Annotated in this window: 43 protein-coding genes (2 of these 43 running past the window's edge); 31 read left to right on the top strand and 12 right to left on the bottom strand. The window is 57.5% G+C overall.

Translation table 11 applies throughout. The features are described from left to right. Nucleotides 1-868, bottom strand: the 5' portion of a protein-coding gene (gene groL / locus IEX77_RS04445; RefSeq protein ID WP_188807903.1) for a chaperonin GroEL. 770 nt of this gene lie to the left of the window's left edge; the window shows 868 of its 1,638 coding nt (coding positions 1-868); it begins with the start codon at nt 866-868; the stop codon falls past the left edge of the window. Between the two features lie 41 nt (nt 869-909). Next, a complete protein-coding gene (locus tag IEX77_RS04440; RefSeq protein WP_009432230.1) occupies nt 910-1,179 on the bottom strand; it encodes a co-chaperone GroES in 270 nt (89 codons plus the stop codon). Nucleotides 1,180-1,798: 619 nt separating this feature from the next. On the opposite strand from IEX77_RS04440, the gene IEX77_RS04435 reads away from it, so the two are divergent. From IEX77_RS04435 to IEX77_RS04400, 8 genes are all read left to right on the top strand, one after another. Further along, nucleotides 1,799-2,131: a hypothetical protein gene (locus IEX77_RS04435; RefSeq protein WP_044114934.1), complete on the top strand. Its 333-nt coding sequence runs from the start codon at nt 1,799-1,801 to the stop codon at nt 2,129-2,131. 201 nt (nt 2,132-2,332) lie between these two features. After that, nucleotides 2,333-4,666, top strand: a complete 2,334-nt coding sequence (locus IEX77_RS04430) for a TonB-dependent receptor (RefSeq protein WP_229770794.1) — start codon at nt 2,333-2,335, stop codon at nt 4,664-4,666. 25 nt (nt 4,667-4,691) lie between these two features. Beyond that, nucleotides 4,692-5,504 carry a hypothetical protein gene (locus IEX77_RS04425; RefSeq protein WP_188807901.1) on the top strand — a complete coding sequence of 271 codons (813 nt, stop codon included), beginning with the start codon at nt 4,692-4,694 and terminating at the stop codon, nt 5,502-5,504. An 18-nt stretch (nt 5,505-5,522) separates the two neighbouring features. Then, nucleotides 5,523-6,632: a hypothetical protein gene (locus IEX77_RS04420; protein WP_188807900.1), complete on the top strand. Its 1,110-nt coding sequence runs from the start codon at nt 5,523-5,525 to the stop codon at nt 6,630-6,632. 485 nt (nt 6,633-7,117) lie between these two features. Then, entirely contained in the window at nt 7,118-8,278 is a 1,161-nt protein-coding gene (locus tag IEX77_RS04415; RefSeq protein ID WP_188807899.1) for an ABC transporter substrate-binding protein, read from the top strand. A gap of 3 nt (nt 8,279-8,281) precedes the next feature. Beyond that, the gene (locus IEX77_RS04410) at nt 8,282-9,316 is read left to right on the top strand and encodes a FecCD family ABC transporter permease (protein WP_188807898.1); all 1,035 of its coding nucleotides are present in this window, start codon (nt 8,282-8,284) and stop codon (nt 9,314-9,316) included. After that, nucleotides 9,303-10,337, top strand: a complete 1,035-nt coding sequence (locus IEX77_RS04405) for an ABC transporter ATP-binding protein (RefSeq protein ID WP_188807897.1) — start codon at nt 9,303-9,305, stop codon at nt 10,335-10,337. Before IEX77_RS04410 ends, IEX77_RS04405 begins: the two co-directional genes overlap by 14 nt. A gap of 15 nt (nt 10,338-10,352) precedes the next feature. Then, nucleotides 10,353-12,458 (top strand): TonB-dependent receptor domain-containing protein, encoded by a 2,106-nt coding sequence (locus tag IEX77_RS04400; protein WP_188807896.1) that lies wholly within the window; start codon nt 10,353-10,355, stop codon nt 12,456-12,458. A gap of 92 nt (nt 12,459-12,550) precedes the next feature. Here the strand turns inward: IEX77_RS04400 and IEX77_RS04395 are convergent, their stop codons facing one another. Continuing rightward, nucleotides 12,551-14,032, bottom strand: coding sequence for a PepSY domain-containing protein (locus IEX77_RS04395; protein WP_188807895.1), 1,482 nt, complete (start codon nt 14,030-14,032; stop codon nt 12,551-12,553). 113 nt (nt 14,033-14,145) lie between these two features. Next, nucleotides 14,146-15,150, bottom strand: coding sequence for a type I glyceraldehyde-3-phosphate dehydrogenase (gene gap, locus IEX77_RS04390; protein ID WP_188807894.1), 1,005 nt, complete (start codon nt 15,148-15,150; stop codon nt 14,146-14,148). Between the two features lie 785 nt (nt 15,151-15,935). On the opposite strand from gap, the gene IEX77_RS04385 reads away from it, so the two are divergent. After that, on the top strand, nt 15,936-16,283 hold the full coding sequence (locus tag IEX77_RS04385) for a hypothetical protein (protein WP_188807893.1): 348 nt from the start codon (nt 15,936-15,938) through the stop codon (nt 16,281-16,283). 107 nt (nt 16,284-16,390) lie between these two features. Further along, complete coding sequence (locus tag IEX77_RS04380; protein WP_188807892.1) at nt 16,391-18,700, top strand: TonB-dependent receptor domain-containing protein; 2,310 nt, start codon at nt 16,391-16,393, stop codon at nt 18,698-18,700. Nucleotides 18,701-18,864: 164 nt separating this feature from the next. Here IEX77_RS04380 and IEX77_RS04375 read toward each other — a convergent pair whose 3' ends face one another. The 7 genes from IEX77_RS04375 to IEX77_RS04345 form a co-directional block, all read right to left on the bottom strand. Then, nucleotides 18,865-19,662, bottom strand: coding sequence for a UDP-2,3-diacylglucosamine diphosphatase (locus IEX77_RS04375; RefSeq protein ID WP_060935703.1), 798 nt, complete (start codon nt 19,660-19,662; stop codon nt 18,865-18,867). 5 nt (nt 19,663-19,667) lie between these two features. Continuing rightward, a complete protein-coding gene (locus tag IEX77_RS04370) occupies nt 19,668-19,997 on the bottom strand; it encodes a metal-sulfur cluster assembly factor (protein WP_188807891.1) in 330 nt (109 codons plus the stop codon). A gap of 71 nt (nt 19,998-20,068) precedes the next feature. After that, nucleotides 20,069-21,679: an ABC transporter ATP-binding protein gene (locus IEX77_RS04365; protein WP_188807890.1), complete on the bottom strand. Its 1,611-nt coding sequence runs from the start codon at nt 21,677-21,679 to the stop codon at nt 20,069-20,071. Next, the gene (locus IEX77_RS04360) at nt 21,676-22,818 is read right to left on the bottom strand and encodes a nucleotidyltransferase family protein (RefSeq protein ID WP_188807889.1); all 1,143 of its coding nucleotides are present in this window, start codon (nt 22,816-22,818) and stop codon (nt 21,676-21,678) included. The genes IEX77_RS04365 and IEX77_RS04360 overlap by 4 nt, the downstream gene beginning before the upstream one ends. Continuing rightward, nucleotides 22,815-23,081, bottom strand: coding sequence for a PqqD family protein (locus IEX77_RS04355; RefSeq protein WP_044114951.1), 267 nt, complete (start codon nt 23,079-23,081; stop codon nt 22,815-22,817). Before IEX77_RS04355 ends, IEX77_RS04360 begins: the two co-directional genes overlap by 4 nt. 41 nt (nt 23,082-23,122) lie before the next feature. Continuing rightward, nucleotides 23,123-23,542 (bottom strand): RNA-binding S4 domain-containing protein, encoded by a 420-nt coding sequence (locus IEX77_RS04350; protein WP_044114952.1) that lies wholly within the window; start codon nt 23,540-23,542, stop codon nt 23,123-23,125. 123 nt (nt 23,543-23,665) lie between these two features. Next, nucleotides 23,666-25,288, bottom strand: coding sequence for a glycogen/starch synthase (locus IEX77_RS04345; RefSeq protein WP_188807888.1), 1,623 nt, complete (start codon nt 25,286-25,288; stop codon nt 23,666-23,668). A gap of 867 nt (nt 25,289-26,155) precedes the next feature. Here IEX77_RS04345 and IEX77_RS04340 point away from each other — a divergent pair. The 19 genes from IEX77_RS04340 (at nt 26,156) to IEX77_RS04250 (ending at nt 54,042) form a co-directional block, all read left to right on the top strand. Next, the gene (locus tag IEX77_RS04340; RefSeq protein WP_229770793.1) at nt 26,156-28,171 is read left to right on the top strand and encodes a TonB-dependent receptor; all 2,016 of its coding nucleotides are present in this window, start codon (nt 26,156-26,158) and stop codon (nt 28,169-28,171) included. A 13-nt stretch (nt 28,172-28,184) separates the two neighbouring features. Beyond that, on the top strand, nt 28,185-29,372 hold the full coding sequence (locus tag IEX77_RS04335; RefSeq protein ID WP_188807887.1) for a YncE family protein: 1,188 nt from the start codon (nt 28,185-28,187) through the stop codon (nt 29,370-29,372). After that, on the top strand, nt 29,372-30,427 hold the full coding sequence (locus tag IEX77_RS04330; protein WP_188807886.1) for a PKD domain-containing protein: 1,056 nt from the start codon (nt 29,372-29,374) through the stop codon (nt 30,425-30,427). The genes IEX77_RS04335 and IEX77_RS04330 overlap by 1 nt, the downstream gene beginning before the upstream one ends. A 20-nt stretch (nt 30,428-30,447) precedes the next feature. After that, nucleotides 30,448-31,800 carry a DUF5074 domain-containing protein gene (locus IEX77_RS04325; protein WP_188807885.1) on the top strand — a complete coding sequence of 451 codons (1,353 nt, stop codon included), beginning with the start codon at nt 30,448-30,450 and terminating at the stop codon, nt 31,798-31,800. A 35-nt stretch (nt 31,801-31,835) separates the two neighbouring features. Then, nucleotides 31,836-33,179 (top strand): leucine-rich repeat domain-containing protein, encoded by a 1,344-nt coding sequence (locus IEX77_RS04320; protein WP_188807884.1) that lies wholly within the window; start codon nt 31,836-31,838, stop codon nt 33,177-33,179. 77 nt (nt 33,180-33,256) lie between these two features. Further along, nucleotides 33,257-34,750, top strand: a complete 1,494-nt coding sequence (locus tag IEX77_RS04315; RefSeq protein ID WP_188807883.1) for a leucine-rich repeat protein — start codon at nt 33,257-33,259, stop codon at nt 34,748-34,750. Nucleotides 34,751-34,835: 85 nt separating this feature from the next. Next, the gene (locus IEX77_RS04310) at nt 34,836-36,128 is read left to right on the top strand and encodes a hypothetical protein (protein ID WP_188807882.1); all 1,293 of its coding nucleotides are present in this window, start codon (nt 34,836-34,838) and stop codon (nt 36,126-36,128) included. 648 nt (nt 36,129-36,776) lie between these two features. Continuing rightward, nucleotides 36,777-37,322, top strand: coding sequence for a hypothetical protein (locus tag IEX77_RS04305; RefSeq protein WP_188807881.1), 546 nt, complete (start codon nt 36,777-36,779; stop codon nt 37,320-37,322). Between the two features lie 527 nt (nt 37,323-37,849). Then, on the top strand, nt 37,850-38,695 hold the full coding sequence (locus IEX77_RS04300) for a GLPGLI family protein (protein ID WP_262890255.1): 846 nt from the start codon (nt 37,850-37,852) through the stop codon (nt 38,693-38,695). Between the two features lie 37 nt (nt 38,696-38,732). Beyond that, nucleotides 38,733-41,381 carry a carboxypeptidase-like regulatory domain-containing protein gene (locus tag IEX77_RS04295; protein ID WP_188807879.1) on the top strand — a complete coding sequence of 883 codons (2,649 nt, stop codon included), beginning with the start codon at nt 38,733-38,735 and terminating at the stop codon, nt 41,379-41,381. Nucleotides 41,382-41,407: 26 nt separating this feature from the next. Beyond that, nucleotides 41,408-42,262 (top strand): GLPGLI family protein, encoded by an 855-nt coding sequence (locus tag IEX77_RS04290; RefSeq protein ID WP_188807878.1) that lies wholly within the window; start codon nt 41,408-41,410, stop codon nt 42,260-42,262. 33 nt (nt 42,263-42,295) lie between these two features. Beyond that, a complete protein-coding gene (locus IEX77_RS04285; RefSeq protein WP_188807877.1) occupies nt 42,296-43,138 on the top strand; it encodes a GLPGLI family protein in 843 nt (280 codons plus the stop codon). Between the two features lie 1,179 nt (nt 43,139-44,317). Then, nucleotides 44,318-46,141, top strand: a complete 1,824-nt coding sequence (uvrC, locus tag IEX77_RS04280; RefSeq protein ID WP_188807876.1) for an excinuclease ABC subunit UvrC — start codon at nt 44,318-44,320, stop codon at nt 46,139-46,141. 13 nt (nt 46,142-46,154) lie between these two features. Beyond that, on the top strand, nt 46,155-46,610 hold the full coding sequence (gene dtd / locus IEX77_RS04275; RefSeq protein ID WP_188807875.1) for a D-aminoacyl-tRNA deacylase: 456 nt from the start codon (nt 46,155-46,157) through the stop codon (nt 46,608-46,610). 94 nt (nt 46,611-46,704) lie between these two features. After that, a complete protein-coding gene (locus IEX77_RS04270; protein ID WP_188807874.1) occupies nt 46,705-47,292 on the top strand; it encodes a sugar O-acetyltransferase in 588 nt (195 codons plus the stop codon). 167 nt (nt 47,293-47,459) lie between these two features. Then, nucleotides 47,460-48,935: a CCA tRNA nucleotidyltransferase gene (locus tag IEX77_RS04265; RefSeq protein WP_188807873.1), complete on the top strand. Its 1,476-nt coding sequence runs from the start codon at nt 47,460-47,462 to the stop codon at nt 48,933-48,935. Between the two features lie 156 nt (nt 48,936-49,091). After that, nucleotides 49,092-51,668: an alpha-glucan family phosphorylase gene (gene glgP / locus IEX77_RS04260; RefSeq protein ID WP_188807872.1), complete on the top strand. Its 2,577-nt coding sequence runs from the start codon at nt 49,092-49,094 to the stop codon at nt 51,666-51,668. Nucleotides 51,669-51,947: 279 nt separating this feature from the next. Then, nucleotides 51,948-52,967, top strand: coding sequence for a hypothetical protein (locus IEX77_RS04255; protein WP_188807871.1), 1,020 nt, complete (start codon nt 51,948-51,950; stop codon nt 52,965-52,967). 82 nt (nt 52,968-53,049) lie between these two features. Beyond that, nucleotides 53,050-54,042, top strand: a complete 993-nt coding sequence (locus tag IEX77_RS04250; protein WP_188807870.1) for a hypothetical protein — start codon at nt 53,050-53,052, stop codon at nt 54,040-54,042. 87 nt (nt 54,043-54,129) lie between these two features. Here IEX77_RS04250 and IEX77_RS04245 read toward each other — a convergent pair whose 3' ends face one another. Continuing rightward, a complete protein-coding gene (locus IEX77_RS04245; RefSeq protein WP_188807869.1) occupies nt 54,130-55,206 on the bottom strand; it encodes an acyltransferase family protein in 1,077 nt (358 codons plus the stop codon). Between the two features lie 267 nt (nt 55,207-55,473). Between IEX77_RS04245 and murC the strand changes: the two genes are divergently transcribed. Both murC and IEX77_RS04235 read left to right on the top strand, forming a co-directional pair. Next, nucleotides 55,474-56,856, top strand: a complete 1,383-nt coding sequence (gene murC, locus IEX77_RS04240) for a UDP-N-acetylmuramate--L-alanine ligase (RefSeq protein ID WP_188807868.1) — start codon at nt 55,474-55,476, stop codon at nt 56,854-56,856. Beyond that, nucleotides 56,853-57,671, top strand: partial view of a POTRA-like domain-containing protein gene (locus IEX77_RS04235; RefSeq protein WP_188807867.1) — the 5' portion only. 297 nt of this gene lie beyond the right edge of the window; 819 of the gene's 1,116 nt are visible here — the first part of the coding sequence; its start codon is at nt 56,853-56,855; its stop codon lies off the right edge, out of view. The genes murC and IEX77_RS04235 overlap by 4 nt, the downstream gene beginning before the upstream one ends.

The following is a 57,671-nucleotide window of genomic DNA, read 5'->3' as shown; positions in this document are numbered from 1 at the left end:
GCAGCATAGCCTTACGGCGGTCACCGAAGCCAGGAGCCTTGACGGCACATACCTTCAGGCCACCACGCAGGCGGTTGACGACGAGGGTAGCGAGGGCTTCGCTGTCGATGTCCTCAGCGATGATGAGCAGAGGACGACCCGTCTGTACGGTCTGCTCGAGGATAGGAAGGATCTCCTTCAGCGTAGAGATCTTCTTGTCGTAGATGAGGATATAAGGGTTCTCCAGCTGGGCCTCCATCTTCTCAGAGTTGGTGACGAAGTAGGGAGAGATATAGCCGCGGTCGAACTGCATCCCTTCGACGACCTCGACAGTCGTCTCGATACCCTTGGCTTCTTCGACGGTGATGACACCTTCCTTGTTCACCTTGCGCATAGCCTCGGCGATGAGCTGACCGATCTGCTCGTCACCGTTAGCGGAGATCTTAGCTACGTGCTCGATCTTCTCGAAGTTGTCACCGATCTCCTGCGCCATAGAGCGGATCTCAGCGACGATCTTAGCGACAGCCTTGTCGATACCGCGCTTGAGGTCCATAGGGTTGGCACCTGCGGTGACGTTCTTCAGCCCGACACCGATGATGCTCTGGGCAAGGATCGTAGCCGTGGTCGTACCGTCACCAGCATCGTCATTGGTCTTCGAAGCAACTTCCTTGACGAGCTGAGCACCCATGTTCTCGAATGGATCTTCGAGCTCAATCTCCTTAGCTACGGAGACACCGTCCTTGGTGATGTGGGGTGCGCCATAGGTCTTACCGAGGATGACGTTGCGACCCTTAGGGCCGAGGGTTACCTTGACAGCGTTAGCCAGAGCGTCGACGCCGCGCTTGAGGCTCTCACGTGCCTCTATATCGAACTTAATTTCTTTTGCCATGATTGTATCTGATATCTGTATTCTTACTTAGCGAGAAGGGATTAGATCGTAGCGAGGACGTCGGACTGACGCATGATGAGGTACTTCTCACCTTCGTGCTCGATCTCGGTGCCAGCGTACTTGCCATAGAGGACGACGTCGCCAGCCTTGAGGACCATCTCTTCGTCCTTCGTGCCACCACCTACGGCGATGACTTCGCCACGCAGGGGCTTTTCCTTAGCTGAATCGGGGATGATGATACCGCTCACGGTCTTCTCTTCTTGGGCAGCGGGGCGAATGAGTACGCGGTCTGCCAGGGGCTTAATGCTCATGATCTAAGTAGTTATATGTGTTGTTTTATATTCTTCGTTTCGCTTGGGGCTGGGGCATAAGCCCCCCCACCCTCGTCTTCTACCGAGCAAGGAGCGTGCCAAAGCCCAGTGAAGCCCCATTCTACTCACCTCCTGCCAATATGACACACCGCCCCCACCTGCCGCTGTCAGCGTGTACGACATTATATATATCGAGCGCACGAAGGAATGGGCGAGCAAAGGACCGAAGAGCAGGGATACCGCCCCCATCCATTACAAGACGCTTGCACCGTGCCGTACGCTACGCAGCGCATAGCAGTGCGACCTTGAGCCTCGCCTCTTCGCAGGAAAAAGCAAGAAACAATAGTGGAATGCCCTCCTATCCGTACGAAGAAAAGCTGCGAACCTATGGTAGATAAGCTTAATCTACGTGCGTGGCTCTAATATCTACGTGCGCAGTCCTTAGGATTTGCGTGCGTAGTCTTTAAGACCACGTGCGTAGACAGAGGAAGATCACTATGGGAAGCTGCTTTTTTCTCCACGCAAATACCACTTTTTCTCAGGCGGACACGCTTCCCTTGATATAAGCCTTCGGTCTGAATTCGTTATATTTGCAGGCAGTAGCACCTCGCACAAGATTATGCAGACCAACGAGCGATATACCCGCCGGCTGGCGACCCTCTTCCTCGGGCTCTTCCTGAGTCTCCTGGCGATGGTCAGCCTCCACGACTTCAGCCACCGCGCTGACGCCGTGCAGGACGTCGTGTCTACAGAGGGCTACACCTCCCACGTGACGAAGACCGACTGCTCGATCTGTCACTTCGTCCATACCCCGTTCTTAGCTCTCGCCATCGGCACGCTGCTCGCAGCAGTGGCTCTCGGCGTGTGCCTCCTCGGGGTGCGCCTGGTGCGTCTTGCCCACTCGATCCGCAGGGATGCGGTACAGCTACGGGCACCTCCCACCTTCGCCTAAATCACTCACCAGAGGCCACTTGTAGGGTAATCTTTGCCCTGCCTCTACCCCCTATGTATCACTTATAGCGTGCTCCCTGTCTGTATGGGAGTGCTACGCATAGCCGTGTAGCTCGTGGCTACCGCTGGCTATATACGCGAAGAGGACCGCTATGCCATAGCCTCTTCCCGACCCTTCATCCATATCATCCTTTTCCTGCCTATGTGCTATCTATCACTGGCAAGATGGCGCGGCGTCCTCCTATCTCTGGGGATGCTCCTCGCCCTTGCCCTGGGTGCATGCCCTGTGCATGCCCAGAGCCGTAGCCTCATCATCCAGGTCCTCGACGATCGAACTGGAGAGCCTCTCCCAGGCGCCGTCGGCCACATCGGCCGTCACTCCATGCAGACCGACCTCAAGGGCCAGCTGACCCTCGCCCTCACGGGGAGCGAGGAGGACGGTCTGCACGTCCATCTCGTCGGCTATCACGAAGGCTTCATCCCTCTGGACAAGCTCCGCAGCACCCCCAGCCCCTTCACCCTGCGTCTGCGCCCTGAGGAGCGCGACCTCTCTTCGGTGAAGGTCGTCGGCAACCGCCGTCCTGTCTCTGCCAACGTCGTTTCCTCAAAGGTCTCCACCGAGCGCATCGAGCGTAACCTCGGGCGCAACCTCGCCTCCCTCCTCACCGAGGTCAGCGGTGTCACGAGCCTGCAGACGGGCACGACGACAGCGAAGCCCGTCATCCACGGCATGTACGGCACGCGTGTGCTCATCGTCAATAATGGCGTCCGCCAGTCGGGCCAGCAGTGGGGCGACGACCACGCCCCCGAGGTCAGCGTCGATGCCAACGACCAGGTCCACGTCGTCAAGGGCGCCGAAGCGGTAGCACACGGCTCCGAAGCCCTCGCGGGCGTCATCATCCTCGGGCAGAGCGCACTCCCCTATCGTGGACGCGCCCTGCAGGGGACGCTGGCGACGAGCTTCGCCACCAACGGCCGTCGCTTTACCGAGGTCGCGAAGCTCGAAGGCGCTCTGCCCTTCCTGCCTTCGCTTGCTTGGCGTGCGCAGTTCTCCTACACCAATGCAGGTGACCGCTCGACGGCGAAGTATCTCCTCACCAATACGGGCGTCAAGGAGCTGGACTACTCACTCGCCCTCGGTTGGCGTGGTGAGCACCTCTCTCTCGAGAGCTACTTCAGCCAGTATCAGAATAAGACGGGGCTTCTTCCCTCGGGTCACCTCAAGAATGCCAACGAGATCGAGGCGCTCATCGAGCGTGGTCGTCCGCTGACCTTCCGCCCCTTCTCCCGCCATATCGACTATCCCCACCACGACGTCCTACACCGCCTGTGGAGCATCAAGGGGCGCTATGATGATGAGCATCTCGGCACCTTCACCCTGCAGACCTCGCTACAGACCGACCGCCGAGATGAGTACAACATCCGCCGCAATGACCGCTCCTCCTTCCCCACGCTGGCGCTCGACCTGAAGAGCTTCCAGGCGGATGCTGCTTGGCGCAAGCACTACCACCGCTGGGATACGGAGCTGGGCCTGCACTTCGTCGGCACGGAGAACTACAACCGCCCTGGTACGGGTGTCGTGCCCATCATCCCGAACTACACCGAGGTCACGGGTGCAGCACACCTCCTGCAGAAGTACCAAGCCGAGCGCTGGGGTGCTGAGGTCGGCCTGCGTCTCGACCAGATGACGCTCAAGGTAGCTGGCTACGACATCTATCAGCAGCTCTTCAAGGACACGAAGCGCTTCACGAACCTCACCTACAGCATCGGCGGGCACTACCACCTCTCGCCCCTATGGCACGTGACGACGAACCTCGGGGCAGCCTTCCGCGCGCCCCACGTCCACGAGCTCTACAGCGAAGGGAATCAGCACGGCTCGGCGATCTACATCCGTGGGAACCGCAACCTCAAGAGTGAGCGCGGCTACAAGTGGATCACCTCCGTAGAGCACTCGGGTGAGCGCCTACATGTGCGTGCCGATGGCTATCTGCAGTGGATTGACGGCTATATCTTCGATGCGCCGACACACACGATGCACACGACGCTCTCGGGCGAATATCCCTTCTTCACCTATCAGCAGCGTGATGCCTTCTTCCGTGGCTTTGACATCGACGCATCATACCGCTTCCCGCAGGATATCGAGTACGGGGTGAAGAGCTTTATGGTATGGGCTAACGAGCGTGGCACGGGCCAACTCTTCCCCTATATCCCCTCCTTCCACCTCGGTCAGCACCTCAGCTGGAGCCCTAAGCTCGGCGGGGGCTTCTCGGGTAAGGTCACGCTCAATCACCTCTTCGTCGCTCGCCAGACGCGCTTCGACTCCGCTATCGACATCGCTGACGCACCGCCCGCCTACGGGGTATGGGGTGCCGAAGTCGAGCTCTCGAAGACGCTGAAGAATGGCCAGTCCCTGCGCCTCCTCCTCACGAGCGACAACCTCCTCAATGCCGAATACAAGGAGTACACGAACCGCGCTCGCTACTACGCCCACGAAGCGGGTCGCGATATCCGCGCCTCACTCCTGTGGAAGTTCTGATCACCTCGCTTATCTCTCTCATCCTATGACTCTACGACAGCTATGCAGAGGCTCGCTCCTCCTGCTGCTCTTTGCGCTCGTCCCACTCCTCACGTCTTGCGACCCCAAGGAGCCGACCAACGAGCTACTGAATAAGCGCCACGATAATCCCTCCTACGTGATCTTCACGCTCAAGGAAGCCAAGCTCAACGACCCCACCCGCTGGGATGCTGAGCCCACACTCGCCGATATCACCCTCACGGGCCGTGAGGAGAAGATGACTCTCTCACTCACCAGTAAGGGCTTCCTTGCCAGCGAAGAGCAGGGCGTATCGCAGTTCTCCGTCAAGAGCACCGATACTGAGTCGGATGTCGTCTACCTCCTCGAGATCGACTACCTCGATGCGCGCCGTGAGCTGATGAACGGACAGTTCATCGAGAACGGCCAAGACCGCATCCACCAGCACTTCTTCGAGCGCTTCACCCGTGAGTTCATCCGTGGCAAGTGGCGCACCTACGCCGTCAAGGAGCCCGAAGAGCTCGGCTATGACTATCGCTACGTCGACGTCACGCCGTGGAATCAGCCCTACAATGCGCCCGAGAGCAAGTTCACGGGCACAAGCAATCCCATGGGCTTCAAGGGCCTCATCCGCTTCACGCGTGCCGACTGGAAGTTCCTCTTGACGATCATGCTCATGCATGCGCACCAGCCGAAGATCTACAACGGTCAGGCGATGCCCTTCTACAACAACCTCTATTATCCCATTGACCAAGAGTCGGATATCTCGCTGAACGTCACCTTCGTCGTCGACGCCGGCACCACCGACCTCACGGGTCGCGAAGAAGCTTCTTCTAACTAATTAATCCCTCAGACACTTATGACAACGAACCGTCTCAAGGCTTTTGCCTTCGCTGGTATCGCAGCCCTCAGCCTCGTCGCTACGGCCTGCTCCGGTAAGTCCAATAACGAACCCGTCGTACCTCCGGCACCCACGCCCACACCTTCCCCTGTCACCCCCAGCTCTGACCTCGACATCGCCAAGGTCGTCATCCGCCTACAGATCGGCCACCTTCACGGCAAGAAGAGCTTCCACTATCTCCCCTCCGAGGCTGACCTCGAGAACCGCAACCTGCAGGATGAGCAGGTCGTCACCTACACCAAGCAGGGAGGCCAGTGGAAGCTCAGCGAGAGCACGGCGAAGATCGGCACACAGACCGTGACTTATACGCTCGATAAGCTCCTCGCCCTGCGCTGGAGCGACACACGCCGTGAGAACCCCTTCACGGGCGATATCTCGGGTAGCGACTACCCTCAGTACGGCATCCTCTTCGAGTGCTACAACTCGAAGGGCGAGCTCCTCGACAAGCAGCTCTCCGCTAAGGGCGCCTACCAGCTCTTCATCTACCCCTCCGACGTCAAGGACTACGACAGCCAGTCGGCCATCACGACCAAGTCGGACTTCTCCGATGTCTTCGAGTACACGAACCTCGACACGGAGGACTTCACGAAGTCGGCTCACCACGGTCAGACGAAGTTCCGTGACGAAAAGGACCCCGTCAACCTCAAGGGCTACGCTATCTTCCCAAAGCTCGGCTCACAGATGACGCTGAACTTCGACCTCTACGCTACCACGAAGGGTAAGCTCGAGGGCGGAAACGCCTCCCCCGTCTACGCCCCTAATGCGACGGTGAAGGCTGGTAATCGTCTCCTCCACCTCAGCATCCCCCTTTACATCTACGGCCCCTACTCGATCAAGCAGTACGCCTCGACGAATGATATCAAGCATCCGCTGCGCCCCATTGAGGACTTCACCGCTGGGGTTGTAGAAGATGAAGACCCAGAGGGTAAGGAAGTGCCTCTGGCGAAGGCTGCGGCTTATCGCCTCGAGAAGATCCTCGGCAAGCCCTGGGCGAATATCGGCCCTGACTTCACGGACAACGCTGTAGCTCCCCGCGCCAACGAGAAGACGGGCGGTATGTTCTATTAGTCCGATCGACCCCACTCCATAAGCGAGCGGCGGCAGTCTCCGATGGGGGCTGCCGCCGTTCATTATATGATGGCTGTACGTCTTCTGCGAGGAAATGCCCCGAGCTCTACGAGAAAAAGCGGCGTAGCACTACGCCGAAAACTTTGTCCACGCACGTAGATCTTAGGACTACGCACGTGGATGATAGGATGTACGTACCAAGATTATAAATCCACGCACCAAGACGAAGGAAAAGCTGTATAGGAGCCGACTTATAGCACTACGGGGACGGCCGTTTTTCTTCTACTCTTCGGGGGAAAGGGCTGTATAGCTCGCTACCCCGTCATCGTAGCGGAAGAGCCGTGCGGCGGGGAGGTATGCGGGGCATTAGATGAGGGGCGCAAAGCGCTCTATATGAAGAAGCGGTATTCTTCTTGTACCTTTGTAGCGGGAATTTCGGTTCCCCTCGCCTCTTTGGAGGCACACCTATCCTAATGTAATTACGCATGACCAAGCCTTTACTTCTCCTTGCGTGCCTCCTTATGCTCTTGGGGAGCTGCACAGGACACTCCAGCCAGCGTACGGCTGCCACAGATAGCATCGTCGCCGACAGTGCGGACTTCGCGCATGCCGTGCACTTCGACCATGCCAAGGGCATCCAAGTAGCTAACCATCCTGGCTACAAGGAGGTGCTCATCTTCACCCCCGACGAGCCCGATACCCTCGCCCGCTACATCCTCTATCCTCGCGACCATAAGCCCGAGGTGACTGCCCCTGGCGCACGCTTCATCGCTGTACCCGTGCGCACCATGGGTACGCTCTCCACGACGGAGATCGGGGCGCTGACGCTCCTCGACCTGCGTGACGTCCTCGTGGCATGTAGCGACCCGCGCAACATCAATGACAGCATCCTCGCCGAGCGCACGCGCCGTGGCGAGATCGCTGAGATCGGCCGTGGCATGGGGCGCAATGTCGAGCAGATCATCGCCACCCACCCCGAGATCATCATGCAGGGTCTGCAGGAGTCCGATGCCAAGGACGAGGACATCCGCGCCTCGGGCATCGAGATCGTCTTCTTCAACAACTGGAAGGAGCAGAGCCTCCTCGGGCGTGCCGAGTGGATGAAGTTCGTCGGGATGCTCTTCGGGCGCAATGTCCGTGCCGAAGAGACCTTCCAGCGCATCGAGCGTGAGTACCTCGAGGCGAAGAAGATCGCTGCGCAAGAGCCCGACTTCCTCCCCGTCCTCTACGGGCAGGACTACAAGGGCTCATGGTACGTCCCTGGCGAATACTCCTACGTCACCTCGATGCTCACCGACGCGCACATCAAGTATGACTTCATCCCTGGGCAGGTAGCGAATAAGCCCATGAGCTTCGAATACGTCTTCAGCCGTCACCGCCACGCCCCCGTATGGCTCAGCATGATGGTCGGCAAGGACATCACCCTGAAGGACTTCCTCTCGATGAACGAGCGCTACCAGCACTTCGACGCAGCCAAGGCGGGCAACGTGTGGATCGACCGCAAGCGCGTCAATGAGTACGGGGGTAATGACTACTGGGAGAGTGGACCCTACAACCCGCACCTCATCCTGAAGGACCTCATCAAGATCACGCGTCCGCACCTCCTCCCCGACTACGAGACGACCTACTGGGTCAAGCTACAGTAGCCCATGCGCGCACGTCACTCGATCCTCTTCCTCCTCATCTCGCTCGGCATCGTCGTGGCCTTCGTGCTCGACATCATGTGGGGCAGCGTCTCTCTGCCTGCGAGCGACGTCATCGACACGCTCCTCGGACGTGGTGAGCATACGACGACGAGCTACGTCGTCCTGAACTTCCGCCTGCCGAAGGCGCTCACCTCGCTCATCGCTGGCGCAGGGATCTCTATCGCAGGCCTGCAGATGCAGACGCTCTTCCGCAACCCCCTGGCCGATACCTCGATCCTCGGGATCAATAGCGGTGCAGGCGTGGGCGTAGCGATCTATACGATGGCTTACACGCTCTTCCCCTCGCTCCTCTCTACGGCAGGCGTGGCGGACACGTGGGGCATCATCCTCGCCGCCTGCATCGGCGCCCTCAGCATCCTCTTGATGATCTCCGCCGTCTCGAGCCGTCTGCACGACATCGTCTCGGTACTGATCGTCGGGGTGATGATCGGCTTCCTCTCCTCGAGCGTCATCTCCATCCTGCAGTACTTCAGTGACGAAGAGACGCTGAAGACCTACCTCATCTGGAGCTTCGGTAGCGTGGCGGGCACGACCTGGCGCCAGCTGCAGCTCATGCTCCCCGTCGTCCTCGTCGGGCTCATCGCAGCCCTCCTCATGCCGAAGCAGATGAATGCCCTCGGCCTCGGGGAGAACTATGCGCGCTCCGTCGGGACGAACATCCGTCTGGTACGTCGCCTGCTCATCGTCATCACCAGCATCATCACGGGCTGTATCACGGCCTTCACGGGGCCTATTGCCTTCCTCGGCATGGCCGTCCCGCACTTCGTGCGTCTACTCTTCCGCACGGCCGACCATCATATCCTCGTCCCAGCGACGATCCTCTCGGGCTCCTTCCTCCTCCTCGTGTGTGACCTCCTGACGCAGGCCCCAGGCCATCAGTTTGTCCTCCCGATCAATGCGATCACCTCGCTCCTCGGCGCCCCCGTAGTCATCCTCGTCGTCCTGGGTAATAAGCGTAAGCGCGATGCCTTCAAGTAAGACACAGCACCTCACGATCGAGCTCCGCCACCTCCGCACAGGCTACACGGAGCGTCGCCGTAGCGTCGTCATCTCCCCCGACCTCAGCCTCTCCATTCGTCCTGGCGAGATCGTCATGCTCATGGGTCCCAACGGCAGTGGGAAGTCCACGCTCATGCACACCATGGCAGGCCTGCTTCCACCCCTTGCAGGCGAAGTGCAGCTGGGCGAAAAGCCCCTCTCCAGCCTCACGATGAAGGAGGTCGCTCGTCAGCTGAGCCTCGTGCTCACCGAGCGCATCCCCGCCGGTAATATGGACGTCTGGGAGGTCGTCACCATCGGTCGCTACCCCTATACGGGCTTCCGTGGTGTGCTCAGTGCCGAGGACAAGCGCATCTGCGAAGAGGCGCTCGCCACGTGCCGTCTCACGGAGCTGCGTGAGCGTATCTTCGACACGCTGAGTGACGGCGAGAAGCAGCGCGTGATGATCGCCCGTGCCTTAGCACAAGAGACTCCACTCATCCTCCTCGACGAGCCCACGGCGCACCTCGACCTCCCCTCCCGTCTGGAGGTGACGACGATGCTCCGCACGCTCGCCCACAAGCTCGGCAAGAGCATCCTCATCTCCACGCACGAGCTGGATCTGGCCCTCGGCTGGGCGGATACCATCTGGCTCCTCGACCGCTCGGGAGCTATCACAGCCAAGGCACCCGAAGACCTCATCCTCGATGGCGATATTGAGCGTGTCTTCGGTGACCCACGCCTGCGCTTCGACCAGGAGCGAGGGGAGTTCTCCATCGCCGAAGAGCCAGGTCAGCAGATCCATCTCACGGGCGAAGGCCTACGCTACAGCTGGACGTGCCGTGCGCTTCACCGCCTCGGCTACGGCATCATCTCTGGCGACCTACCTCCCGAGACCAGCAGCATCACCATCAGCGAAGCGGGCTGGATGCTCCGCACCCCTACGGGGATCACTACCCAGCATCACTCTATCACCGCGCTCCTCTCCGCCCTCGGAGAGCGCAGTGCACCGGTATATTAACCAAGCAAACAACGTATGAAACAAAAGCTAACGCTTCTCATCGCGGCGGTCTCACTGGCCCTCCCGCTATCAGCAAGCACCACGGACAGCCTCCGTACTGCCAATATTGACGAGGTCCTCGTCTACGGTACGCGCTCCATCCTTCCCCTGAAGAAGGTGCCCAGCAAGATCGAGGTCATCAGCGCCGAGACCATCCAGCGCTCGGGCTTCACGAGCCTGCCCGACCTCTTGAAGAACCACAGCAGCGTCGACATCATCCAGTACCCTGGCTTCAACGCTACCGTCGGTATCCGTGGCTTCAAGCCAGGTAAGGCCTATACCACCGTGCTCATCAACGGGATCCCCACGGCGTCGGAGAACATCTCCACCATCGCCCTCTCGGACATCGCACAGATAGAGATCCTCAAGGGTCCCTTCTCCTCGGTCTATGGCACGAATGCTATGGGCGGTGTCATCAACATCGTCACCGTACAGCACAAGGAGCAGCTCACGGGCCGCGTCTCTGCTACGGCTGGTAGCTACGACACCTACGCCGGTACGCTCGCTCTCGGTGGGCGCATCGTCTCGGGCCTGTCCTTCGACCTCAGCGCTGGCTATACCAGCGAGCACACGAACTACAAGGCGGGTAACAACGATATCCTCCGTCACAACAGCCTCGCCAAGGCTATCGTAGACCCCGAGACGCGTGGCGCTACGATGCCAGGTAGCACCCATGGTGTCTACACCGGTAGCCTTCGCCTCGGCTATGATTTCTCTCCTAACTGGTCGGTGAACGCCTACGAGAACCTCTTCATCGGCGACGCTATCCGCACGGGCGGTAGCATCTACGGTGTCTACGGCCTCTCGCAGAAGGACGTCACGCGCTCACTCACTTCGCTCGAAGTCCTCGGGCAGGTCGGCATCCATCGCCTCGCACTGCGCCCCTACTACTCCTTCGAGGTGTCGCAGAACTACAACAAGGCTGGTAGCGATGCCATCATCACCTACCGCCGCAATGGTCAGGACTACGGGGCTATCCTGCAGGACGACATGACCCTCGGCGCACACCGCCTGACCCTCGGTGCCGACTACAAGAAGAGCGACACGAAGACCAAGTCCTTCGACGCTACGGGCGCCCAGAAGGCGAGCTACAACCCCGACTACTCGACCTCCAGCCTCGGCTTCTTCGCCCAGACGAACCTCAGCGTCACCGAGCGCTTCATCGTCTCGGCGGGTGCACGCCTCGACCTCATGCGCTTCGACCTCAGCGCCGATAGCCGTCTCAATAGCGAAGCTAAGCACGAGCAGCACCTCGTCTTCAGCCCCAACCTCGGCCTGAAGTATGAGCTCGCCCGTGGCCTACGTCTGCACGCCTCTGCTGGGACGTCCTTCGCTGCTCCTGACGCCTACCGCAAGGCGGGTCAGTACACCAACGGCAAGACGACGACCGTAGGGAATCGCGACCTGCGCCCCGAGAGCTCGCTGACCATCGACGGGGGGATCGGCTATACCAACTATGAGAAGGGTATCGACCTCGACGCTACGTACTTCTACACCGACCACAAGGATATGATCATCGACAAGGTCACGACGAATCCCGACAAGACGGCTACGAAGACCTTCGTCAATAGCAACAAGGCGCGCATGCACGGCCTCGAGCTGCTGGCCGCCTATGACTTCGGTAGCCTCGTGGACTACGCCTTCTCACTGAAGGCCTACGCCAACGCTACGCTCCTCCTCCACTCGAAGATGAAGCTCGCTGCCGCCAGCGACTGGACGCCTATCAAGTATGTGCGCTCGCAGAACATCACCTTCGGCCTCGACTTCACTACGCGCGAAGGCCTGCAGTTCGGCCTCTCGGGTCGCTACATCGGCCAGCGCTGGGAGGACAACTGGTTCAGCTACTACTCCAATATCCGCACGGGGCTCGCTGCACGCGTAGCTGCTGAGCAGCCCGACTGGGGCGGTCGTCTCCAGCACCCCTCGGCACTGATCTTCGGTGCTTCGCTGCACTACACCATCAAGCAGCGCCTCGGTCTGGGGGTCAATGTAGACAACCTCTACGATGAGCACTACACCGAGAAGGACGGCTACCACATGCCTGGCCGCACGGTACGCTTCAAGCTTAGCTACCAGTTCTAAGCCCCCCTGCTAAGGACTTCCCCTAAAAGCACGTATCCCCCACGATCCGCTCGGGTCGTGGGGGATACGTGTATATAGGTGGGTGAGGGCGCTTAGTGCTTCTTCTTCCCACGACGACGCAGGAGACGGCGCACATAGTCGAAGGCGAGCATCAGCCCCGTCAGCGAGGTGATAAGCCCGATGATCATAAATGCCCACATCACGACGGGCCATGCCCCTGGGGTATTCACCAAGGGAGCGAACTGCAGGCGGTGGAGCTTCATGAACATCCACGCATCGATGCGCTCACTATCCGCATACATACGCCACATACCCGTCTTGGGATCGACGTAGTAGGTATGGTGGTCCTTCGTGTCGATGGCGATGCGCCAGACGGGCAAGGGGAGCTTGCCAGCGCGGTGGATGTAGTACGTGTCGTACTTGTCCATCAGCTCGGCCGTGTAGTGGTGCCCTTCGCCGAAGACCGTGCGGATCTCGGTGACGATCTCGGCGCTATCGAGGCTGAGGCGCTTGGGTGCTACGGAGCGACCATCATAGTAGTGCGCCTCCTGCCCATCAGCCTTCAACACGGGGATATGCCCCAGCGAGGTGAAGGTCAGGGCGCGTAGCTCGGGCTCTGCCTGACGCAGGGCCGTGAGGTCGGTGCAGTAGTCCGTCATGCCGAGCGGTCTTCCCTCGAGCTGCTCCACGGGGTAGTCCGTCGTCTCGGTATGGGGGAAGTGCACGACGGAGAGGAGCCCCGTCAGCACCCATGCGATGATGAGCACACCGCCGACGGTGCCGAAGAAGTGGTGCCACTGGTAGCGCTTGCGGGGGAAGGGCGAGAAGAGCTTCGCCGCCTTCTTCTTCGCACGGCTACGGTAGTGCACGATGCCGAGGTAGAAGCCCGTCAGCGCCATGAACGTACCGATAGCGCCGAGGACGATGATGACCCAGCGCCAGAGGTCGGCACGCGAGCGGATGTAGGTGAAGTAGATCCAGTGCGGGATAGCACCAGCCCACGACCAGAGGCGCTCGCTGCGGGTGGACTCCTGCAGCACGTCGCCCGTCACGCTCGAGACGTAGACCTCATGCCCCGCACCACCGGTGAGAAGGAGGCGGTAGAAGGGGAGATCCTCCCGAAGGCTCGAGAAGGGCGTCCACTGGTCAAGCTCCGTGATGGTGTCGATGCGCTCGATGCGCTGCCCCCAGCGAGCGGCGATGGTCTCCAGATACGCTCTATCAAGCTGGAGCGTGCGCAGGCTGTCGCCATCGAAGGCCAGCTCACGGCGCTCCCCCTCTACAGGGCGGATGACGAGACGCGCACGGCTGTCGGCATACGTCCCGCCAGAGATCTTCAGGCGCTCCAGCGGCACCGTGTCAAGCTGGAGGGAGGTGAAGAGGGCGTGCAGGCTATCTGTCGTGGGCAAGCTCTCGGGCAGACGGGCACTGTGCTTCAGCTCCTCGTCCAGCGAGTACTTGGGATAGGCGTGGTAGATAAGGACAAGGCCTGAGACGAACCAGGCCACGAAGAGGACGCTCATCAGCGCACCGAGGAAGCGGTGCGTGCGCGTCATGAAGGAGCGAAAGGTCATAGTTAGGTCGAGGTCTGTGTGGTAGTAGAGGGTAGATAGTAAGAGATCAGCCCCCCACCATACCATAGGCATAGCGGGGGGCTGATAAGAGCTTTATGAACTCGGTCGGGGGATTAGCCGTTGACCTTAGCCATGTGAGCTACGAGGTCGAGGACCTTGTTGGAGTAGCCGATTTCGTTGTCGTACCAGCTGACGAGCTTGACGAACTTGTCCGTCAGAGCGATACCAGCCTTAGCGTCGAAGATAGACGTACGCGTGTCTCCGAGGAAGTCGCTTGATACGACATCTTCGTCCGTGTAGCCGAGGATACCCTTGAGTTCGCCTTCAGAAGCCTTCTTGATAGCTTCGCAGATCTCTGCGTAGGTAGCAGGCTTAGCGAGGTTGACCGTGAGGTCAACGACAGAGACGTCGAGGGTAGGAACGCGGAAGCTCATACCGGTGAGCTTACCGTTGAGCTCGGGGATGACCTTACCTACAGCCTTAGCAGCACCCGTAGAAGAAGGGATGATGTTGCCAGCTGCAGCGCGGCCACCACGCCAGTCCTTGGCAGAAGGACCGTCGACAGTCTTCTGCGTAGCCGTCGTAGCGTGAACCGTGGTCATCAGACCGTCGGTGATACCGAAGTTGTCGTGGAGGACCTTAGCCAGAGGTGCGAGACAGTTCGTCGTGCAAGAAGCGTTAGATACGAACTGCGTGCCCTTGACGTACTTGTCGGTGTTGACACCGCAGACGAACATAGGCGTGTCGTCCTTAGAAGGAGCAGACATGACGACGTACTTTGCACCAGCGTCGATGTGACCCTGAGCCTTGTCCTTAGAGAGGAAGAGACCCGTTGATTCGACGACGTACTCAGCGCCGATTTCGTTCCACTTGAGGTCAGCGGGGTTCTTTTCGGCGGTGACGCGGATCGTCTTACCGTTGACCACGAGGTGGCCATCCTTGACTTCGACCGTACCGTCGAAGCGGCCATGCATCGTGTCATACTTGAGCATATAAGCCATATACTCTGCATCGAGGAGGTCGTTGATACCTACGATCTCGATGTCGCTACGCTTCTGGGCAGCACGGAAGACAAAACGGCCGATACGTCCGAAGCCGTTGATACCTACTTTAATCATCTTTATTATTCGTTTCGTTAAACTGATTTACTGAATCTCTCTGTTGCTGGATGATAGCCCCTTGGTGAGGGGAACATCTCGCAGTACAAAATTACAGAAATTTATCCACACCTATGGTTTATTTCCGAAAATATTTTGGTAAGTGCGCCCTTACCGCCCATTTTGCCCCGCAAACCACCCCATAAAGCCCCACCAACGACCTGCCGACGACCCGCTCCCCGATGTTCCTTCGCTCCCCTTCACCAGCCCTTTGCCTATGCGCCTTCTCGAAGGGTAAAAAGTAACCAGTACTGGTCACTCGTCTGACCAGTACTGGTCGCAGCGCGAAGCAGTAGTGGTTGATATCAGTTACCAGTACTGGTCACTTCGGCGACCAGTACTGGTTCGCATCCCCCCCTCCTCCGTCCTGTCGTGGTAGCCTTTCGCTATAGCTCTATCTATGATAGACACCGCTTGCACCACCACCCTACCACAGGGTGATAAATCAACCTATATTGGTCGGCGGGTTGACCTATATTGGTCCGACGACGAAGCTATATAGGTCTCGATGACAACCTATATAGGTCAACCTGCCGACCAATATAGGTTCATACCACCCCCATCCGCAAGACGGCATCCACCACGCCCGTAGCAGGCTGAAGCCCAGCGCCGTGGGAAGCACCTTCTCCCCCCCTTGTTGCCGTGATTGATTTCTTGCTACATTTGTGATAGCAATCGTCTTAACATAACTCACGATACCATTATGAAGAAGCGAAGCCCTTCAAGCCCTTTTCGGCTGTGTGTGTGTGAGCGCCCTCGCCTCATGCGGTAGCCAGCGGGCCCTCCACTTTGCCCAACGCACCACCCTTGACCCAAGCACCAACACCATCCAGGTCAACGACAAACCCATCTTCAAGGTCGCTACCTCGGCACTGAACCTCAAGGAGGAGCAACTTGCACTGAACAAGGACGCGCTACCGAAGGAGCGGGCAGCGTATATCGCCTCCATTCTCAAGGAATGCCACTCGACCCAAGACACCATCATCGCCGCTTCGCCGAGCTTCACCCTCGTAAAGAGCACGGGCACTCATAGTAAGCGTGATGTCGGCTACATGTATAGCTATCAGCTCGACTTCGAGTCAGGGCGCTATTAAAGGTTTGCTATGTTGATGTTATAAAGGTATATGGAAAGGGAAATGATAACTATCCAGATCCTCGATGTCCACATTCTATAGATAGAGAACTTAGATTATAGATCACGATGATGTCTGCAAAGAGAATTTCTGTGATTGTGTGCTTTCTTTGGGCGCTTATTTTTAATAGTGCCGTCCTGCACGCTCAAGATAGCGTTGTGATAAGCGCACGTATTGTAAACGCTCAAGCACAGCCTGTGGAAAGAGCGTCCATTAGTCTTTATCGCCTGGCTGATCAAACGCTGCTAGGGCGGACAATTAGCGATAGTACAGGGCAATTTGTATTAAAGTTGCCTTCGGAGTGCTTTGTGCCTTTTCGCCTTAAGGTCAGCTGCATTGGCTACCAAACACTGGAGGGCGCCTATCATCAGACGGAGCTCGGTACGCTGATGCTCCGCGATGATGTGCACCAGCTTCAGGAGGTCGAGGTCAACGCAAGTATGGTCCGGGAATTTTCTTCACATAGTACCTATAGGATTGATTTGAAGAAGGCAAAGCTTTTCTCCAACTTCCTTGAGTCCTTAACTCTTATCCCAGCTCTTAGCTTAGATACAAGCCGAGAACTTAAGGCAACGAATGGGGGAGAAGTCATTATCTTGATCAATGGCGTAAAGTCTACACAGACGGCCCTTGCTGCGCTGGCAGCGGAAGATGTCAAGAGCGTTGAGCTTTATGATACACCTCCGGCGCGCTTCGCTACTGCAGGTATCGGCGCGCTAATCAATGTCATCACCAAAGAGAAGATACGGGGAGGAAACTTATATCTAGAGGCCAATGATGCGGTAACAGCCTGGGATGGGAAAAATCGCTTGGGGATTAACTACACCATCGATCGGCTGCGCCTGAATGCTACATACAGCAATATTTATTGGCGCTATAAAGCCAGCGAAGATGAAGAAATACGCTATCGTTTCTTAGGGCAAGATTACTATCAGAAGAAGACCGGTATCGTAGCTCCAGGTGGACGAGATAACAATGAGTTGCAACTAAGCTGCAGCTATAGTGTTCCCAAGAATTATCTACTTAGCTCATCGCTCCTACTGCATCACTATCGACAGGACCTTCGGACAGATCAGATCGTCTCTGACGGAAGTCTCTCCGGAAGCAAAATCAGCAAAGGGAATGGCAATAGATATACAATGTATGCTGTGGATCTTTACGGTGAAAAGGTATTGGCAAAGGAACATTCGCTGCTGTGCAATCTACACTACACGGATTACACAACAAAGGTCGATGCCTACTACAACGCTCTCAGCTATCGGAAGCAAACAGATATGGACGGGCATAAGAAGTCCTTTATCGCTGACGCACAATATCGCTACTCTTCCCAAATGTTTAGTACTTCGATTGGAGCTAAAGGTCTTTTTGAGTACAATGCACAGCAGCTCCTTCTTCCTCAAAACAAACTAATCGAATCATTCCGTAGGAACATACGCGGCTATGGTGATATCTCGTGGATGAAAGGTGCATTCAGGCATCAAGCAATACTTGGGCTCGAGTATAACAGTTCTCGTAGCCCTCAGCTATATCAATCGTTCGAAAGCCTACACTTCACGCCGCTGCTGCGTAGCACGTGGGTGATCAGGGCGGGGACATCACTGAGCCTTTCGTATCAACACCGTGTCACAGCTCCTACAATATCAATGCTGAGCAATACACCTATTCCTAACGCTCCGCACTATGTGTATATAGGCAATCCGAAGCTTACTCCGTCAGCTGGACACAATCTATTCCTTTCCTTTAATATGCGCACGTCGTACGTCTCGGGACAGGTAGGACTTTTCTACTCCCATACGAGTAATGCGATCGTACCTTATCTGGAGGAGCGAAGTGAATACATCGTCAAATCATATAAAAACATTGATTCTAAAGCGCTCTTGGGAGGTAGCGGGAAGGTAAACGTAATGCCTTGGGGAGATCCACGTCTAGTACTTACATTAGAGGGTGATCTGTACCAGCAAGCATTCTATATAAAGCCCGAAAACAGCTTTAATTTATCGGGGCGTCTCTTTGCGAGTCTTAACCTGAACACAACGCACTGGGTGGGATTTCTTTTCATCCAAAGTCGCCGGAAGATATTAGATGGCCAGTTTATCCTTCATAGTCCAGCCTATAATGCTGCTGAGCTGTGCTACCGTCTGAACCCTGCGCTTATGTTTGGAGTAGGAGGAAAATACTTATTCATGGAAACCGATGGCTATGGCAATTCAACGGATCGGTCTGCAATCCTTTCTTCTAACAGCTGGCAGGTTACTCCGACCCTGATGAATACAATCTACCTAAAGCTCAGTATCCAGCTAAATATGGGACGAAAGGCTCAAGAGCAAAGACCCAAAGCAAACAACCGCGACACCGACTCCGGACTGCTGACTCTATGATCGTAAAGACGCGCCCAGAGCTTGTATTGCAACAAGAAGACCAGCAGAGAGGGCAAGCGCTTTTAGCTCTCACCGTATGAGCCATAAACATACAAAGCGCCACGGGCTCGGTAGCATCGGCTACCGAGCCCGTGGCGCTTTGGTGGGAGCGGTGAAGGGCGGGGCTACGCTTCGTCTTCGATGAACTGATCCACGAAGAGCGACGTGCCGTCCCACACCGCAAACGAATTGTACTGGAGCCAGTCGCCGAGGATGACGATACGCTTGTCGCCACGCAGCGCCAGGTCGATCAAGAGGTGACGATGCCCGAAGAGGTAGTAGTCGATCTCGGGGTGCTCGGCAGCATAGGCCTTGGTCCAGCGCACCAGCCACTCCTTCTCGACGTCGAAGTAATCATTCTGATAGGCGTGGGGCACCTCGCCGAGGGTGGCACGCTTGAGGCCCTTCTTTCGGCTACGCAGCGAGCAGGAGAGAGCGAAGCCTACCGTCCAGCGTGGATGGACAGCGGCATAGAGCACCTGCGCCAGACGGCAGCGGAAGAGGCGGTAGAGGAACTTATCCATGCGGCGGTAGCCACAGTACTCCTCGTCGCCATGCGCCAGACGGAAGGTCTTGCCATCGAGCTCGATGACCTCGGCGTGGTGGTGGACCTGCGCCCCCAGCTCCGTCTGCATATAGTCGGCGAACCACACATCGTGGTTGCCCGCGAAGAAGTGGATCTCGATACCACGGTCGCTCATCTCAGCGACTTGCCCCAGGAAGCGCACGTGCCCACGGGGGACGACCGCACGGTATTCGAACCAGTAGTCGAACATATCCCCCAGGAAGTAGACCGCACGCGCCTCATCCTCAATGCTCCGCAGCCAGCGCACCAAGCGCTGCTCTACAGCACGAGGATCCGCATGATAGCCCGACCCCAGGTGGGCATCGCTGGTGAAAAAGACCTTCTTGCGCTCGCTCATCGCTACTAAAGGAAGCCTAACTCCAGCATCGCCTCTTCGCTCATCATATCCTTGTTCCACTCGGGCTCGAAGGTGAGCTGTATCTCGACACCCGTGACGCCCTCGACGTCCTCGACCTTCATACGCACGTCCTCGAGGATGAAGTCGGCGGCGGGACAGTTGGGTGCCGTGAGGGTCATCGTGATGGTGACGAACTTCTCATCGGTGAGCTCCACGCAGTAGATCAGCCCGAGGTCGTAGACATTCACGGGGATCTCGGGGTCGTAGACGGTGCGTAGTGCAGCTACTATATCTTCCTCTATACGGAGGTATTCGTTCTCTAATTCTTCTTCCATAAATATTCGTTGAGGGGAGGGTAAGGCTCCCCCGTAGTATAAACAATTAACGTGGGGAAACGGACATCTTGCTACAGCTGTAGCGTGCGGTCACAGGCCGCGGCGACGTCAGGATGGTGGGTGATGAAGATGATAAGGCGGTCGGAGGCGTGCTCACGGAGGTTCTTGAGGAACTGCGCTTCCGTGGCTTGGTCAAGCGCCGAGGTGGCTTCGTCGAGGAGGAGGATACGCCCAGGACGAAGGAGCGCGCGAGCGATAGCGATACGCTGTGCCTGCCCTTCGGAGAGGCCCAGCCCGCGCTCACCGATGGTCGTATCAAGGCCCTTCGGTAGCTCGAGCACGAAGTCCGCGATAGCCAAATGCAGCACCTTATGCAGGTCGGCCTCCGTAGCGAACTCATCGCCGAGGAGGAGATTCTCACGGATCGTCCCGCTGAAGAGCGAGCCGCCCTGCGGGACATAGACGAAGTTGGAGCGCGTCGTCTCGCTCACCACATAGCTACTGCCACCCGAGTAGAGGCGGATAGCCCCCTCGACTGGCGCGACAAGGCCGAGCAGTAGACGCAGGAGCGTGGTCTTCCCAGCGCCCGTACGCCCCATAAGCGCCACCATCTCGCCCGTCGAAGCCTCGAGGGAGAAGTGGCGGTAGATCCACTCTTCGCCGTCGGGATAGTGGAAGCCCATATCCTCGACAGCGAGGCGGATAGGGCTGGTGAGCTGGACACTGCGACCGATCTGCTCGGTCTTGAACTCGAGGAGATGCGCCAGACGATCCAGCGAGCTCTTCGCAGAGATAAGTGTCGGCAGGAGGCTGATAAGCGTCGTCAGCGGACTCTGGATGCGTGCCACGAGCTGGAGGAACGACGTCATAAGTCCGAAGGAGATCGTGCCACCATACAGCCCGCGAGCACTCCAAAGGAAGGCCACGAGGTAGCCACACGAGAAGGCTCCCTGCATGATGAGGTTCGCGAAGACCGAGACGAAGGTCTGGCGCTTCACCGCACCGAGGTACTGCCCTTGGCGCATCGCCAGATGGTCGATGGAGGAGGCTTGGTGCTCGAAGGTACGGATGACGGTCTGGTTCAGCAGCGACTCCTGGATGTGCGCCGTGATCTCGCTCTCCGACTGCTTCATCTCATCGGTGTAGCGACGCATGCGCTTGTAGTAGACCTTGCTGAAGACTGCGAGCAGCGGCATCCCCACACCGAGGATAAGAGCCAGCGGAGGGCTGAAGTAATACAGGAGACAGAGAGCGCCGATGAGCTGTGCTAAGGCGATGAGAGCCGACGGCAGGGACGTGACGAAGAGGGCGACGAGGCTATCGGTGTCCTTGAGCATGCGCACGACCATATCACCGCTGTGCATCTGCCCGAGATGTGACCAGCGCGTGTAGAGCAGGTGTGCAAAGACCTTCGACTGCACGGCATTGCTCATGCGTGCAGCGGTATAGTTCGAGAGACGGACGGTGATGACTCGGCAGAGGACCTGCAGAGCGAGTGTGAGGATGAGCGCTACCGAATAGGTGTGTATGGAGCCACCGCGCTGGTGTGCGGCGATATCAATGACGCACTTCGATAGCCAGATGAAGATCAGGTTGGTGGAGACGGTCCCCAAGCCAAAGAGGAGGATCAGCAGGATGCCCCACTTATGTCCTCTAAGTATGAAGCGTACGAGGTCGATCATCTCCGCCGACGGATCATGAGCATGAGGTGCCCAAAGACAGAGCCCCAGATGATGCGCGAGGCATGGGTCGGCGTGATGGCGTAGAGTTGACGTGAGCGGCGCGTCTTGAAGCGGAACTTACGCCAGTTGGTCACCCACTTATTCTGCGCCTTAATAGGGCGCTGGGCGAAGCCGAAGTTCCCACTATGCATCACGTCACGGATGATCTGCTCGGTGTGCGGATCGTCCTGAAGCAGCAGGGGGAAGGGGAAGATCTCCGGCGAGACACGCAGGTAGCGGATAGCGGCCTGCGCGAAGAGCTGCATGGGGTAGAGGATGTCGAGATCCTTCGCCATGCTGAGGATCTTCTCTTCGTCGAGCTGGCCCTTGAGCTTAGTCATCATCAGCAGCCAGTCGCTGTACTGACGGAAGCCAACGCCCCAGTGAAGCCAATGGAAGAAGAGATGGATGAAGATATAGACGACATTCAGCTCGTGGGGGAGCGTCTTGATGGTGTAGTCCCCATGGTGCTGGGTGATGAGACTCCCACTGCTGATAGCCTCTTGGACGAGGGCATCGAAGTGTCTATTGTGGCGCTTGTGGTCGAAGAAGACGGCACGAGCGTGGTTCTCCACGATGGTACGACCGTAGGTGAAGGCCGTATGGCCATAGCGCACCTCGGAGTCATCGTGGAGCTTGTGACCGGCCTTGCGCAGGAGCTCATTGCCCCGCTCGTAGTCGGCATCCGAATAGAAGAGGACATCCAAGTCGCCTCCAGAGCGGAGTGCGGCATCGGGATAGAAGCAGCCAAGACTCAGCCCCTTGAGTAAGATGAAGGGCAGGCCTGCGGCTTCGTAGGTCTTCTGTAGCTGGCCTAAGGCTTTGGTTAGATAGGCATTACCCCGCCGTGTGAGCTCGATCTCGGAGAAGATCATCAGGCGCATGTCGCGGTTGGGCAGGGCTTCCTTCGGCAGGGTAAGTATACGGTCCCCGACGAAGGCCGGCACTGCATGCGATGTCGCTAAGCGGTGGATCCTACGCCACGACGCTTCCTCCAGACCCGTGAAGTCACGAGCCTCGGGGAGCTCTGAGTGTAGGGCACAGCTCAGGAGCTTGAGGAATAGCTCCTCATCATGCGAGAGCGGGGCTATTTGGCTCAACAGATGATCCCGGCCTCTTTGAGCATTTGCGAAAGGAGCTCGACGTCTGCACGTGCCTGCTCCTGGCTCACTTCATAGCGGTCGGTGAGTAGCTCGACCCAGTCCTCAAGGGTGAAGTCGCGCTCACGCACGCTCTCGATGAGGTAGGCTGCACTATCGTTGAGGCTCACCGCCTGCGTGTAGTCCAAGCTATCTCCCGAGCCTGCGATCATGATGTACTCATCCGCAATCTTACGTAGAGAGATGTGGTCTTTAATTCTCATTATCTGTGATACGTTTGTCATTTAGTCGTCTGTAGGGGTAGCTAATCCCAGTCCTCATCCCAGTCGAAGAGGTCGAGATCCTCAGGCATATCCTCGGCGAACTGATCCAGATCGCGGCGATCCTTCTTCGTAGGACGCCCAAGACCCTTAGCTCGATCGACGAAGCCCGAGATACGCTGCAGCTCGAGCAGCTCATACTGTGCGGCGGGCGTGACGTTCTCCATAAACTCAGGCACACGCTTAGCGCCGACACGGCTCGCGAGGAGCTCTACCACTCGAAAGGAGTATTCGACCGGAGGCTTACGCACCGAGACGATGTCACCTCGCTGGAGGGTACGTGAGGGCTTGACTGTCACCCCGCCGATGCTGACACGCCCTTTCTTGCACGCGTCTGTGGCCAGCGAACGGGTCTTGAATATGCGGACGGCCCAGAGCCACTTATCGACGCGTACTTCTCCCATGCTTTGTCGTATATAATTACAGCAAAGATATGTATTCTCTTTGAAGAAGTAACATAAGCAGCGCCCTCCCCGCGTTCTATCGCGTGCGCACGCGCCCAGTTCCTTATATATAATAGGTATAGGCTACGGCATGAGGGCGTAGGCGTCCTCGTAGTGCTGATAGAAGAGCTTCCAGTCAGCACAGCGCGCCAGCTCGTAGGCTTTCTTGCGCTGGGCCTTCTGCTCGTCGGGCGTCAGTGCAAGCTGCTCGCCGATGAGACGGGAGATCGCCTCGATGGTCTCGGGGATGTTGGTATCCGTGCGCTCGACGATATGCACGGGCTTGTGAGGGGCGGAGGCGAAGGGCTTCTTCGTCTGCTCTTCCTCAGCCCACAGGCCGAAGCCCGCCAGCGTCGTCGTGATCGTAGGCACGCCATAGCGCACACTCTCCAGCGGCGTATAGCCCCAGGGCTCGTAGTAGCTGGGGTAGATGGTCAGGTCCATACCCACGAGGAGGTCGTAGTAGCTCTGATCGAGGATACCGTCGAGCCCATTGAGGTAGCAGGGCACGAAGACGACCTTCACACGGCGGTCGGTGCGGTCGAGGCCACGATGACGGATGTGGCAGACGGCACGGTCATGCTCGGTATTGTACAGCCAGTGGCTGAGCATAGGGTACTGCAGGGGGCTCTCCTGCTCGTCCTGCGGATGTGAGAGGAGGTACTGCAGGTCGGCACGGGGGCCAGCCTGCCATGCAGGCACGAGGAGGAAGGCCACGATGTCGCAGTCACCCGTATAGCTCTCGGCGAAGTGGTGCAGGGACTCGATGAAGAGGTCGATCCCCTTATTGCGGTACTCATAGCGCCCGCCGAGAGAGATGAAGAAGGAGCGTGCAGGATCGATGTGCTGCCCGTAGAGGCGCGAAGCCACAGTAGCAAGGAGACGGCGTGACTTACGGCGCTTCGAGAGCATGGGGGCAGCGAGGGGGGAGGTCCCGACGTGGAAGCCATTGGGCAAGACGACGGGTTCGCGCCCGAGGAGCTGCTTGGCTTCGCGGGCGGTGAGCTTGCTGACGGTAGCGAAGACGTCAGCCTTGTGCGCGGCGAGCTTCTCTACCTCGTGCTTGGCTTCGACACCGAGCTCGCGTGCCATCTGGTCGCCATCATAGGCATCCATATAGGTGTAGAGTTCCTTGTCATTCCCTGCGATAGAGCGGCCGACGGTCGTGGCGTGGGTGATGAAGAGCGTGCGGACGCTGGGGGCTTGCTGTCGCAGGTAGAGGAGACCCATGGCGGTCTGCCACTCGTTGAAGATAGCGATGGTACGCTCATCGCTGCGCCAGGCGGCGATACTGGCCATGAGGCGTGCGGCGGCGATACTGAAGAGACTGCTCTCGTCATAGTCCCCATAGCCCTTGTCGCTCTCGAGGCCATAGGCCTTCCACAGCTCGAAGTAGAGATCATCCTTCTCCCTCCACAGGGGCTTGAAGTCCACGAGGAGTACGGGGGGCTCACCCTCGATACCCCAGCGGCCTGCTACGACACGCAGACCGAGGCTCGGGAGGACCTCTCGCAGCCAGCCTTGGAGCTCGGGGATATCTCCGGGGGTGAAGTCAAGGGGCAACGCCGCACCTTCGTCGGCGAGGAGTGGCCCGATAAAGCATACCTGTGCGGGGTGGTGCTGGGTCATCACGTCTGCACGTGAGGAGAGGACGGTATAGATCCCTCCCATCTTATTGCAGACTTCCCAACTGGTCTCGAGGATCATAATCGTAGTACAGTGAAGGTAATGAATGTATCTTGCCGTGAGGTCCCAGCCAGCCAGGCTGTAACCTTTGTCTCAAAGTTAAGCATTCGCCCCCAAATTACCACATCTCCTTTTTACATTTCCTTAGCAAGCCCCAACCCACCCACGGGGAGCACCCTACCCTATCGTGCGCAACGCGCTCTACACCAGTGCCATCAGCACGAAGAGCACCCATCACTTGAGCTACTTCTCACGACTCGCAAGAGGTACTTCGTATCGTGCTCTTTCTCAAGAGCCTACGAAGGCGGAAAAGTAACCAGTACTGGTCACTCGTCTGACCAGTACTGGTCGCAGCGCGAAGTAGTAGTGGTTGATATCTGTTACCAGTACTGGTCACGTCGGTGACCAGTACTGGTTCGCATCCCCCCCCTTCTTGTCGTGACTGCTTTTCGCTATAGCTATACCTATGATAGACGACGCTTGCACCACCCCACTACAGGGAGATAAATCGACCTATATAGGTCGGCGGGCTGACCTATATTGCTCCGACGACGAAGCTATATAGGTCGCGATGACGACCTATATAGGTCAGCCCGCCGACCAATATAGGTTCACACCACCCCCCTTCCCCAAGACGGCATCCTCACCGATCTTGCCCCCCCGCTGCACTCCCCGCTGAAAAGGCTAACTTTGATAGCAAAGTAGCCCCGTCTTTAGGCGCTTCGTGAGCCAACGGCTGGCGCAGCTGGCGAGATTGACCGTCAGCCCTCGCATCATCACGTTCGCGGGCAAGCCCACCAAAAGCCTTACCTTTGTACTCAATAGCTGGTGTCAGAGAGACGCTACCATAACAAGCTCCCCCTCTGACTACTAACTGAAACCGACTTAATGAAACTTCATCATAGCAGACAGCGTGCGCTCCTGCTCTTGTGCCTCCTGCTCCTTCCCCTGACCAAGGCTTGGGCTGCTGGGCATATTGACAGTATCCACGTCCTCGAGGGCGTGGTCGTCACGGAGCGCTTGATCCCGAAGGATGTCATACCCGCACAAGTCTTGGGCGGGCGCGACCTCCAGCGCCTTAGTGCCGTGAGCGTAGCTGATGCCTTACGCTACTTCGCAGGTGTCCAGATCAAGGACTACGGCGGCATCGGGGGGCTGAAGACGGTGAACGTGCGCAGTATGGGCTCCCAGCACGTGGGGGTCTTCTATGATGGCCTGCAACTGGGCAATGCGCAGAACGGGCAGATAGACCTCGGACGCTTCTCCCTCGACAATATGGAGACCGTCTCCATATATAATGGTCAGCGTAGCACCATCCTCCAGCCTGCGAAGAGCTTCTCCTCGGCAGCCGCGCTCTACATGACGACGCGCCGCCCTACCTTCGCCACCCAGCGTAGGACCAATCTCAAGGCCGCTCTCAAGGCAGGCTCCTTCTCCACCATCAATCCCTCCCTCCTCTACGAGCAGCGCCTCTCCCCCACCCTCGACCTCTCGATGAGTGGCGAATACCTCTATACCTCGGGGCGCTACCGCTTCTCCTACAAGAAGAAGGACGGCTACGACACGACGTCCGTTCGCCACAATGGCGACGTCCACTCCCTGCGCCTCGAGACGGGGCTCTTCGGACGACTTGACGAAGGTGAGTGGCGCGCCAAGGCTTATCTCTATCGCTCGGAGCGTGGCTACCCCGGAGCCTTCGTGCGCGAAGAGCCGGGGAAGTTCAAGCATGAGGACCGTCAGTGGGATACCGACGTGATGGCGCAGGGTACACTGCGCAAGACCTTCGGGCAGTACACCCTGCTGGCGAATGCGAAGTACGCCTACGACTACCTCCACTACCTCTCCGACCCACGGCTGGATGTGACGACGATGTACGTCGACAATCACTACCACCAGCAGGAGGGCTATCTCTCCACCGCCCACCAGCTCAGCCTCGGCGACGACTGGCGCGTGGCACTGGCCTCCGATGCGCAGTACAATAGCCTCACGGCCGACCTCTACGCCTTCGCCTACCCCACCCGCCTCACACTCCTCACCGCAGCGGCTGCCGACTACAGCCATGGCGGGCTGAAGGCACAGGCCAGCCTCCTTCACACCTACGTCCACGACTGGACGAAGGCCAAGGACGGCCAAGCCCCTGAGAAGAGCGAGTGGACACCCACCCTCATCGCCAGCTACAAGCCCCTGAGTCAGCACTACCTCAGCCTGCGCGGCTTCTACAAGCGGATCTTCCGTATGCCGACCTTCAACGACCTGTACTATACCTTCATCGGGAATAAGTACCTCCGCCCCGAGTACACCACGCAGTACGACCTCGGCGTGGTCTACACGAAGGCCTTCCAGCACGGAGCCCTGCGCCGTATGGAGGTGCAGGCAGATGGCTATCTGAACTATGTCGATGACAAGATCATCGCCATGCCGACCTCGAACCAGTTCCAGTGGACGATGGTCAACCTCGGGCACGTCCGCATCCGCGGTATCGACCTCGCCCTCGAGACGCAGTGGCTGCTGGGTGCCGTCACCGCCTCGACACGCCTCACCTATACCTATCAGAAGGCCCAAGACCTCACCGATCCCTCCGACAGCTACTATGGAGGACAGATACCCTATATCCCTTGGCACAGCGGATCAGCCATCGTCACCCTCGGCTGGCGTGGCTGGGAGCTGAACTACAGCTTCATCTACACGGGCGAGCGCTATGATGCCAGTGCCAACATCCGCGAGAACTATATCCGCCCCTGGTACACCAGCGACCTTACACTATCTCGCCCCTTCTCTCTCCGTGGCCACAGCCTACGCCTGACGGCTGAAGTAAGCAACATCTTCGACCAGCAGTACGAGGTCGTGCGCTCCTACCCTATGCCTGGCGCCCACGCCAAGGTCAAGATCGAATACACACTATGACCACCAGCTAGCTATGAAGACTTCATCCATCACCCGCTTACTCCTCTGGGTAAGCATCTTTGCCTTCTCCCTATCCTCCTGTCGCAAGGAGGATGAGATCATCCCCTCTACCGAAGAGCAAGGGGGGAAGCCAGAACCTGCTGGCCCGATTAAGGGCTTCTTCCTCCTCAACGAGGCGAACATGGGCTCCAATAAGTCCACCCTCGACTACTACGACTACGAGACCGGTAAGTACACCCGCAATATCTACGCCGAGCGCAATCCCAATGTCGTCAAGGAGCTCGGTGATGTAGGTAACGACCTACAGATCTATGGCAACCGCCTCTATGCCGTCATCAACGTCTCCCACCTCATCGAGGTCATGGACGTAAATACAGCCAAGCACATCGGGAAGATCTCCATCCCCAACTGCCGCTACATCGTCTTCAAGGATGGCTTTGCCTATGTCAGCTCCTACGCTGGCCCTGTGAAGATCGACCCCAATGCCCGTCTGGGCTACGTCGCCAAGGTCGATACCGCTACCCTCAAAGTCGTAGCGGAGTGCCCCGTAGGCTACCAGCCCGACGAGCTCGTCATCCACGGAGATAAGCTCTATGTCGCCAACTCGGGTGGCTACCGCGTCCCCAACTACGACAAGACCATCTCCATCATCGACCTGAAGACCTTCACCGAGCTGAAGAAGGTCGATGTGGCGATCAACCTCCACCGCCTAGAGCTCGACAACTATGGGAAGATCTGGGTATCCTCTCGTGGGGACTACTATCATGTCCCCTCGAAGATGTTCGTCTTCGACCCCAAGACCGAGAAGGTGACCAAGACCCTCGATGTCTCGTGCTCCAACATGACCCTCTCCGGAGACTCCCTCTTCGTCTACAGCACCGAGTGGAGCTACCTCACTGGGGAGAATACCATCAGCTATACCGTCATCGATACCAAGACTCAGAAGGTCATCGACCGAGACTTCATCAAGGACGGCACAGCTAAGGATATCAAGATCCCCTACGGCATCGCTACCAATCGTGAGCGTGGTGAATTCTATGTCACCGACGCTAAGAACTACGTCACCCCAGGCAGACTCCACTGCTATGACCTCAAGACCGGTACACGCAAGTGGTCCGTCAAGACGGGTGACATCCCTGCACACTTCGCCTTCACCCGATACGAACTCCAGCCCCTCAAACCCCAAACGCCACAACAGTAATGAGACCTCAGTATATCCAGCGCGCCTTCATGGCGCTCACCCTCGTCGCCTCGCTCACCCTCGCAGCATGTAAGAGCGATACCCCCACGCCGCAGCCACAGCCGGTCTTCCCCAAGCCCGACGTCAATCCCAATGCGACGCCCTACGTCACCCGTGTCCTCGAGTACCTGCCTGCTGTCGGCCAGTTCACCAACACCCTCCCCGAATATGAGGCGGGTGACACGCAGGAGGATATGAACCGCAAGGCCCTCGAGTACCTCAAGGATAACCAGCGCGGCCTCGTCACCCTCGGAGGCTGGGGTGGCTACATCATCGTGGGCTTCGACCACACGATCCTCAATGTCCCTGGCAAGCGTGACTTCCGCGTCCTTGGCAACGCCTTCTTCGGCAACAACAACAAGGAGGCCTACGAGGGCGGGAGCTGTGAGCCTGGTATCATTATGGTCGCCTACGATGCGAACCGCAATGGCCGCCCCGACGAAGACGAATGGTACGAGATCGAGGGTAGCGCCCACGTCGACCACACCAAGGAGCCTTGGTACGCCCTCGTCAAGACGAAGGTCCCTGGTGCAGACCTCAACTTCTACCGCGACTTCGAGATGACCTACCACCGCCCCGCCAAGGAGCCCGAGTCCAAGGACGGCTGGGGCACCTACATCCGCTGGGAGGACAACAAGGGCAACTCCGGCTACAAGGTCAAGAACCAGTGGCACGCACAGCCCTACTTCCCACAGTGGGTCAAGGGCGACAAGCTCACCTTCCGCGGTACGCGCCTCCCACAGAACTCCCAAGACCAGAGCGGCGTCGGCACGTACTATGTGCTGTATAAGTTCCGCTACGGCTATGCCGACAACGAACTGAACGACCGCAAGGACTCCGCCATCGACATCGACTGGGCCGTAGACAAGAAGGGCCGTAAGGTCCACCTCCCAGGTGTCGACTTCATCAAGATATATACGGGCGTAAATCAGGAGAACGGCTGGCTCGGCGAATGCTCCACCGAGATCGCTGGCGTCAATGACCTCCACGTCCTCAAGGAAGACATCCCTAACTAACTTCACTAACCTCCTCCACTATGTACAAGAAGATTCTCATCGCCAGCCTCGCTCTCATCGCTGGCCTCGCCTCCTGTAAGAAGGATGACCCCACGCCAAGCCCTAATCCTCCCTCGGGTCTGACGATCGATGGAGTGGCAAGCACCTTAGAGTTCTACCAGCTCGACACCGCTCACCTGAGCGTCGCTGGTGTAGCGAAGGACGCTGCTGCCAAAGCCGTATGGGCAGTGAACGGCGCGAAGGCTGCCGAAGGTGCTACCTTCGACTTCACCACCGCTCACCCAGGTAAGTATGAAGTCACGCTCACTGTCGACGGCAAGAGCGCTAAGCACACCTACACCGTCGCTCCCCGCTTCTCCGAAGGCGTCTTCCTCCTCAACGAAGGGAACTTCGGCAATGAGACGGGCTCACTGACCTACATCCATCCCTCCAAGAAGCTCGTCATCGATCAGGCTTACTTCCACATCAATGGCACGAAGCTCGGGAATGTCTGCCAAGACCTCGCCTTCGGGAATGACCAGGTCTATATCATCTCGCAGAACGGCCCCAAGAACGGCGGTGAAGGCCTACTAACTATCGCCCGTAGCAACTCCCTCGAGAAGGTCAAGGTCTACAACGACGAGGCTCTCGCACAGCAGTGGCCTACGCACATCGCTGTCCTGCGCGACCAGATCTACCTGCGCACCGACCGCAATGGGATCTACCGCGGCACGGCTGATGGCGGCTTCGTCTCCATCCCAGGTACGAGCAAGGCCAAGAAGCTGCGTATGGCACAGATCGGTGAGCGCCTCTTCGCCCTCACCTCCGACAGCAAGATGCTGATGATCCAGGGTACTCAGGTCGTCCGTGAGCTGGACCTCACCCCCGCCAAGCCCTCGGGTATCGCCGTCAGCCACGATGGTAAGCTCTGGGTATCTACGACGAGCCCCAATGCGATCCTCAAGGTAGACCCCACCCCTGACAACTTCGTCGCCCTCGACAGGCACATCCTCGACAAGTCCATTTCCTCGGGTTGGTCTGCTTCCTCCGCCTTCTTCGCTCACGGCGACAAGCTCTACTTCACGGGCCAAAGCTCCGTCATCTACTGCCACGACTTCGCTACGAGCAAGACCTCTCAGGTCATCGATGTCAAGACGATCGATGGCGTAGGTACGTCCGCTAATATGTACTACAACAGCCTCGGCGTCGACCCTGCTACGGGCGAACTCTACTACGCAGCCTTCGAGGACTTCAGCACCTACAACAAGAAGAACGTGACGATGGTCCTCAAGGCTGACGGCACGAAGCTCCTTCTGAAGGAGAAGGTAAACTCCTTCCCCGCAGGCTTCTTCTTCATCCCCAATGCGGCCAGCCGCACGGGGGCCAACCGATGATTTATCCTAATTAGTTCACTTAATATTCACCTAAAATGAAGAAAACTCTCCTCTCTACCCTCGCGCTTATCGCCCTCGGTGGAGTCGTCACCAGCTGCGGCAAGGAGCAGAAGGATGCGCCTCAGCCCGCTGGCAACACCAGCGCTCGTACTACGGAGCTCCCCGCAGGCGAGACGATCACGGGGTCGATCCAGACCGACAGCCTTGCCCTTGTAGACCTCTACAAGAGCCTCGACGGGATGAACTGGTCGCACTCCAACAACTGGAATAGCTCTCGCCCCGTAGCTACTTGGGCAGGCGTCCAGGTAAGCGACGTCGCAGGCGCACCTCGTGTCACCGCCCTCTACCTCGGCGGCAACAAGCTCCGTGGCACCCTGCCTAAGAGCATCGGACAGCTCACCGCTCTGCGTTCGCTCCAGCTGCAGTACAACCGCGAGCTCACGGGTACCATCCCCGCCGAGCTCTATCAGCTGACCCACCTGCGCTCGCTGCGTCTGCGCTTCACGAGCCTGACGGGCGAGGTATCTCCCGCCATCGGCAAGCTCACCGAGCTCGATACCCTCGACCTCAGCAATAGCCGCTACGACCTCAGCATGTGGTGGAATGGTGATCCCGCTACCGCGAAGGAGCACCGCCCCAACGGGAAGACCCTCACCGGCTCGCTCCCCCGCGAGATCGGTCAGCTGACGAAGGCACGCTATATCGACCTCTCCTTCCAGGGCTTCACGGGTACGCTCCCCACGGAGATCGGCGCACTGAAGAGCGCTAAGTACCTCTCTCTATATGGCTGTCACTTCTCAGGTGAGCTCCCTGCCTCTCTCGGCGCACTCGCTCAGCTCGAGTACTTCTCCGCAGGCCTCAATGAGTTCTCGGGAAGCCTCCCCGCCTCCCTCGGTTCGCTGAAGAGCATCCGCGAGATCCACATCTCGGGCAACAAGCTCACGGGCGCTATCCCCGCCTCTCTCGGTGCGCTGAAGACGCTCCAGCAGCTCAACCTCGCAGGCAACCAGCTCACGGGCACGATCCCTGCTGAGCTCGCACACCTCACGGGTATCTACGTCATCGACCTCAAGGGCAACAAGCTCTCAGGCACGATCCCCACGGACCTCGGTGGCGCACAGCAGAGCCTGCTCATCTCGGTAGACCTGAGCGACAACGATCTCACGGGCACGATCCCCGCACGCATCAAGCGCTATCTGCCCGATGCAGCTAAGTACGCTGGCCTGCATGGTCTGCCCGACTACGGCTACACGATGTTCGTCCTCTCGGGCAATAAGCTCACGGGCAAGATCCCCGCTGAATACCTCGCTTATCCCAAGACGCTGCAGCTCCTCCTGCCTCAGCAGGCTGGCTACGGCTTCTCTAACGAGCCTAAGTAACTCCTCCCGCACACCCGCCCTTAGCTCTCGCAGCACGAGGGCGGGCGTGCCTCTATATTTCACCCCAACCCACAACTATGATTAAGAAATTTCTCCCCCTTGCCTTAACCCTCACCCTGGGTCTCGCCTCATGTAGCAAGACCGACACGCCCGTCGTACCTCAGAGCGGTATCACGATCACGAGCGGCGTCCTCTCAGCCTATCCAGAGAAGGAAATCGCTGCTACGGGCCTCGTCTCCCTCCCCGAAGTCACCGAGATCTCGGCCAAGGTCTTCGAGGGCTACAAGACGCTGAAGACCGTCAAGGCACCCAAGCTCACGAAGATCGGTGATGCTGCCTTCAAGGGCTCGGCACTCACCAGCCTCGAGCTCGGCGCGACCGTCCCCACGACGAGCGATAATGCCTTCGAAGGCACGTCCGAAGAGAAGGACCTCATCGTCCCCGCAGACAAGGTCGCTGACTTCGCTGACTTCGCGAAGAAGCACCACTTCAAGACCATCAACGGTGCGCCCATCCCTGGCACCGAGATTGAGATCAAGGATGGCGTCCTCGTCACCTATCCTATCGACAAGACCCCCGCAGACGGTATCGTCACCCTCGAGGCTACCGTCACGGAGATCGCTGATGGCGTCTTCCTCGACAATACGAAGCTCACGGCTATCCACGCCCCTGGTGTGAAGAAGATCGGTAAGGCAGCCTTCAAGAACTGCTCCGCTCTTATGACCGTTGACTTCGGTGGTGCACAGCGTCCTCCGCTGGCTATCGATGAGACCGACAAGACCTACGGCACGGCTGAAGATGCCTTCTGGGGTACGCCCGAGGAGAAGGTCCTCGTCTTCGATGAGAGCAAGAGCCCGAACTTCCTGCAGTACTTCGAGTTCATCGCACGCCACCACTTCGCTAAGCTCGACGGCATCACTATCCCCGAGAGCCTCGACGGCAAGTACTTTAAGGTCAAGGGCGGCGTGCTGACGGACATCACGAGTGCTGGTCAGAGCTACCTCGCTGGTCAGGGCCGCAATGGTGTCCTCGTCCTCCCCTCAAGCATCACGCGTATCGACAATAGCGTCTTCACGCAGAGATTCCAGAACTTCAAGGCGATCTATGCCGAAGGAGTGACGGAGGTCGGTAGCTTCGCCTTCAATGAGACGGGTAGCCTCAACTTCGCTCACCTGCCCAAGCTGAAGAAGCTCGGCGAAGCAGTCTTCACCGACAACGCTTCGCTCACGGCTGTGAACTTCCCCCTCCTCGAGGAGATCGGTGATGTCTGCTTCACGGGTGGCGCTAACTTCAGTGGCAATGGCCTGAAGATCACCTACGTCAGTATCCCTGCTGCTAAGAAGATCGGTAGCGGGGCCTTCCACGGCAACTACAAGCACTCTGGTGTGACCTTCATCCTCGGCGCACAGCCAGAGGTGAACACCAAGGCCTATGAGGACTATCCTCAGGAGGGCTTCGTAGCCTTCGGTCAGCTGAAGAGCCCCGTCCTCTACGTCACCCCTGAGCACCTCAAGACCTATACCCTCACTGACGGCAAGTGGCACGGCTTCACCGTCAAGGAACTGAAGTAATCCCCCTATAAGCAAAGGCGAGGCAGTACCACACCCGTGGCTGCCTCGCCTTTCTTCCTCTCCGACCCTTAGATACACGCCGACTATGAACTACCGCATCTACAGCGTAGCCCTTGCCCTCAGCCTCCTCACGGCCTGCGGTGATAAGCCTACGCCCCTCCCCCAGCCGACGCCGACACCGACACCGACGCCAACGCCTGTACCCACACCGACACCAGAGCCCACACCGCCTGCCTACAAGGACTATGAGGGCTATACCCTGATCTTCAACCAAGGACTTGCCTCCGTCCTGACGAGCCAGCCCGATGGCGTGGGCGTGGCCTCCAGCCTAAGCCTCCTCGACCGTGAGGCGAAGACCCTCCTCCCCGTCTTCTCTGACAAGGCCACCCCGCTGAATAAGGAGTACGACGGCCAAGGCTACCTCTGCGAAGGCACGCTGAGCGAAGCGGGCGACTATCTGGCCTACCTGGCAAAGTACGACTTCACCGACGACAGCGAGCACGCCTCACGTCTCCTCCTCTTCGACCGCAGGACGATGCGCCTCACGAAGAACCTACGCATCACCCAGCCCGACGGCGATGAATGGGTGCGCCACTCCTTCACCTTCGACGACGGCACGACTTACCTCTCCTTCGACAAGAAGCACTTCTACCGCCTCGACCCCGAGACGGGGAAGATGACCGCCCTCACGGGCATCTTCGGCTACCCCACGGGCGCAGCATCTTGGCAGGATAAGGGCTACTTCTTCGTGCGCTATGAGTCCGCGGCCTTCGCCTTTGACAAGGGAAGCACCGCCGCTCGCAAGGTACCCATTGCCCTCTCGGGAGCGCAGATCAAGGATATCTTCCGTATGGGCGCTCAGGTCATCCTGCGCGACACGGCGAACCGCTATTACCTCTTCGACCTCGCTGCAGAGAAGCTCCTCGCTGTCTTCACGCTCAGCGAACCCATCGGCCGCAGCGTCACCATTGACCCCGCCACGCACCACATCTATTACTCGGGTGGCACGCCCAATCTCAACGGCGCCGAGGCCAAGGAGCGCAGTGTCTACACCGCTACCATTGACACCAGCCGTCCCGCAAGCGAAGTACAGGGCCTCACCTCCCAGCTCCTCTACACCATCGCAGGGCGCACCGAGGCGGACAATCGCCAAGGCTTCAAGATGCAGGTAGGCTATCTCCCTGACCTCAAGGCGCTGATGGTCTCCTACCTCGACCAAGGCCGCTCGGGCCCCCTCCTGCACGACCTGACGAAGCTCCTCCTGCTCCAGCTCCCCACGACCCCCAGCGAGAGCGTGAAGGAGCTACGCACCTTCGACCTCCATTACGCCTCTGACATCAGCCTCTTGAGCGTCATTCGCCCCCGCCCCACGAAGTAGCCCTCTGATAGGCTCACTTCTTACTTGTGTTTTTAGGATCTCCCCGAGGATGCGCCTCCCGCTCCTCGGGGAGATTTCTTTTTCTCAGCAGGGAAAGGCGCTCCAAGTGAGCACACCACAACGTGCTGTACTACAGCCCCATACCGCACACCCGCACAAGGAGGGAAAAGTAACCAGTACTGGTCACTCGGCTGACCAGTACTGGTCGCAGCGCGAAGTAGTAGTGGTTGATATCAGTTACCAGTACTGGTCACGTCGGCGACCAGTACTGGTTCGCATATCCCTCTCCTCTTCTTGTCGTGGCAGCCTTTCGCTATAGCTATATTTGCGATAGACGCCGCTTGCACCACCACCCTACTACAGGGTGATAAATCGACCTATATTGGTCGGCGGGCTGACCTATATTGCTCCGACGACGAAGCTATATAGGTCGCGATGACGACCTATATAGGTCAGCCCGCCGACCAATATAGATTCACACCACCCCCTTCCCCAAGACGTATCCTTCCCTCCCATAGCTCCCCCGCCATACTCCCCGCCGAAAGGGCTAACTTTGATAGCGAAGAAGCCCCGTCTTTAGCCGCTTCGCGAGCCAACGGCTCGTGCACAAGCAGATTACACTATTCAACCAAGTCGGAGATCAAGCTTATGACAACTACTGAAAGAAAAATAATAGCCCAGTTTGCATCTGGGGAGATAACTAGAGATGAGTTATATTCATTGCTACCATGGTATTCTGATATAGACTGTGTATCAAGGCTATATGAGGATGTGATTACTAAAAAAGATAGAGAGAAATTATGCTATCTGAGAATGTTGCCTGTGTATGAGAATGAACAATTGGAAGAGATTTGGAAAGTCTTACTGACAGAAGATTGGCATTCTGAGCATGAAGATTTAATCCGTGTATTCCAGTGTATCTTCAATAAGAAACAAGAAAACATAGATTTTCTACTAAAGATATTCAGACATATTCCTCTGTATATCTCACAAGACAGCGCAATAAAGCGTTCATACCTTCAAAATATTATCTATGCTATTGGTGCTCAACCGCAACCCGAAAGTCTGTGTGCATTAGAATATCTGCTCTCCGAAACAAAAGATGAAGAGATAAAGAAGATGATATCCAGCCAAATAGAGAAACGTCATTCTATAGTCGGAGGGAAGTATGAATTTGAGAAGATCGCCAAATGATTTGATTACCCTGCATATCTACCGAAAGGAATGGCGGCTAAAGGCGCAGGTGCGACCGCAGACCGAGGCGACCACGTCCATCACTTCCACCACCGTGAGGAGGTAGTAGCGACCACTATTAGTCGACGCGTGAACCACTATAGGTCTGCACTACGAACGAGTAGTGGTTTGCACCCGTACCACTATTGGTTTGCACTACGAACAAGTAGTGGTTTGCATCCCACCCTACCATAAGTATAGCCAGCAAGCCCCCTGACGTATGCGGATAGCCGTGTGTCAGGGGGCTCTTTCTTTGCGCATTTGCAGTGGTGTTTTTTTACTAAGTTTGTGGTAGATAACTGAGTCCGAGCGATCCTTCGGCTCGAGAGGCTTTACCTAACGCATCACCCGCCTCCCCTGCCGCACGAAGGGCCTCACACCCTCATACCTCAAAGACAATACACCACGATACAACCGCCTAAGGTGCGCCACGATGAGGGCCACCCCATACCACGCTAACCCACGATCACCCTACCCCATCAGAAACTATGAGACTCGTAAAAGCCTTCTTGCTGTGCTTATCAATGCAAGCCTTGACGCTGTCTGCCCAGATGTACATATTCCCGACCTCCTACGGGCCATCGGATAAGTACCAAGTAGTCGATACCGCCAAGTATGAGATCACCTATCAGATCGCAGCCAAGCTCAACCCCAACCCTAAGTATAGCTACGTCGCCTATAAGGACACGCAGACGCTACTCATCGGCAAGCGTATCTCTGCGACCTATAGCCGTGATATCCTAAAAGCCCGCGAGAAAGCGGATGCCGAGATAAAGCAGGGTGCGAAGACGGTCGATAGCTTTAGTGATATTACCTTCCCCGAAGATGTCTTCAAGGGCTACCCCAAGCCAGGTGTACTGACGACCTCCTACCGCCTCTTCCTCGGCGCGGGCTACGGGCAATATACCGAGGCATTGCCCGACTTCAAGTGGCAGATCCAGTCGGAGACCAAGAAGATCCTCAGCTACACGTGTCAGAAAGCCCTCGGGGAATTCCGTGGGAGGAAGTACATCGCTTGGTTCACCTCAGATATTCCCCTCTCTGACGGCCCGTGGAAGTTCTGCGGACTGCCGGGGCTCATCCTGGCGGTAGAAGATACGGAGGCATACTTTGTCTTCACCTGCATAGGCGTTGAGAATAAGAGCACACCGATCCGCTTCTGGACCTACCCGCACATCAAGTCTACGCGTGAGAAGCTACGCGCGACCATCCTACGTATGCACAAGCAGCCGGTCCTCTTCTGCGAGCAAACACTCGGCAAGAATCTACACATTGGGAATACCAATAAGAATCGAGACTTCTCCTTCCCTTGGCTGTGGCTGGAGGCAGAGTAGCTCCCCGCCCTTCGCTCACCTTACTACCAGCGCTATTATGAAGCGATACATCCTCTTCCTCCTCGCCCTCCTACTCAGCCTATCATCCTCCTACGGGCAGAGTATCATCACGGGGCACGTACGCACCCTCCAAGGGGCGCCCGTAGAGTACGCCCGTGTGCTGGCCTTAGTGCCGACGGACAGCACGATCTTAGCCTACACCTTCACCGATGCCCTCGGCAGCTACCGCCTAAGCGTCAGCAGCACGCAGCCCCAGCTCCTCATCAGCGTAGCGAGTATGGAGATCGAGCGTATGGACCGCCGCGTGGAGAACGTCAGTCAGACCTGCGACTTCCGAGTCAAGGAGTCACGCACCCTCCTAAGAGAGGTACAGGTGAAGGCTCGTAAGATCTGGGGGAAGAAGGACACGGTCAATTACTCCGTCGGCGCCTTCATCGGGAAGAATGATGTAGTCATCGCCGACGTCCTGCGTAAGCTCCCGAATATAGAGGTCTCGGTGGACGGCTTCATCAAGTACCAGGGGAAACCGATCAATAAGTTCTACATCGAGGGGCTGGATGCCCTGCAAGGGCGCTACGGCATCGCGACGAACAACATATCGGCCAAAGACGTCGCCACTGTGCAGGTCCTCGAGAACCACCAGCCCGTCAAGGCGCTCGAGAAGACCCAGCCCAGCAGCGAGGCCGCCATCAACCTCAAGCTGAAGGACGAAGTCAAGGGCACCTTCAGCATGACGGCACAGCTCGGCCTCGGCTATGACGGTAGGGTGAGGCGCAGCGAAGAGCTGATCGGGCTATACTTCGCCAAGCTGCGACAGCACGTCTTGACCGCCAAGAGCAATGATAACGGGGAGGACATACGCCGCGAGCTGCGCTCTTTCACCGGGGGCTCTCCCCTACCCAGCCTCACGATGACCTCGCTACAGCAGCCCGACGAGCCCCGCATCTCTCGCCCTCGCTACTATGACAACGACACGCACGCCTTCTCCTCCAACAACCTCTACAAGCTGAAGAATGAAGCGGAGCTGAACGCCAACCTCATCTTCTTCCACGACCGAGAGCGCACACATGGCGCCTCGCAGACGACTTACTTCCTCCCCGAGGGCACGAAGGTCATCAGCGAAGACCTGCGCAATCGCGGTACGATCGATCAGCTCGAGGGCGAGCTACGCTACAACATCAATAAGGAGCAGCTCTACTTCAACAACCTCCTCGAGCTCAAGGCCTCGTGGGAGCAAGAGCACGGCATCGTCTCAGCGGGAGAGGACCTCACACAGCAGATGCGCCAGCGCTACCTCTCAGCGACCAATACCTCACACTGGGTACGGACGAAGGCAGACGGCAAGGGCGGTGAGATCCTCTGGCGCAATGCCGTAGCGACCTCCCCGCACCGTCTAAGCATCCAGCCAGGGCTCTATGCTCCCCGCATCAATAGCGGAGCGCCCTATGCCGAGCTCACGCAAGACGTACGGCACCGCGCCTTCCTCAGCTTCGCCGAGCTCGCCCTGCTCTCCGCATGGCATATCGGGGAGCTACGGATCAGCCCACGGCTCTTCCTCCAAGCCCAGCATCAGGCGCTGGATACCGAGCTGGGAGCGACGAGCCTCACGGGCACCTACCAGCCTCTCCCCTCGCGGGATATGCACAACGGGATCAGCTTCACTCGCCTTGGCGCTGGGCTGGGGCATGAGCTGAGCTACAAGTCCGAGGTCTTCAGCCTCGACGCCGTACTCCCGCTCTTCTACTACCACACGCTGATGCAGGACGGCTTCCGCCCAAGCGAAAGGCTCTCGGAGGGGAAGCTATACTTCGAGCCGCGGGGCTGGGTGAGCTATAAGTTCGCCTCGGACTTCACGCTCAAGCTGAACGGCTCGATAGCCCTCACACAGCCCAGCCTCAGCTCGCTCTACGCAGGGTATATCATGCAGAGCTACCGCAGCCTGACGCGTCACGAGATGCGTCAGTTCAGCTCGCGCACGGCCAGCACTGGGCTTACCCTCAGCTACAAGGATATCTTCTCGATGCTCTTCCTCAGCGCGGGGGTCAGCTACAGCCACCACCGCAGTGAAGCCATCTCTTCGCTGAAGATCGAGCCTCCACTCACCGTCGTAGAGCGCCTTCCCCTGCCGCACTCGGGGCAGAGCTATTCGGCCAATGCACGCTTCAGCAAAGGCTATGACTGGATCTCCCTCTCGGTCTCTGGGGATGCAGCCCTCGGCCAGAGCGAGGGTAAGAGCTACCTCGAAGGGAAGCTCCTCGGCTATACGAGTCAGTGGGCCAGCGCCAGCGGGAGGTGCTCCCTCAAGCCGCTACCGTGGCTCACGATGGAGTACAACGTCGCCTGGGGTCTGCACCGCAGTCGCCTCGAGCATAGGAGCTGGCTCACACCGATACAGAGCCTCAGTCACAAGGTCATCTCGCACGTGAATGTCCTCGAGGATGTCGCTATCAAGCTCACCGCCGAGCACTACTACAACGATGCAGTGACTCAAGGGAGGCACTTCACACTCGCTGACCTTGGACTCGCCTACACGTGGCGGAAGGTGCGCCTCACCCTCGACTGGACGAACATCCTCGGTGCACGCCTCTACAGCTCGGGGACGCTCTCCGACCTCGTCGCCTCGCACAGCTACTACGACATACGTCCCTCAGCCATAATGCTCAAGGCGCGATTCAAGCTCTTCTAATACGCATAGCAAGATCCCACAGACGAATGAAGGACACCATCTCTATGAAGTCAATAGCGCTCTATGCACTATTACTGAGCCTCGGACTAAGCCTCTCCTCCCATGCTCAGAGCCCTATCGGCAGTATACATCCCTTCGATATCAGGAAATACACCGTCCTGGACTCAGCGAACTATCGCATTGACTACAAGACGACCTGCCTCCTCGACCCGAAGAAGCACGACAAGGTGACGAACGAGATGTACCTCCTCGTCGGGCGGAAGATCTCGAAGTTCGGACACGTCTGCGTCCTCGACAACCAGCAGGAGCTTATCGCAGCAGAGAGCCAAGAGGCTGGACCTGGTATCGAGGCGCGGGGAATGGGAGGTATGGAGGTCTATAAGTATCTGAGTGGCACCAAGCCCTACAGCGAGCTTACCTTTAGACTCTTCGTCTACTCCTACCGATATACCCTCATCTACACTGATGAGCTACACCCCCAGTCATGGACACTCACCGATGAGCGCAAGGACGTACTCGGCTATTCATGTCAGAAGGCTACGGCACGCTTCCGAGGCCGTGACTATACCGCTTGGGTAGCGACGGATATCCCCATCTCCAATGGCCCGTGGCTCTTGGGTGACGCTCCTGGCCTGATCTTGGAGGCTTATGATGCCAAGAGGGAGTACATCTTCGAGGCAACAAGTGTCTCACAGCTCCCCAAGGCCTTGCCCATCGTCAAGTATAAAGACAACTACAAGCGCACAGATCGGAGCAAAGTCCGTGATCTATGTAGGCGCATGCATGCCAATATCGTGCAGACGCTCACGACAGCGTTCCCTGGCGCAGGCATCCAAATCAAAAACCCGACCTTCTACTACAACCCCATCGAGCTGGAGTAGCTAATGGGATAACACATCATATCAGACTGCCTTATGCGAAACCTCTTTCTCCTCTTACTCACCTTCGTGAGCATGAGCCCCCTCGGCCTGCTCGCACAGTTCCCTACTATACAGATGCGCCTGCAAGCAGGGAAGATCCTCGGGAAGTCCGAGTACTTCGTGGACTACACCTACCGCCACAAGACACCTGCCGAGAGTAAAGACTTCCAAGAAGACATCATCCGCGTGGAGCTGGGCAAGGCGCTTGTCAAGTCCTACAGCTACAGACTCTGGCAGGCAGACTCTGCTCTTACTCATGATGCCAATAAATACGCCCAGGTAAAAATACCAGATGAAGGTCTGTCTCCCTTCTGCTACTACCGCGATCTGACCAATGGTACGACGCAGGTCTACTACAGGACGCCTCTCTCAGGCCCCACGCTGAAGTACACCGACACCCCGACGTTCTCATGGACGCTGACAGGTAAGAAGAAGGTCATCTCTGGCTACGAGGCACAGCGTGCCACGTGCCAGTTCCGCGGGAGAAGCTACGAAGCTTGGTTTACTCCCAGCATCCCGATCTCCGCTGGCCCGAACTTCTTTGGCGGCCTCCCTGGGCTGATCCTCGAGCTGCACAGCATGGATGGAGCGCATCACTTCGTACTCGACGCCCTATGTCAGCGTAGTGCGGACATCGTGGAGTGGAAGATTCGCTTGGTGAAGTCGGTCAGTCGTGCACAGTTCAGGGACTACTATCAGCGACTACACAAGCACCCGATACAGACCTTTGAGGCCAATGGCCAGCGGGTATATCCACAGGATGCGCAGGGGAATTTCCTGACGAAAGCCGAAGCACTCTCCTGGACGATCCCCTTCAATCCCATCGAGCTGGAGTAGCCTCCACCTCACACCAAGCCGACGATCCCGCTCCTCGGGGAGGTTTCTTTTTCTCAGCTGGGAAAAGGCTCTCCGAGCGAACATATCACAACGCTCTGTACTACAACCCCATACCGCACCCCGTACAAGGATGGGAAAGTAACCAGTACTGGTCACTCGGCTGACCAGTACTGGTCGCAGCGCGAAGTAGTACTAGTTGATATCAGTTACCAGTACTGGTCACTTCGGCGACCAGTACTGGTTCGCATATCCCCCTCCTCTTCTTGTCGTGGTAGCTTTTCGCTATAGCTCTATCTATGATAGACACCGCTTGCACCACCACCCTACCGCAGGAAGATAAATCAACCTATATAGGTCGGCGGGCTGACCTATATTGGTCCGACGACGAAGCTATATAGGTCGCGATGACGACCTATATAGGTCAGCCCGCCGACCAATATAGGTTCACACTACCCCCATCCACAAGCCCGCACCTGTCCCTCCCGTAGCTCCCCCGCCGTACTCCCGCCGAAAGGGCTAACTTTGACCACAAATTGGGGGGACTACCTTAAAACAGGAGAGGTAATAACATTTAAGTAAAATGAAGAGGATAAAGATCATTCGTTTGTTGGCAACTTATATTTGCCATGATCCATTTGCCTATAGTCCTACTTATACATGGGATGCCTTTCCTCCTATTATATATAGGGAAAGAGAAAGAATACTTCCTGTCTTAAAGGTGTGGGAACATAAGGGATACTTAACTATAGTGTATGATGATACCACAGCCTTTGTTCTTAACGTGGAGAAGTTGCCATCAAAAGAAAGGCTAATAGAGGAAAGTCGCAATGTTAAATAGTGTACTTCCGCAATAAAAAAGGGAGAAGAAAGTCCAGTGAAATGCATAGAGTTGTGCCTCTATTGGTTTAAAGGTCGCGACCTATATAGGTCGACGCGCGAACCACTATAGGTCTGCACTACGAACGAGTAGTGATATGCCTCCCTCCGCAAGCCCGCATTCTAGGGCGCCTCTGCGCCCCGCCGTACTCCCCGCCGAAAGGGCTAATCTTACGGCGAAGAAGCCCCACCTTTAGCCACTTCACGAGCTGACGGCTTGCGCGCGAGCGGGAGCGCACCATCTTTCCCTTATCTTTGTTGTAATGGGGGCGACTTTGCCCCACCTCCCTCAGATAAGACACGATGACGCTCGACGAAATACGCAAGATCCTCCCTACGCTCCCCGAAGCCCCCGGCTGCTACAAGTACATCGGCCAGGAGGGCACGATCATCTACGTCGGGAAGGCGAAGAACCTGCGTCGCCGCGTCAGTAGCTACTTCCAGCGCGACGTACCCAGCTCGAAGACCCGCCTTCTGGTGCGCCAGATCCGCGGTATCGAGTACGTCGTCGTGGGCTCCGAAGCTGAGGCCCTTATCCTCGAGAACTCCCTCATCAAGGAGCACCAGCCCCGCTACAACATCCTTCTCAAGGACGACAAGACCTATCCCGAGGTCGTCATCCGCCACGAGCCCTTCCCCCGCGTCCGCGTCGAGCGCCGCCCCGCCCACGATGGCTCGGTGCGCTTCGGCCCGTACCCCAACGTCGGTATGGCGCACGCCGCCGTAGCCATGGTGCGCGACCTCTACCCTATTCGCACCTGCGACCTCGACCTCTCACCGCACAAGATCGCCCAGGGCAAGTACAAGGTCTGCCTCGAGTACCACATGAAGAAGTGCAAGGCGCCCTGTGTCGGCTACCAGACCGCCGAGGACTACGCGCACAACATCCGCGAGATCACGAGCCTCCTGCGTGGGAACCTCCGTGACGTCATCGACCTCTATCGCGAGGAGATGCTTCGCCTCAGCGAGGAGCTTCGCTTCGAGGAAGCGCAGATCTACAAGGAGCGCCTTCAGTACCTCGAGAACTATCAGGTCAAGCACACCGTCGCCCCGCACCACATCCACAATGTCGACGTCTTCAGCTTCGACGAGGACGAAGATGGCGCGACCTACGTGAACTTCATGCACCTCACCCAAGGGATGGTCACGCAGGTCTATACCATCGAGTACCGTAGCCTCATCGAGGGCGAGACGCGCGAGGAGCTCTTCGCCAGCGCCATCACCGAGCTACGCCAGCGCTTCGCCTCACACGCCAAGGAGCTGATCCTGCCCTTCGACCCCGGGTGGCAGGACGATGCCAGCGTGACGATCACCATCCCCCAGCGTGGCGACAAGAAGAAGCTCCTCGAGCTCTCCGAGCGCAACGTCCGCCAGTACAAGGTCGACAAGTACAAGCGTGCAGAGCGACTCAACCCCGACCAGCGCCTCATGCAGATCGTCACCGAGCTGAAGGACCTCCTACATCTGGACAAGCTCCCCCTACATATCGAGTGCTTCGACAACTCGAATATCCAAGGCTCCGACCCCGTAGCCGCCTGCGTCGTCTTCAAGCGCGGGCGCCCGTCGAAGAAGGATTATAGGAAGTTCAACATCCGTTCGGTCGAAGGGCCCGACGACTACGCCTCCATGCGCGAAGTCGTCACACGCCGCTACCGCCGTCTGAGCGAAGAAGCCGGAGGCGAAGGTCTCCCTGACCTCATCCTCGCCGACGGAGGTAAGGGGCAGATAGGTGCCATACGCGAAGCCCTCGCCGAGCTGGGCCTCACCATCCCCGTAGCGGGGCTGGTGAAGGACGACCGCCACCGCACGGCAGGGCTCCTCTTCGGCACGGACACCCTCGACGAGATCCCCGTGCGTCACCACAGCCCTACCTTCCGTCTCCTCGAGCAGATCCAGGCGGAGGTGCACCGCTTCGCCATCACCTTCCACCGCGACAAGCGCAGTAAGAGCCAGCTCTCCTCGCGCCTCGACTACATCAAGGGCATCGGCCCGAAGACGAAGGACGAGCTCCTCACGGCCTTCCGCAGCGTGCAAGCCATTGCCTCCGCGAGCCTCGACGACCTAACCGCCGTCATCGGTCCCGCCAAGGCCCGCATCATCTACACCGCCTTCCACCCCGAAGGATAACCCACTCATATCCATGCGCTTCCTCATCCAACGCACCCGCTCCGCAGCCGTCCACATCGACGGAATAGCCGTCGCCGAGAGCCACAGCCTCGGCATACTCATCCTCATCGGCATCTCCCCCGAAGACACCGCAGAGGACATCGAGTACCTCGTGAAGAAGGCTACACAGCTGCGTATCTTCGACGACGAAGACGGGGTGATGAACCGCAGCATCCTCGACGTCGGTGGGGATATCATCGCTGTATCGCAGTTCACCCTCATGGCGGAGACGAAGAAAGGCAACCGCCCATCCTACATCCGTGCCGCCCGCCCTGAGGTCGCCGAGCCCCTCTATGACGAGGTCATTCGAGCCCTTGAGGAGCGACTCGGGCGCCCCATTGGCACGGGTCGCTTCGGCGCCGACATGCAGGTATCTCTCACGAACGACGGCCCCGTGACCATCTGGATCGACAGCAAGGCGCGCGAGTAAACAGCGAAGCGCACACACAAGAAAGCGAAGAAAACAGAGGTACGTTCCACGTGGAACACTCACTCACCCCACCCACACATCACCACCCCACCCTATGACCCAGAGAGAGCGACGCCAAGCAGGGCTATACTTCTGCGCCATCGACGCTGAGATCCACGAGGAGCGACTGCGAGCACAAGACCTCATCCAGCGATACAACGCCTTGCGCCCCGACCAACACGAAGAAGCCAACGAAATCATCCACTCGCTCCTCGGCACAATGGGTGAGCGATGTCACTTCGTACCTCCCATCTTCTTTGACTACGGATCGAATGTCCACATCGGGGACTTCAGCTTCGTCAACAGCAACTTCACCGCGCTTGATGCGGGACGTATCGACATCGGCCGCCACGTCTTCATCGGCCCCAACGTCAGCATCTACACCCCAACCCATCCGCTACTCGCCGAGGAGCGCAACACAGGCTACGAGCAAGGTAAGCCCGTGAAGATCGGTGACAACGTGTGGATCGGCGGCTCGGTGACGATCCTCGGCGGCATCACCATCGGCGAAGGCGCCGTGATCGGAGCAGGCAGCGTCGTCACACGCGACATCCCTGCAGGCGTCATCGCCGTTGGCAATCCCTGCCGTGTGCTTCGCGAGATCACCGACGCCGATCGCGTACTCCACGACATCGAGCCCTAAGCATATTATATACGTACGCGCGCGAAAGCGCGAAAGCGCGAGAGGGCATCGGGTGCGGGTTCCACGTGAAACGCACCCGATGTTTTTCTTTCGCAAAGCGTGGGTGACCGCACTCCCCACGCAAGAAACCCGTATCTTTGCAGCCGAAGAAACCCAACTAAGAAAGGATGCTCAGCGAAGACTTGCTCTACGAAAAGGAAGATGAGATCTACGACAAGGTAGACACCCCCCTCTTTCACCTCATCGGCGAAGCCGCGGACGAACTCGGTGTAGACGCCTACATCGTCGGGGGCTATGTGCGTGACCTCCTCCTCTACCGCCCCTCGAAGGATATCGACATCGTCTCCATCGGGCGCGGCATCGACCTGGCACAGGCTGTAGCGGGGCGCCTCGGGCGTGGTGCACACATCTCGGTCTTCGCTCGCTTCGGCACGGCACAGGTCAAGCAGGGCGACCTGGAGATCGAATTCGTAGGCGCTCGTCGCGAGAGCTACACACCCGACAGTCGCAAGCCCTTTGTCGAGGATGGTACGCTGGAGGAAGATCAGGAGCGCCGTGACTTCACGGTCAATGCTCTGGCCATCTGCCTGAACGCCGACCGCTTCGGTCAGCTCGTCGACCCCTTCGACGGCCTGCACGACATGGAGGCGCTCACCCTGCGCACGCCACTCGATCCCGACATCACCTTCAGCGACGACCCGCTGCGCATGATGCGTGCCATACGCTTCGCCTCGCAGCTCGGCTTCTTCATCGACCCCGACACCTTCGCTGCTATCGGGCGAAATGCTGGGCGCATCGAGATCATCTCCGCCGAGCGCATCGCCACAGAGTTCAATAAGATCCTCCTCTCCCCTCGCCCATCCATCGGCCTCGAGCTCTTCGAGAAGACCGGTCTGATGAAGCTCGTCTTCCCCGAGCTCCTCGAGCTCAAGGGGGCCGAGACGCGTGACGGCATCGGCCACAAGGACAATCTCACCCACACCTACAAGGTCGTGGACAATATGGCCAAGGCACTCTCCACCGCCCGCCCTGGGCACGAAATGAACCTCTGGCTCCTCTGGGCAGCACTCCTCCATGACATCGGGAAGCCCCGCACCAAGCGCTTTGACCAGCGCCTCGGCTGGACGTTCCACAACCACAACTTCATCGGCATGAAGATGGTGTCGAAGATCTTCCGCCGCCTCCGCCTACCGCTTGATCACAAGATGCACTACGTGGAGAAGCTCGTCGATCTGCACATGCGCCCCGCCACCCTCGTCGATGAGGGCGTGACGGACTCCGCTGTGCGCCGTCTGCTCTTCGAGGCGGGAGACGATATCGACGACCTCATGCTCCTCGTCGAAGCCGACATCACGAGCAAGAACCCCCAGCGCGTACGCAAGTACCTCGACAACTATAAGGTCGTTCGTCAGAAGCTCGTCGACATCGAGGAGAAGGATCGCATCCGCAACTTCCAGCCGCCCATCTCGGGACAGCTCATCATGGATACCTTCGCCCTCACGCCTTGCCGCGAGGTAGGGCTCATCAAGGACGCTATCAAGGACGCTATCCTCGACGGCACGATCCCCAACGAATACGAGCCCGCCTACGAATTTATGCTCCGCGAAGCAGCCGCTCTCGGGCTCACCCCTGCGAAGAAATAGGCGCTCCCCCACTCCACTGCACAGAGACACCACTACCCCTTGCTTTACTATCTTGTCGTAAAGTAAGGGGCAGTGGTTTATTATCAGTACCTTTGCACCATCAAAAAAGGATAGTCGACCGACTGTCTCCGATTGCTTAGAAGAAGGAATATATTTATGATCGTAACAAAGCGCGCCAACGATCCCGTCTGGACGAACATCTATGCTTATGCCCAGCTGCCCGCTGAGCTGCGTAGACTCGACGAGATCGCCCACAACCTCTGGTGGGTATGGACCCCCAAGGCACAGAATCTCTTCCGCCGTATCTCTCCCGAACTCTGGGAGTCGACCGAAGGCAATCCTATCACGCTCACTCGCCTGCTCTCTGCTGAGGAGATGGCAGCCCTCGTCGCTGACAAGGACTTCATGGCGCAGCTGGACGAAGTCTATACCGACTTCCAGGCCTACATAAACGAGCCTGCAGACGCAGTACGCCCCTCCGTCGCCTACTTCAGCATGGAGTACGGTCTGACGAATATCCTCAAGATCTATTCCGGCGGTCTTGGCGTCCTCGCTGGTGACTACCTCAAGGAAGCCAGCGACAGCAACGTCCGCCTCACCGCCGTCGGCTTCCTCTATCGCTACGGCTACTTCACCCAGAGCCTCAGCCCCGAAGGCCAGCAGCAGGCAAACTACGAAGCTCAGGACTTCACTCAGCTTCCCATCGAGCAGATCTTCGAAGAGGACGGACAGACACCCCTCATCCTCGAGGTGCCCTATGCTGGTCACACCGTATACAGCCATATATGGAAGGTGAACGTCGGCCGTATCAGCCTCTACCTCCTCGACACCGACATTCCACAGAATAGCGAATGGGACCGCCCCATCACGCACCAGCTCTATGGCGGCGACTGGGAGAACCGCATGAAGCAGGAGTACCTCCTCGGTATCGGTGGTGTGCTCCTCCTCAACCACCTCGGCATCTCGAAGGACGTCTACCACATGAACGAAGGTCACGCTGCCTTCATGAGCGTACAGCGCCTCCTGGACTACGTCGAGGGCGAAGGTCTTCCCTTCGACGAAGCTCTCGAGCTCGTCCGCGCCTCCTCGATCTACACCTGTCACACGCCCGTCCCCGCTGGTCACGACTACTTCGATGAGGAGCTCCTCGGCAAGTACCTCGGCCACATCCCTGGGCGTCTCGGCATCTCTTGGCACGACTTCATCAGCCTCGGCCGTGAGAATCCCGAGAGCAACGAGAAGTTTTCCATGAGCGTCTTCGCACTGAATACCTGCCAGGAAGCCAACGGTGTGAGCCTGCTGCACGGCCGCGTCTCTCAGGAGATGTTCGCCCCCGTATGGAAGGGCTTCTTCCCCGAAGAGCTGCACGTCGGCTACGTCACCAACGGCATCCACCTGCCTACATGGGCCTCTGCTGAGTGGCAGGAGCTCTACACGAAGCACTTCGGCAAGGACTTCCTCAAGAAGCAGACCGAGGAAGCTACCTGGGCGAAGATCCAGCAGCTCCCCAACGAGACGATATGGGAGACGCACCAGGCTATCAAGCTCCGTCTCATCGAGCATATCCGCACCTTCTACGGCGAGAAGTGGATCCGCAACAGCGGCAACCCCGAGACGACGGTATCCGTCCTCGAAGGTATCAACCCCAACGCTCTGATCATCGGCTTCGGTCGTCGCTTCGCTACCTACAAGCGTGCGCACCTCCTCTTCACCGACCTCGAGCGTCTGGAGCGTATCGTCAATAACCCCAAGTACCCCGTACAGTTCCTCTTCACAGGTAAGGCACACCCCGCCGATGGTGGTGGTCAGGGCCTCATCAAGCACATCCTCGAGATCAGCCGCCTGCCCCAGTTCCTCGGGAAGATCATCTTCCTCGAGAACTACGATATGCGCCTTGCCAGCAAGCTCATCGCTGGCGTAGATATCTGGATGAATACCCCTACTCGTCCTCTCGAAGCCTCGGGTACCTCGGGCGAAAAGGCCGAGATGAACGGTGTCCTTAACCTCTCCGTCCTAGACGGATGGTGGTACGAAGGCTACCGTAAGGGTGCTGGTTGGGCACTCACCGACAAGCGCACCTTCGCTGATCAGTCGCTGCAGGACAAGCTCGACGCTACGACGATCTACGACCTTCTCGAGAAGGAGATCGTACCCCTCTACTTCCAGCGCGATGGCAAGCCCTACTCCGATGGTTGGGTACAGACGATGAAGAACTCGATGAACTTCATCGCTCCTCACTACACTATGCGCCGCATGATGGACGATTACTACGAGCGCTTCTACACGAAGCTCGCTGAGCGCTCAGCTCGCCTGCACGCTGACTCGAACCGTATCGCCCGCGAACTCACCGAGTGGAAGCGCGCTACCGCCGAGGCTTGGGATAGCATGCAGGTCGTCTCTGTCGAGTGCTCCGAGAGCGCAGCATACATGTCCAACGAGCGCCACACGGGCGACGAAGAGACGGTACGCCTTGTCCTCGACAAGGGTGCACTTACCTCGGATCTTGAGGTCGAGCTCGTCGACGCACGCGAAGACGCTCAGGGTCGACTCCGCTTCGTAGCGAAGACTGCCCTGACACTCGTCGAGCGCAATGGCTCACGTGAGGTCTATGAGCTCCGCTTCAAGCAGGCTCGTCCTGGGCACTACAAGCGTGCTCTGCGCATCCTACCTTCGCACCCCGAGCTCCCACATCGTATGGACTTCGCGCTCGTGCGCTGGGTAGCCCTTCAGTAAGGCGCTCCCCTACCCCATCACTTTATACAGCACGTCCCGGCAGTCATCTGACTGTCGGGACGTGTCATATATACGCGGCTCTTGCAGCTCACGGGGCTCTCCCCGACGGCCGCCACGGCTGAGCTAAATACCTTTGTCACAGCGGGTCACATCGCACGAAAGGGCATCGATTCGCACTCGACCTATCGCCTACCCGACTCTTCGGAAAAAGAGTAACTTTACCCTAAAGAAAGTACATCATCCCTCCGAATTAACTCAAACAAATACAGGCTATCCACTATGCATAATCACCTCTATATCATCCCATTCCTTCTTCTTGGGATAAGCTGTACCTCAGCCCAAAAGCCTGTCGCCACGATCCACGGACACGCCTTCCACCTCGGCGATAGCCTCACCATAGGTCTGCCCCATGATAATGATCCCAGCGAAATTTACAAAGCACTCTCTTGGTCGCAGGAAGATATGGAGATCCCCGCCTTCGCAAAAGGCGAACTCAAGATACATATCAAGCCCTTTAAAATGAATGTATTCGGCGAGAGGATCAATGAGCCAGATACCGTGTACTTCCTCAGCCTCCCACAGTACCCCAAGGATAGCCTCATCATCGACCTCAAGGAAGCGGTAGAGCGTGGGGAGATCCTGACGGAGCCCATACGGGAGGATAAGACGCTCTATCCAGAGGCCGTAGAGCTGCGCCCCTCAGACTATATCGTGGCTCTTATCAAGATCGGCACCCTAACCTACACCGACGAAGTCATCCAGGTATACGCCAAAAACTTGAAGGACAGAGCGCAGACGAGCGATGACATCGACGATCCCCGCGAGTTTCAGAGACAGCGAGCGACCCTATTGGCGAAGCTGAAAGCAGCCGTCGAGAAGTTTGATCTCGATCGGGTCTACTACCTGCGACACAAGGTCATCACCAGGGGATATGACTCCAAGCGCTCAGGCTATGCTTGGGAGCCAGGAGTGGATGGTCCATTACCCCAACCCTATATTGTGGGGGAGGAAGCGATCAGACCACACTTCTTTACAGAAAAGAAAGTTCCCTTCATCAGCGTCCCTACTGACCGAGCAGAGCGCTTTGAGAAGCGCACAGATACCCAAGGAATGGGTATGCAGGCATTCTACGTCAAGTCCTATATCCGTATCGTCCCAGGGAGATTCTACGTAGCGGATCAGCCCCCCATCTACATCATTCCCGTAAATTACCTCGGTCTTGATGCCTACGAATTCCCCCACTGCGCCTACTACCACCTCGGCTCCAGCAAGACGGAGGAAGTGCACTACTGCCCATAGCCCCCGCGAAAAAGAAGTAACTTTAGCCATAGGAGAAAGGCTTTGATGCACCTCCAATTCACACAACTACAACCTATTACTTATGCGTAACTACCTCTATCTTTTCCTATTCCTTCTGCTTGGCACAGGCTCTATTGTCGCCCAAGAATCCGTCACTACGATCAATGGCCACACCTTCCACGTAGGCGATAGCCTCACCATAGGCCTGCCGCATGAGCCAGGCGAAAGGTACCAAACTATGGGTTGGAGTAAAGGGGATATGAAGATCCCCGCCTTCGCAAAAGGCAAGCTCAAGAAGCGCATCATCCCAGCAGAGAAGGACTTCTTCGGAGATCCCATCGGTCAACCACAGATCATATATTTCCTAAGCCTGCCACAATTCCCCAAGGACAGCCTCATCGTTTATCCCGAGCATGCCATACAAAAGGGGGAAATTATAACGGCCCCCATAGAGCACAAAACGCTCTATCCTGAGGCTGTAGAGCTACTCCAAGAGGACTATATACCCGCACTTATCAAGGCTGGTTGCCTAACCTACACAGATCAAGCGATCAAGGTATACGCCGAATCTACGGGAAGCCCAGAGCAGCTGTCGGATGCGACAAGCAATCCCTTCGAGTATCAGAGACAGCGAGCAACCTTACTGGAGAAGCTGAAAGCAGCCGTCGAGAAGTTCGATCTCAATCGGGTCTACTACGTGCGGCACAAGCTCCACACCAAGGGATACGACTTTGTGCGCGGGGGCTACCCATGGGATGAGCGTCTTGGCTATGCATTACCCTTCCTCGCTACAAAGGGAGATCTCCCGATCCACCCCTTCCTAACATATAAGAAGAATGTTCCCTTCATCAGCGTCCCCGCTGACCGAGCAGAGAGCTTTGAGAAGCGCAAGAATACACTGGGATTGGATCTGCAGACCTTCTATATAAGGGCATATATTCGTATAGTCCCTGGGCAGAAGTACGAAGAAGATGGTAGCCGTCTCTATAAGATGGAGGTAGATTACCTTGGCCTTGACGCCTACGAATACCCCCACTGCGCCTACTACCACATAGGCTCAGGTAAGGCAGAGTAAGAGGACGTTATCCCGTAAAAGCCATAGCCCCGAGGCACTCTATTTGAGGTGTCTCGGGGCTATGTGCTTTAGGATATAGAGCAATACTTACTTCTTCATCAGACGGCCCTTCTCACCGAAGAGCGCAAAGTCCAGATAAGGATTGAGGCGGATGCAGTAGATGACGGCAAGCGATGGCAAGAGGGTCATCAGCGTGCCAGCAAGTCCGATAAATATGTCAAGTGAAAGCTGGTTACTTGGAGTAATTCTCCCAAGGAAGGCATGCACTCCAGGGAAGACTGGTAAGAAGAAATAGTGCACAAAGTAAATGGGTAGTGACCACTGTCCCAATAATACAAGCCAGCGTCCAAGGCGTCCTTCGCCTATCGTCAGTACATCCAGCACATAGATCATCAAGATGGTGAACGAGAGAGCCATTAGACGATTGATGTGCCACAGCCCATAACCCAAGTATTCTGCCAAATACTGATCCCCATTAGGATCTTGAATCAAGTGCCCTATACAGACAACAAAAAGTATAAAAGCGATAGCGACAACTCCCTGTGAACGTAGCTTATCTAGGAGATCTAGTCGCCCAATGATCCATCCAATCACTAAATAGGGATATAGGCAAGCCAAGCGTGTACGCACAATAGGCAGTATATTCGCTGCAGCTGGATACAAGCGCAGAATCCCATCATGAATGAAGTAATAGATCCCTATTGTAAAGACAATATGAAGTATAACTTCCCAGGCAAGTGCTTTCTTCTTGGGTAAAGCGTGGAGCACAAGGTCAACGACACTACGTTGGACAAGAAAAAGAGCAACATAAATAAACAGATGGAGTGTAAACCAATACTGGTTACCGAAGATTCCCACCCACTCTATCTGACCATCATTCCATAGTCTCCAGAAAGGGTACCACAGCATAGCAGGTAAGATAAGCCGCACAAACTTGTCTTGAAAGAACTGTTTGAGGGATGATAAGCTGTCAACTTTCCGCTGAGCAAAGTACCCAGATACAAGAACGAACAATGGCATATGTACCGCTAATATAAAGCGATGCAGATAGCTTTTTGTAGCAAAAATATCTGAGTCTGCACCCAGATAGACATGCCCAAAAATCACCAGCAGTATAGCGAAGCCCTTGAGCGCATCAAGCGATAGTAATCGTTTCTTACCCATGTAGCCAATTAATGTGAAGTAGTTGTGGTACACAAAGGTACAACAAAGAGAGGTATATCCTCCAGCCGATGCCTCTGGTGAGCAGGGACTTATTCCCCTGCATACATTTCGGCTAAGTAGAAACTGAACCGCAGAGAAAAAGGAACTAGTATGAGTCGATTTTCTCGCCTTGCAGAGAAGCCGACTTACCCGCTTTATATAAGTACGCTGGCGCTCGGTGTTACTTTCTTTGTACCTTTGCGTAAAATGGTAAAATAGAGATAGTGCATGAAGCTGTATTTTATTGGTATCGGTGGCATAGGCATGAGCGCTCTCGTGCGCTACTTCCTCAGCAAGGGAGATAGCGTAGCAGGGTATGACTTGACGCCTTCACCCCTCACACACGCCTTGAGTGAAGAGGGTGCTACGATCCACTACGAAGACGATCCCGAGCTAATCCCCGAGCCTTTCCGCACGAAGGATACCCTCGTCGTCTTCACTCCAGCCGTTCCCCACGACCACCGCGAGCTGGCTTTCTTCCGCGCACAGGGCAACCGTGTGATGAAGCGTGCTGAGCTCCTCGGCGAACTGACTCGCCGTGAGCGCGGGCTCTGCATCGCTGGTACCCACGGCAAGACTACGACCTCTACCCTACTGGCACACCTCCTGCGCTCGAGCCACGTCGACTGCCACGCCTTCCTCGGCGGTATCTCGAATAACTACCAGACCAACTGCCTCATCTCCGAGCACAGCGACTATGCCGTGATCGAGGCCGATGAGTTCGACCGCTCCTTCCACCATCTCTCTCCATACATCGCGGTGATCACCTCCGCGGATCCCGACCACCTCGACATCTACCATACGCCCGAGGCCTATCGGGAGAGCTTCGAGCACTTCACCTCGCTCGTCAGCGCAGAGGGTGCTCTGGTAATGAAGAAGGGTATCCCCGTGACGCCCCGCCTCAAGAAAGGTACGCGCCTCTTCACCTACACCACAGGAGCTGACGAAGCGGACTTCCGTGCCGACGGCATCGAGATCCGTGATGGGCATCTCTTCTTCGACTGGCACTATCCCGCTATCGAAGGGCACCCCGCAGGTACGCTCCACGTCGAGCTCGGTGTGCCCCTCCTCATCAATGTAGAGAATGCCGTAGCAGCTATGGCCGTAGCTTACCTCTGTGGAGCTACCCTCGAGGAGCTGGCCGCAGGTGTAGCCTCCTTCCGTGGGGTCTATCGCCGCTTCGACCGCCTCATCAATGATCCCCGCTGCGTGCTCATCGATGACTACGCCCACCACCCCAATGAGCTTGACCCCAGCATCCGCTCGGTGCGTGAGCTCTATCCCGACCGCAAGATCCTCGGCATCTTCCAGCCGCACCTCTATAGCCGTACGCAGGACTTCTATCGGGAGTTCGCCGCAAGCCTTGACCAGCTCGACGAAGTCATTCTCCTCGATATCTATCCCGCTCGCGAGCTCCCCATCCCAGGCGTCACTTCGCAGATGATCGCCGACGTGATGAAGCACAAGGATGTGCTTGTGCTGCCTAAGGAAGGCCTGCTCCCCGAGCTCAAGAAGCGTCAGGAGCTCCCCGAAGTCATCCTGATGGTCGGCGCTGGAGATATTGACCGCCTGGTGCCCCAGGTAGCAGATGAGATCCGCCGCAGGCTATGAAGAATAGAGCCTTCGTACGCAACCTACTCCTGCTCCTCCTGTCAGTCTCACTGATAGGAGGTATCGCGTACCTACTCATCCGCTCCCCACGCGTCACCTCCACCGACCGCTGCGAGGCTGTTACCGTCGAGATAAAGACCGAGGCGGGTGGTGAACCACTCTTCCTCACTGGCGACCGCATCACCGATGAGCTTGCCCGTCGTGGCATCCAGCTACGTGGGAAACGCCTTGACTCCATCGACCTCAGAAAGATCGAGCGTACCCTGCTCAGCATGCCTATCTACAAGCGTGCTGAGGCCTTCATCGCCCCCTCCTCCTCCTCCGTGCAGATACGCCTGACGGAGAAGCACCCCCTCTACATCGTGCAGGAGCCTTCGGGTAAGAGTTACTACGTCACGCAGGGCAAGGGTACGATCACGGTGAACCCCACCTTCGCAGCTTACCTCCCCATCGTCAGCGGTGCTGTAGACCTCAAGATGGCTACGGGTCCCGTCTACGACCTCATGGCTGCCCTGCGCGAAGATCCCTACTTCACCGACTACTTCGGGCAGGTCTACGTCGACGAGACCGACGGTATCGTGCTCATCCCACGTATCGGCACGACGCGCGTCATCATAGGTCGCGAGTCGAACTGGAGTGAGAAGCTCCGTAAGTGGCGCATCTTCGCAGAGAGCGTGCTCCCCAAGCGCGGGATGAACGCCTTCAGCTACGTCAACCTCGACTACGGCACACAGATCATCGCATGCAGCCGCTATGCCCCCGAGGGCGAGACCTTCGACGAAGAAGGCGAAGTCGTCGCTGCTCCAGCACCAGCG

Source organism: Porphyromonas pasteri, from assembly GCF_014647755.1.
GTDB classification, from domain to species: domain Bacteria; phylum Bacteroidota; class Bacteroidia; order Bacteroidales; family Porphyromonadaceae; genus Porphyromonas; species Porphyromonas pasteri.
The sequence above is the reverse complement of the archived record's forward strand: the minus strand, read 5'-3'. Positions and strand labels throughout refer to the sequence as shown.

Bases quoted from the DNA above. Each gene is read 5' to 3' on its own strand.
- IEX77_RS04440 (WP_009432230.1), bottom strand. From the start codon at position 1,179: ATGAGCATTAAGCCCCTGGCAGACCGCGTACTCATTCGCCCCGCTGCC.
- IEX77_RS04435 (WP_044114934.1), top strand. From the start codon at position 1,799: ATGCAGACCAACGAGCGATATACCCGCCGGCTGGCGACCCTCTTCCTC.
- IEX77_RS04430 (WP_229770794.1), top strand. From the start codon at position 2,333: ATGTGCTATCTATCACTGGCAAGATGGCGCGGCGTCCTCCTATCTCTG.
- IEX77_RS04425 (WP_188807901.1), top strand. From the start codon at position 4,692: ATGACTCTACGACAGCTATGCAGAGGCTCGCTCCTCCTGCTGCTCTTT.
- IEX77_RS04420 (WP_188807900.1), top strand. From the start codon at position 5,523: ATGACAACGAACCGTCTCAAGGCTTTTGCCTTCGCTGGTATCGCAGCC.
- IEX77_RS04415 (WP_188807899.1), top strand. From the start codon at position 7,118: ATGACCAAGCCTTTACTTCTCCTTGCGTGCCTCCTTATGCTCTTGGGG.
- IEX77_RS04410 (WP_188807898.1), top strand. From the start codon at position 8,282: ATGCGCGCACGTCACTCGATCCTCTTCCTCCTCATCTCGCTCGGCATC.
- IEX77_RS04405 (WP_188807897.1), top strand. From the start codon at position 9,303: ATGCCTTCAAGTAAGACACAGCACCTCACGATCGAGCTCCGCCACCTC.
- IEX77_RS04400 (WP_188807896.1), top strand. From the start codon at position 10,353: ATGAAACAAAAGCTAACGCTTCTCATCGCGGCGGTCTCACTGGCCCTC.
- IEX77_RS04395 (WP_188807895.1), bottom strand. From the start codon at position 14,032: ATGACCTTTCGCTCCTTCATGACGCGCACGCACCGCTTCCTCGGTGCG.
- gap (WP_188807894.1), bottom strand. From the start codon at position 15,150: ATGATTAAAGTAGGTATCAACGGCTTCGGACGTATCGGCCGTTTTGTC.
- IEX77_RS04380 (WP_188807892.1), top strand. From the start codon at position 16,391: ATGATGTCTGCAAAGAGAATTTCTGTGATTGTGTGCTTTCTTTGGGCG.
- IEX77_RS04375 (WP_060935703.1), bottom strand. From the start codon at position 19,662: ATGAGCGAGCGCAAGAAGGTCTTTTTCACCAGCGATGCCCACCTGGGG.
- IEX77_RS04370 (WP_188807891.1), bottom strand. From the start codon at position 19,997: ATGGAAGAAGAATTAGAGAACGAATACCTCCGTATAGAGGAAGATATA.
- IEX77_RS04365 (WP_188807890.1), bottom strand. From the start codon at position 21,679: ATGATCGACCTCGTACGCTTCATACTTAGAGGACATAAGTGGGGCATC.
- IEX77_RS04355 (WP_044114951.1), bottom strand. From the start codon at position 23,081: ATGAGAATTAAAGACCACATCTCTCTACGTAAGATTGCGGATGAGTAC.
- IEX77_RS04350 (WP_044114952.1), bottom strand. From the start codon at position 23,542: ATGGGAGAAGTACGCGTCGATAAGTGGCTCTGGGCCGTCCGCATATTC.
- IEX77_RS04345 (WP_188807888.1), bottom strand. From the start codon at position 25,288: ATGATCCTCGAGACCAGTTGGGAAGTCTGCAATAAGATGGGAGGGATC.
- IEX77_RS04340 (WP_229770793.1), top strand. From the start codon at position 26,156: ATGAAACTTCATCATAGCAGACAGCGTGCGCTCCTGCTCTTGTGCCTC.
- IEX77_RS04335 (WP_188807887.1), top strand. From the start codon at position 28,185: ATGAAGACTTCATCCATCACCCGCTTACTCCTCTGGGTAAGCATCTTT.
- IEX77_RS04330 (WP_188807886.1), top strand. From the start codon at position 29,372: ATGAGACCTCAGTATATCCAGCGCGCCTTCATGGCGCTCACCCTCGTC.
- IEX77_RS04325 (WP_188807885.1), top strand. From the start codon at position 30,448: ATGTACAAGAAGATTCTCATCGCCAGCCTCGCTCTCATCGCTGGCCTC.
- IEX77_RS04320 (WP_188807884.1), top strand. From the start codon at position 31,836: ATGAAGAAAACTCTCCTCTCTACCCTCGCGCTTATCGCCCTCGGTGGA.
- IEX77_RS04315 (WP_188807883.1), top strand. From the start codon at position 33,257: ATGATTAAGAAATTTCTCCCCCTTGCCTTAACCCTCACCCTGGGTCTC.
- IEX77_RS04310 (WP_188807882.1), top strand. From the start codon at position 34,836: ATGAACTACCGCATCTACAGCGTAGCCCTTGCCCTCAGCCTCCTCACG.
- IEX77_RS04305 (WP_188807881.1), top strand. From the start codon at position 36,777: ATGACAACTACTGAAAGAAAAATAATAGCCCAGTTTGCATCTGGGGAG.
- IEX77_RS04300 (WP_262890255.1), top strand. From the start codon at position 37,850: ATGAGACTCGTAAAAGCCTTCTTGCTGTGCTTATCAATGCAAGCCTTG.
- IEX77_RS04295 (WP_188807879.1), top strand. From the start codon at position 38,733: ATGAAGCGATACATCCTCTTCCTCCTCGCCCTCCTACTCAGCCTATCA.
- IEX77_RS04290 (WP_188807878.1), top strand. From the start codon at position 41,408: ATGAAGGACACCATCTCTATGAAGTCAATAGCGCTCTATGCACTATTA.
- IEX77_RS04285 (WP_188807877.1), top strand. From the start codon at position 42,296: ATGCGAAACCTCTTTCTCCTCTTACTCACCTTCGTGAGCATGAGCCCC.
- uvrC (WP_188807876.1), top strand. From the start codon at position 44,318: ATGACGCTCGACGAAATACGCAAGATCCTCCCTACGCTCCCCGAAGCC.
- dtd (WP_188807875.1), top strand. From the start codon at position 46,155: ATGCGCTTCCTCATCCAACGCACCCGCTCCGCAGCCGTCCACATCGAC.
- IEX77_RS04270 (WP_188807874.1), top strand. From the start codon at position 46,705: ATGACCCAGAGAGAGCGACGCCAAGCAGGGCTATACTTCTGCGCCATC.
- IEX77_RS04265 (WP_188807873.1), top strand. From the start codon at position 47,460: ATGCTCAGCGAAGACTTGCTCTACGAAAAGGAAGATGAGATCTACGAC.
- glgP (WP_188807872.1), top strand. From the start codon at position 49,092: ATGATCGTAACAAAGCGCGCCAACGATCCCGTCTGGACGAACATCTAT.
- IEX77_RS04255 (WP_188807871.1), top strand. From the start codon at position 51,948: ATGCATAATCACCTCTATATCATCCCATTCCTTCTTCTTGGGATAAGC.
- IEX77_RS04250 (WP_188807870.1), top strand. From the start codon at position 53,050: ATGCGTAACTACCTCTATCTTTTCCTATTCCTTCTGCTTGGCACAGGC.
- IEX77_RS04245 (WP_188807869.1), bottom strand. From the start codon at position 55,206: ATGGGTAAGAAACGATTACTATCGCTTGATGCGCTCAAGGGCTTCGCT.
- murC (WP_188807868.1), top strand. From the start codon at position 55,474: ATGAAGCTGTATTTTATTGGTATCGGTGGCATAGGCATGAGCGCTCTC.